At 62.5% G+C, this 54130-nt stretch carries 63 protein-coding genes; 36 read left to right on the forward strand and 27 right to left on the reverse strand.

The genetic code is table 11. From position 1 onward, the window contains the following. Positions 1-351 precede the first annotated feature (351 nt). Positions 352-1080 carry a glycosyltransferase family 2 protein gene (locus tag NKJ28_RS27750; protein ID WP_031211231.1) on the forward strand — a complete coding sequence of 243 codons (729 nt, stop codon included), beginning with the start codon at positions 352-354 and terminating at the stop codon, positions 1078-1080. Continuing rightward, positions 1073-1405 (forward strand): lipid-A-disaccharide synthase N-terminal domain-containing protein, encoded by a 333-nt coding sequence (locus tag NKJ28_RS27755; RefSeq protein ID WP_023674681.1) that lies wholly within the window; start codon positions 1073-1075, stop codon positions 1403-1405. Before NKJ28_RS27750 ends, NKJ28_RS27755 begins: the two co-directional genes overlap by 8 nt. A gap of 41 nt (positions 1406-1446) precedes the next feature. Here the strand turns inward: NKJ28_RS27755 and NKJ28_RS27760 are convergent, their stop codons facing one another. Continuing rightward, positions 1447-2097 carry an FMN-binding negative transcriptional regulator gene (locus NKJ28_RS27760; protein ID WP_023674682.1) on the reverse strand — a complete coding sequence of 217 codons (651 nt, stop codon included), beginning with the start codon at positions 2095-2097 and terminating at the stop codon, positions 1447-1449. A 6-nt stretch (positions 2098-2103) separates the two neighbouring features. After that, the gene (locus NKJ28_RS27765; RefSeq protein ID WP_023674683.1) at positions 2104-2778 is read right to left on the reverse strand and encodes an alpha/beta hydrolase; all 675 of its coding nucleotides are present in this window, start codon (positions 2776-2778) and stop codon (positions 2104-2106) included. Positions 2779-3068: 290 nt separating this feature from the next. On the opposite strand from NKJ28_RS27765, the gene NKJ28_RS27770 reads away from it, so the two are divergent. The 8 genes from NKJ28_RS27770 to sufA all read left to right on the forward strand — a co-directional run bounded on the left by NKJ28_RS27770 (position 3069) and on the right by sufA (position 10739). Further along, complete coding sequence (locus NKJ28_RS27770) at positions 3069-4247, forward strand: cysteine desulfurase family protein (protein WP_352590643.1); 1179 nt, start codon at positions 3069-3071, stop codon at positions 4245-4247. A 188-nt stretch (positions 4248-4435) separates the two neighbouring features. Further along, entirely contained in the window at positions 4436-5953 is a 1518-nt protein-coding gene (gene sufB / locus NKJ28_RS27775) for a Fe-S cluster assembly protein SufB (RefSeq protein WP_023674685.1), read from the forward strand. Then, positions 5950-6366 (forward strand): hypothetical protein, encoded by a 417-nt coding sequence (locus tag NKJ28_RS27780; protein WP_352590646.1) that lies wholly within the window; start codon positions 5950-5952, stop codon positions 6364-6366. The genes sufB and NKJ28_RS27780 overlap by 4 nt, the downstream gene beginning before the upstream one ends. Continuing rightward, positions 6359-7114 carry a Fe-S cluster assembly ATPase SufC gene (sufC, locus tag NKJ28_RS27785; protein WP_023674687.1) on the forward strand — a complete coding sequence of 252 codons (756 nt, stop codon included), beginning with the start codon at positions 6359-6361 and terminating at the stop codon, positions 7112-7114. Before NKJ28_RS27780 ends, sufC begins: the two co-directional genes overlap by 8 nt. Before the next feature lie 43 nt (positions 7115-7157). Continuing rightward, the gene (sufD, locus tag NKJ28_RS27790) at positions 7158-8426 is read left to right on the forward strand and encodes a Fe-S cluster assembly protein SufD (protein WP_352637793.1); all 1269 of its coding nucleotides are present in this window, start codon (positions 7158-7160) and stop codon (positions 8424-8426) included. Between the two features lie 179 nt (positions 8427-8605). Then, the gene (locus tag NKJ28_RS27795) at positions 8606-9847 is read left to right on the forward strand and encodes a cysteine desulfurase (RefSeq protein ID WP_352637795.1); all 1242 of its coding nucleotides are present in this window, start codon (positions 8606-8608) and stop codon (positions 9845-9847) included. 5 nt (positions 9848-9852) lie between these two features. Beyond that, positions 9853-10248, forward strand: coding sequence for an SUF system Fe-S cluster assembly protein (locus NKJ28_RS27800; protein WP_352637797.1), 396 nt, complete (start codon positions 9853-9855; stop codon positions 10246-10248). A 110-nt stretch (positions 10249-10358) separates the two neighbouring features. Beyond that, positions 10359-10739, forward strand: coding sequence for a Fe-S cluster assembly scaffold SufA (gene sufA, locus NKJ28_RS27805; protein WP_006206001.1), 381 nt, complete (start codon positions 10359-10361; stop codon positions 10737-10739). Positions 10740-11063: 324 nt separating this feature from the next. On the opposite strand, the gene NKJ28_RS27810 is transcribed toward sufA, so the two are convergent. Next, entirely contained in the window at positions 11064-11561 is a 498-nt protein-coding gene (locus NKJ28_RS27810; protein ID WP_352637799.1) for a GFA family protein, read from the reverse strand. A 90-nt stretch (positions 11562-11651) separates the two neighbouring features. Here NKJ28_RS27810 and NKJ28_RS27815 point away from each other — a divergent pair, with 90 nt between their 5' ends. Continuing rightward, positions 11652-11975, forward strand: coding sequence for a TfoX/Sxy family protein (locus NKJ28_RS27815; protein WP_023717364.1), 324 nt, complete (start codon positions 11652-11654; stop codon positions 11973-11975). A 34-nt stretch (positions 11976-12009) separates the two neighbouring features. Here the strand turns inward: NKJ28_RS27815 and NKJ28_RS27820 are convergent, their stop codons facing one another. Further along, positions 12010-12945, reverse strand: coding sequence for a PfkB family carbohydrate kinase (locus NKJ28_RS27820; protein ID WP_352637801.1), 936 nt, complete (start codon positions 12943-12945; stop codon positions 12010-12012). A gap of 276 nt (positions 12946-13221) precedes the next feature. On the opposite strand from NKJ28_RS27820, the gene recA reads away from it, so the two are divergent. The 3 genes from recA (at position 13222) to NKJ28_RS27835 (ending at position 18103) form a co-directional block, all read left to right on the forward strand. Continuing rightward, on the forward strand, positions 13222-14319 hold the full coding sequence (gene recA, locus NKJ28_RS27825; RefSeq protein ID WP_023674696.1) for a recombinase RecA: 1098 nt from the start codon (positions 13222-13224) through the stop codon (positions 14317-14319). 259 nt (positions 14320-14578) lie between these two features. Beyond that, positions 14579-17245, forward strand: a complete 2667-nt coding sequence (alaS, locus tag NKJ28_RS27830; protein WP_352637859.1) for an alanine--tRNA ligase — start codon at positions 14579-14581, stop codon at positions 17243-17245. Positions 17246-17308: 63 nt separating this feature from the next. Continuing rightward, a complete protein-coding gene (locus NKJ28_RS27835; protein ID WP_352474728.1) occupies positions 17309-18103 on the forward strand; it encodes a PhzF family phenazine biosynthesis protein in 795 nt (264 codons plus the stop codon). A 246-nt stretch (positions 18104-18349) separates the two neighbouring features. On the opposite strand, the gene NKJ28_RS27840 is transcribed toward NKJ28_RS27835, so the two are convergent. Further along, positions 18350-18976, reverse strand: a complete 627-nt coding sequence (locus NKJ28_RS27840) for a glutathione S-transferase family protein (protein WP_352637804.1) — start codon at positions 18974-18976, stop codon at positions 18350-18352. A gap of 11 nt (positions 18977-18987) precedes the next feature. Then, positions 18988-20199 carry an NADP-dependent isocitrate dehydrogenase gene (locus NKJ28_RS27845; RefSeq protein ID WP_352637806.1) on the reverse strand — a complete coding sequence of 404 codons (1212 nt, stop codon included), beginning with the start codon at positions 20197-20199 and terminating at the stop codon, positions 18988-18990. A gap of 206 nt (positions 20200-20405) precedes the next feature. Between NKJ28_RS27845 and NKJ28_RS27850 the strand changes: the two genes are divergently transcribed. The 4 genes from NKJ28_RS27850 (at position 20406) to NKJ28_RS27865 (ending at position 23232) form a co-directional block, all read left to right on the forward strand. Next, positions 20406-21272: an RNA methyltransferase gene (locus NKJ28_RS27850; protein WP_352637808.1), complete on the forward strand. Its 867-nt coding sequence runs from the start codon at positions 20406-20408 to the stop codon at positions 21270-21272. Positions 21273-21352: 80 nt separating this feature from the next. Continuing rightward, positions 21353-21997 carry a DUF805 domain-containing protein gene (locus tag NKJ28_RS27855; protein ID WP_352637810.1) on the forward strand — a complete coding sequence of 215 codons (645 nt, stop codon included), beginning with the start codon at positions 21353-21355 and terminating at the stop codon, positions 21995-21997. A 157-nt stretch (positions 21998-22154) separates the two neighbouring features. Next, the gene (gene murI, locus NKJ28_RS27860; protein WP_352637812.1) at positions 22155-22967 is read left to right on the forward strand and encodes a glutamate racemase; all 813 of its coding nucleotides are present in this window, start codon (positions 22155-22157) and stop codon (positions 22965-22967) included. 76 nt (positions 22968-23043) lie between these two features. After that, a complete protein-coding gene (locus NKJ28_RS27865) occupies positions 23044-23232 on the forward strand; it encodes a DUF3008 family protein (protein ID WP_023674705.1) in 189 nt (62 codons plus the stop codon). Positions 23233-23322: 90 nt separating this feature from the next. Here NKJ28_RS27865 and NKJ28_RS27870 read toward each other — a convergent pair whose 3' ends face one another. Beyond that, complete coding sequence (locus tag NKJ28_RS27870) at positions 23323-23535, reverse strand: hypothetical protein (RefSeq protein ID WP_023674706.1); 213 nt, start codon at positions 23533-23535, stop codon at positions 23323-23325. Between the two features lie 380 nt (positions 23536-23915). Here NKJ28_RS27870 and rpsD point away from each other — a divergent pair, with 380 nt between their 5' ends. From rpsD to NKJ28_RS33080, 4 genes are all read left to right on the forward strand, one after another. Next, on the forward strand, positions 23916-24533 hold the full coding sequence (gene rpsD, locus NKJ28_RS27875; RefSeq protein ID WP_352637814.1) for a 30S ribosomal protein S4: 618 nt from the start codon (positions 23916-23918) through the stop codon (positions 24531-24533). A 152-nt stretch (positions 24534-24685) separates the two neighbouring features. Further along, entirely contained in the window at positions 24686-25573 is an 888-nt protein-coding gene (ttcA, locus tag NKJ28_RS27880) for a tRNA 2-thiocytidine(32) synthetase TtcA (RefSeq protein WP_352637816.1), read from the forward strand. Continuing rightward, positions 25563-26390, forward strand: a complete 828-nt coding sequence (locus NKJ28_RS27885) for an inositol monophosphatase family protein (protein ID WP_352576004.1) — start codon at positions 25563-25565, stop codon at positions 26388-26390. The genes ttcA and NKJ28_RS27885 overlap by 11 nt, the downstream gene beginning before the upstream one ends. 49 nt (positions 26391-26439) lie before the next feature. Further along, a complete protein-coding gene (locus tag NKJ28_RS33080; protein WP_502898282.1) occupies positions 26440-26847 on the forward strand; it encodes a UCP034077 family protein in 408 nt (135 codons plus the stop codon). 18 nt (positions 26848-26865) lie between these two features. Here the strand turns inward: NKJ28_RS33080 and NKJ28_RS27895 are convergent, their stop codons facing one another. Both NKJ28_RS27895 and grxD read right to left on the reverse strand, forming a co-directional pair. Continuing rightward, a complete protein-coding gene (locus tag NKJ28_RS27895; protein ID WP_502897046.1) occupies positions 26866-28065 on the reverse strand; it encodes a multidrug effflux MFS transporter in 1200 nt (399 codons plus the stop codon). A 207-nt stretch (positions 28066-28272) separates the two neighbouring features. Next, positions 28273-28608: a Grx4 family monothiol glutaredoxin gene (grxD, locus tag NKJ28_RS27900; RefSeq protein ID WP_023674712.1), complete on the reverse strand. Its 336-nt coding sequence runs from the start codon at positions 28606-28608 to the stop codon at positions 28273-28275. Positions 28609-28771: 163 nt separating this feature from the next. Between grxD and NKJ28_RS27905 the strand changes: the two genes are divergently transcribed. Next, positions 28772-29578, forward strand: coding sequence for a phosphodiester glycosidase family protein (locus NKJ28_RS27905; protein ID WP_352623646.1), 807 nt, complete (start codon positions 28772-28774; stop codon positions 29576-29578). 12 nt (positions 29579-29590) lie between these two features. Here NKJ28_RS27905 and NKJ28_RS27910 read toward each other — a convergent pair whose 3' ends face one another. From NKJ28_RS27910 to NKJ28_RS27920, 3 genes are all read right to left on the reverse strand, one after another. Continuing rightward, positions 29591-29824, reverse strand: a complete 234-nt coding sequence (locus NKJ28_RS27910) for a BolA/IbaG family iron-sulfur metabolism protein (protein WP_023674714.1) — start codon at positions 29822-29824, stop codon at positions 29591-29593. Positions 29825-29910: 86 nt separating this feature from the next. Beyond that, the gene (gene purL / locus NKJ28_RS27915) at positions 29911-32148 is read right to left on the reverse strand and encodes a phosphoribosylformylglycinamidine synthase subunit PurL (protein ID WP_352637819.1); all 2238 of its coding nucleotides are present in this window, start codon (positions 32146-32148) and stop codon (positions 29911-29913) included. 148 nt (positions 32149-32296) lie between these two features. After that, a complete protein-coding gene (locus NKJ28_RS27920; protein WP_352637821.1) occupies positions 32297-33709 on the reverse strand; it encodes an aminotransferase-like domain-containing protein in 1413 nt (470 codons plus the stop codon). Between the two features lie 93 nt (positions 33710-33802). Between NKJ28_RS27920 and NKJ28_RS27925 the strand changes: the two genes are divergently transcribed. From NKJ28_RS27925 to NKJ28_RS27935, 3 genes are all read left to right on the forward strand, one after another. Next, entirely contained in the window at positions 33803-34054 is a 252-nt protein-coding gene (locus tag NKJ28_RS27925; RefSeq protein ID WP_352637823.1) for a DUF1127 domain-containing protein, read from the forward strand. Between the two features lie 164 nt (positions 34055-34218). After that, entirely contained in the window at positions 34219-34521 is a 303-nt protein-coding gene (locus NKJ28_RS27930; RefSeq protein ID WP_352637825.1) for a type II toxin-antitoxin system prevent-host-death family antitoxin, read from the forward strand. 90 nt (positions 34522-34611) lie between these two features. Further along, complete coding sequence (locus NKJ28_RS27935; protein ID WP_352637827.1) at positions 34612-34920, forward strand: hypothetical protein; 309 nt, start codon at positions 34612-34614, stop codon at positions 34918-34920. A 22-nt stretch (positions 34921-34942) separates the two neighbouring features. On the opposite strand, the gene NKJ28_RS27940 is transcribed toward NKJ28_RS27935, so the two are convergent. From NKJ28_RS27940 to purC, 6 genes are read right to left on the reverse strand one after another with little or no spacing between them, the layout of a single operon-like run. After that, complete coding sequence (locus tag NKJ28_RS27940; RefSeq protein ID WP_352637829.1) at positions 34943-35590, reverse strand: Pr6Pr family membrane protein; 648 nt, start codon at positions 35588-35590, stop codon at positions 34943-34945. Between the two features lie 4 nt (positions 35591-35594). Beyond that, positions 35595-36005 (reverse strand): hypothetical protein, encoded by a 411-nt coding sequence (locus tag NKJ28_RS27945; RefSeq protein ID WP_352457781.1) that lies wholly within the window; start codon positions 36003-36005, stop codon positions 35595-35597. A 2-nt stretch (positions 36006-36007) separates the two neighbouring features. Beyond that, entirely contained in the window at positions 36008-36673 is a 666-nt protein-coding gene (locus NKJ28_RS27950) for a glutathione S-transferase family protein (RefSeq protein ID WP_352637831.1), read from the reverse strand. Positions 36674-36704: 31 nt separating this feature from the next. Further along, positions 36705-37373 (reverse strand): phosphoribosylformylglycinamidine synthase subunit PurQ, encoded by a 669-nt coding sequence (gene purQ / locus NKJ28_RS27955; RefSeq protein ID WP_023674723.1) that lies wholly within the window; start codon positions 37371-37373, stop codon positions 36705-36707. 1 nt (position 37374) lies between these two features. Beyond that, positions 37375-37617, reverse strand: a complete 243-nt coding sequence (gene purS, locus NKJ28_RS27960) for a phosphoribosylformylglycinamidine synthase subunit PurS (RefSeq protein WP_023674724.1) — start codon at positions 37615-37617, stop codon at positions 37375-37377. 40 nt (positions 37618-37657) lie between these two features. Beyond that, positions 37658-38452 (reverse strand): phosphoribosylaminoimidazolesuccinocarboxamide synthase, encoded by a 795-nt coding sequence (gene purC, locus NKJ28_RS27965; RefSeq protein WP_023674725.1) that lies wholly within the window; start codon positions 38450-38452, stop codon positions 37658-37660. A 270-nt stretch (positions 38453-38722) separates the two neighbouring features. Here purC and NKJ28_RS27970 point away from each other — a divergent pair, with 270 nt between their 5' ends. Together NKJ28_RS27970 and NKJ28_RS27975 are read left to right on the forward strand one after the other, a co-directional pair. Continuing rightward, positions 38723-39043 carry a DUF1476 domain-containing protein gene (locus tag NKJ28_RS27970; protein ID WP_023674726.1) on the forward strand — a complete coding sequence of 107 codons (321 nt, stop codon included), beginning with the start codon at positions 38723-38725 and terminating at the stop codon, positions 39041-39043. A 118-nt stretch (positions 39044-39161) separates the two neighbouring features. Further along, complete coding sequence (locus NKJ28_RS27975) at positions 39162-39935, forward strand: HpcH/HpaI aldolase family protein (RefSeq protein WP_352637833.1); 774 nt, start codon at positions 39162-39164, stop codon at positions 39933-39935. A gap of 98 nt (positions 39936-40033) precedes the next feature. Here the strand turns inward: NKJ28_RS27975 and NKJ28_RS27980 are convergent, their stop codons facing one another. Then, complete coding sequence (locus tag NKJ28_RS27980) at positions 40034-40582, reverse strand: RBBP9/YdeN family alpha/beta hydrolase (protein WP_023674728.1); 549 nt, start codon at positions 40580-40582, stop codon at positions 40034-40036. 271 nt (positions 40583-40853) lie between these two features. Here NKJ28_RS27980 and NKJ28_RS27985 point away from each other — a divergent pair, with 271 nt between their 5' ends. After that, positions 40854-41666: a VOC family protein gene (locus NKJ28_RS27985; protein WP_023674729.1), complete on the forward strand. Its 813-nt coding sequence runs from the start codon at positions 40854-40856 to the stop codon at positions 41664-41666. Between the two features lies 1 nt (position 41667). Here the strand turns inward: NKJ28_RS27985 and NKJ28_RS27990 are convergent, their stop codons facing one another. From NKJ28_RS27990 to NKJ28_RS28005, 4 genes are read right to left on the reverse strand one after another with little or no spacing between them, the layout of a single operon-like run. After that, positions 41668-42240 carry an alpha/beta hydrolase gene (locus NKJ28_RS27990; RefSeq protein ID WP_352637835.1) on the reverse strand — a complete coding sequence of 191 codons (573 nt, stop codon included), beginning with the start codon at positions 42238-42240 and terminating at the stop codon, positions 41668-41670. Next, positions 42240-43547: an adenylosuccinate lyase gene (gene purB, locus NKJ28_RS27995; RefSeq protein ID WP_352477371.1), complete on the reverse strand. Its 1308-nt coding sequence runs from the start codon at positions 43545-43547 to the stop codon at positions 42240-42242. Before purB ends, NKJ28_RS27990 begins: the two co-directional genes overlap by 1 nt. A gap of 59 nt (positions 43548-43606) precedes the next feature. Continuing rightward, on the reverse strand, positions 43607-44107 hold the full coding sequence (locus tag NKJ28_RS28000; protein ID WP_352637837.1) for a hypothetical protein: 501 nt from the start codon (positions 44105-44107) through the stop codon (positions 43607-43609). Between the two features lie 11 nt (positions 44108-44118). Continuing rightward, complete coding sequence (locus NKJ28_RS28005) at positions 44119-44844, reverse strand: DUF2259 domain-containing protein (RefSeq protein WP_352637838.1); 726 nt, start codon at positions 44842-44844, stop codon at positions 44119-44121. A gap of 249 nt (positions 44845-45093) precedes the next feature. On the opposite strand from NKJ28_RS28005, the gene NKJ28_RS28010 reads away from it, so the two are divergent. Continuing rightward, complete coding sequence (locus NKJ28_RS28010; RefSeq protein WP_023674734.1) at positions 45094-45348, forward strand: DUF2171 domain-containing protein; 255 nt, start codon at positions 45094-45096, stop codon at positions 45346-45348. Positions 45349-45394: 46 nt separating this feature from the next. Here the strand turns inward: NKJ28_RS28010 and NKJ28_RS28015 are convergent, their stop codons facing one another. Further along, positions 45395-46414 (reverse strand): P1 family peptidase, encoded by a 1020-nt coding sequence (locus tag NKJ28_RS28015; RefSeq protein ID WP_352637860.1) that lies wholly within the window; start codon positions 46412-46414, stop codon positions 45395-45397. Positions 46415-46428: 14 nt separating this feature from the next. Beyond that, positions 46429-47502, reverse strand: coding sequence for a branched-chain amino acid ABC transporter substrate-binding protein (locus NKJ28_RS28020; RefSeq protein ID WP_352637839.1), 1074 nt, complete (start codon positions 47500-47502; stop codon positions 46429-46431). Between the two features lie 179 nt (positions 47503-47681). On the opposite strand from NKJ28_RS28020, the gene NKJ28_RS28025 reads away from it, so the two are divergent. The 5 genes from NKJ28_RS28025 (at position 47682) to NKJ28_RS28045 (ending at position 52005) form a co-directional block, all read left to right on the forward strand. After that, complete coding sequence (locus tag NKJ28_RS28025) at positions 47682-48176, forward strand: flavin reductase (protein ID WP_352637840.1); 495 nt, start codon at positions 47682-47684, stop codon at positions 48174-48176. A gap of 222 nt (positions 48177-48398) precedes the next feature. Beyond that, entirely contained in the window at positions 48399-48737 is a 339-nt protein-coding gene (locus NKJ28_RS28030; protein ID WP_352637841.1) for an XdhC family protein, read from the forward strand. Between the two features lie 6 nt (positions 48738-48743). Continuing rightward, positions 48744-49448 carry an XdhC family protein gene (locus NKJ28_RS28035; RefSeq protein WP_352637842.1) on the forward strand — a complete coding sequence of 235 codons (705 nt, stop codon included), beginning with the start codon at positions 48744-48746 and terminating at the stop codon, positions 49446-49448. Next, positions 49445-51055 (forward strand): NTP transferase domain-containing protein, encoded by a 1611-nt coding sequence (locus NKJ28_RS28040; protein ID WP_352637843.1) that lies wholly within the window; start codon positions 49445-49447, stop codon positions 51053-51055. The genes NKJ28_RS28035 and NKJ28_RS28040 overlap by 4 nt, the downstream gene beginning before the upstream one ends. A 32-nt stretch (positions 51056-51087) precedes the next feature. Beyond that, the gene (locus NKJ28_RS28045; RefSeq protein WP_352637845.1) at positions 51088-52005 is read left to right on the forward strand and encodes an alpha/beta hydrolase; all 918 of its coding nucleotides are present in this window, start codon (positions 51088-51090) and stop codon (positions 52003-52005) included. Here the strand turns inward: NKJ28_RS28045 and NKJ28_RS28050 are convergent. Continuing rightward, positions 52002-53051, reverse strand: a complete 1050-nt coding sequence (locus tag NKJ28_RS28050) for a DUF1176 domain-containing protein (protein ID WP_352637846.1) — start codon at positions 53049-53051, stop codon at positions 52002-52004. The genes NKJ28_RS28045 and NKJ28_RS28050 overlap by 4 nt on opposite strands. A gap of 123 nt (positions 53052-53174) precedes the next feature. Between NKJ28_RS28050 and NKJ28_RS28055 the strand changes: the two genes are divergently transcribed. Further along, complete coding sequence (locus NKJ28_RS28055; RefSeq protein ID WP_352623630.1) at positions 53175-53681, forward strand: DUF1993 domain-containing protein; 507 nt, start codon at positions 53175-53177, stop codon at positions 53679-53681. 51 nt (positions 53682-53732) lie between these two features. Here NKJ28_RS28055 and NKJ28_RS28060 read toward each other — a convergent pair whose 3' ends face one another. Then, positions 53733-53897 (reverse strand): hypothetical protein, encoded by a 165-nt coding sequence (locus NKJ28_RS28060; RefSeq protein ID WP_352623628.1) that lies wholly within the window; start codon positions 53895-53897, stop codon positions 53733-53735. Positions 53898-54130: the final 233 nt, after the last annotated feature.

The following is a 54130-nucleotide window of genomic DNA, read 5'->3' on the forward strand; positions in this document are numbered from 1 at the left end:
GATTCCAACCCCGCAAGCCAAACCTGCTACCCAACCAAAACTCCCTTGACACCTCTCCGAAGCAGATGTGTGCGCACGCTAGCCCCTTGTGGGAGAAGGTGGATTGGCGCGCAGCGCCAAGACGGTTGAGGGGTGTTGGACGGAGTGCCGTCGTTGCCAAGCTGGAACACCCCTCATCCGACCGCGCTTCGCGCGGCCACCTTCTCCCACAACAAGGGGAGAAGGGAGAACCCCAAGCGTGCGGCCTGCTTGCGTCATCGTTTCGGCTGGCGTAATGAGGCGCCGCCAACGGGTCTCATCCGCTGGACCGCACGGCATCGATCGAATGCCATATCCTATGACAGAGTCGAGATGCCGGAGATATCCATCGTCATTCCTTGCCGGAACGAGGCGGCGAACCTGCCGCTTCTGCTCGACGAGATCGGCGCCGCGATGGCCGGGCGCGACTTCGAGGTCATCGTCGTCGACGATGGCTCGACCGACGACACGCCTTCGGTGCTTGCCGCACAAGCAGCGCTTCGCCGGTTTCCGCTGCGCCATCTCAGGCATCAGAAATCCGCTGGCCAGTCGCTCTCGGTGCGTTCGGGCGCCTGGGCGGCGCGCGGCGATATCGTCGCCACCATCGACGGCGACGGCCAGAACGACCCCGGTTATATCCCAGTGTTGATAGACGCGCTGCGGCAGGCTGGTCCCGATGTCGGGGCCGCGCAGGGACAGCGTCTGAAGCGCCGCGACAGCAAGATCAAGCAGCTGGCGTCGCGTTTCGCCAACGGGCTGAGAAAGGCCATCCTGCACGACGAGACGCGGGATACCGGCTGCGGCCTCAAGGCGATCCATACCGACATTTTGAGGAAATTGCCGTTCTTCGACGGCACCCACCGCTTTGTTCCGGCGCTGGTCATCCAGGAGGGCTACCGCGTCGTCCATTGCGACGTCGTCGATCGCTCCCGCCGTCACGGCAAATCGAATTACGGCATCTTCGATCGCGGCCTGCAGGGCGTGCTTGATCTTGCCGGCGTCTGGTGGCTGCGCCGCAGGCGCCGCAGAATGCCCAAAGTAGAGGAAATCAGGCATGGGTAACGTGCTTCAGGAATTGGCGACCTGGCTTCACGATGTTTTCGTCAAGCAATTCGATGCCTGGGTTCTGCTCGGCTTCGTCGCCCAGTTCTTCTTCACCATGCGCTTTCTGGTGCAGTGGGTGGCGTCGGAAAAGGCCAAGCGCAGCGTCGTGCCGATCGCCTTCTGGTTCTTTTCGCTGTTCGGCGGCGGCCTGCTGCTGATCTACGCCATCCAGCGTCAGGATCCGGTGTTCATCGCCGGCCAGGCCATGGGCCTGTTGATCTATATCCGCAATCTCTGGCTGATCGCCAACGAGCGCAAGGCGGCGATGACGAAGGTCGATTGAGCCCTCGACCGGCCTGAAACCGGTCGAGCAAGCAATCCAGATTACTGGCCGTCCAGCCCGCCGTAGGACCTTACCAGCCGGACCATATCGGCCGAATCGGCAGTCTCGCTCTCGAGCCCCTCGGCGACACCGACGCGGTCGGCGGCCGGGCGGTTCTGGCTGACTTTCCATTTGCCGCTGATTTCGGTGATTTCGATCTCTAGGCCGACGATGCCTTTGATCTGCGACTGGATGAAGGGTGCCGGCGCGTCGGTCACCGCCCACGGCGCCGAGCGGCTGCCCTCCTGCGACATCGTCAGATCGGAAATCTGCTCGGCCAGCCAATCCTGGTCTTCGATCACCGTGACGATGCCGCGCACCTGGACGATGGCGTAGTTCCAGGTCGGTACCACCTTGCCGGTTTCACGCTTGGTCTCGTACCAGGACGGCGTCACATAGGCATCGGCGCCCTGGAAGACGACCAGCACCCGCGCCAGGGGATTGTCGGCCAAAAGCCGCCATTGCGGATTGGCCTTGGCCAAATGGGCGCGGAGCCTGCCGTTCGGTGGCACATCCGCGTCTAGAAGAAAGGGAATCGCGTTGGCGACCGGCCCCTCGACGCCGTTCGACACCAGCAGGCCAAGCGGATGCGCCCGGATCAGCCCGTGCAGGACGTCCTGCCGTGTTTCCTGGAAGTGAGGCGGTTGGTACATCGCCGATTATCTCAGCCGCTTCGGCCGTGGGTCGGACAATTCCCCGGCCAGCCGGCGATCGAGGTAGTCGGCGCATTCCTCGATCAGAAGCTCCGCATGGTTGGCAAAGAAATGGTTGGCGCCGGGCAAGGTCTTCTGGGTGATGGTAATGCCCTTTTGCGTGTGCAGCTTGTCGACCAGCCCCTGCACGTCCTTGGGCGGCGCGACCTTGTCGGCGTCGCCGTGGATGATCAGGCCGGACGACGGGCATGGCGCCAGGAACGAGAAATCATAGGTATTGGGCTGCGGCGCGACCGAGATGAAGCCCTCGATCTCCGGCCGGCGCATCAGAAGCTGCATGCCGATCCACGAGCCGAACGAATAGCCGGCAACCCAGCAGCTCTTGGAATCCGGATGCAGCGACTGCACCCAGTCGAGCGCCGCGGCGGCGTCGGACAATTCGCCGGTGCCGTGGTCGAACTCGCCCTGGCTGCGGCCGATGCCGCGGAAATTGAAGCGCAGCGTGGTGAAATTGCGCTTCTGGAACATGTAGAAGAGGTCGTAGACGATCTTGTTGTTCATCGTCCCGCCGAACTGGGGGTGCGGGTGCAGGACGATGGCAATCGGCGCGCTCTTTTCCTTCGAGGGCTGATAGCGACCCTCCAGACGGCCGGCCGGACCGGTGAAAATGACCTCAGGCATGAAATACTCCACTTGGTATAAATTTGCGCGGCGCCCGGAACAACTCTTCCTCTGGCCCCAGTCTTCCTCTGGCCCCAGTCTTCCCTAGGCCCCAGTCTTCCCTAGGCCTTGACGCAGGGCGGGCGTCTTTCTAGAAGCTAGTTTAGAATTGTTCAAAACTGGGGGGCCAAAGACTGTGGCTCGGCCACCCACGCCGCAAGCCGCGTAAATAGGACGTCTTGCCTTGCAATTTCAAGGAAATAACGCGCTATCTTCGCGGAACGGCTTTTGAAGGGACCAGTTGGACGGAAATGGCCGGAGCACGCGCCTATCTCGACTACAATGCCAGCGCGCCGCTGCTTGCCTCGGCGCGCGCGGCGGTGGTCGCTGCGCTCGACGTCGCCGCCAACCCGTCCTCGGTCCATGCCGAGGGCCGCGCTGCACGGCGGCTGATCGAGGATGCCAGGCGCGACGTGGCGCGACTGGTCAGCGCCAAAGCCGAGCATGTCGTATTCACCTCCGGCGCGACGGAAGCGGCCTCGACGCTGCTGACGCCGGACTGGCAGATGGGGCGCGGTGCTGTCCGTATGAGCCGGCTCTATGTGTCCGAGGCCGATCATCCTTGCCTGCTGAACGGCGGGCGCTTCCCAGCGGCGCAGGTGACACGGATCGGCGTCGACGCCGACGGCGTCGTCAGGCTCGACGTTTTGGCCGAGGCTCTCGTCCAGCATGACAAGGTCGAAGGCTTGCCGCTGGTGGCCATCCACGCTGCCAACAATGAAACCGGCGTGATCCAGCCGGTCGGCCGCATTGCCGAAATCGTCAAGGCGGCGGGTGGCATCCTGGTTGTCGATGCCGTGCAGGCGGCCGGCCGCATTCCGCTCGATATGTCAGCGGGTTACGCAGACTATCTGATTCTCTCGTCGCACAAGATCGGCGGCTCAAAGGGCGTCGGCGCCATTGTCGCGGCGTCGGACCTGATGATGCCAAAGCCGCTGGTCAGCGGCGGTGGCCAGGAAAAAGGCCATCGCGGCGGCACCGAAAACCTGGCGGCGATTGCCGGGTTTGGCGCGGCGGCGCGCGAGGCGTCTGCCGGCTTGCAAACGATCGAAACGGTGCGGCAGCGTCGCGACGAAATCGAGGCGATCGTGAAAACGCTTGTTCCGGACGCCGAAATCTTCGGGATCGGCGCGCCAAGGCTTGCCAATACGACATTCTTCGCTATTGCCGGCATCAAGGCCGAGACGGCGCAGATTGCCTTCGACCTGGCCGGTGTGGCGCTGTCGGCGGGATCGGCCTGTTCGTCGGGCAAGGTCGGCCCGAGCCATGTGCTGAAAGCCATGGGTTATGGTGACGGCCTCGGCGCGTTGCGCGTGTCCGTCGGCCACGCGACCAGCGCTGAAGATATCGAGCTGTTCCGTTCGGCGCTGGCGACGATCGTCGCGCGCCAAGCCGGTAAGGAAAAGGCAAGCAGGGAACGAGCCGCCTGAGCGCGGCAGACGAAATGTAGGGCCTTGCGGCCTGGTAGAGCCGTGCGTTCGCATTTGGCCGGGTGAATTTCCGGCATGAACGCACTATATGAAACTTACGCCGCCTCCGGTGCCTGATGGGTGCTCGTTTGCGGTGCCATAGTTTGAAAACTGCCGGGCCTTGACCCCGGCGTGGATGGAGAACGCTGATGCCTGCTGTGCAGGAGACGATCGATCGAGTTCGAAAGATCGATGTCGACCAGTATAAATACGGATTCCAGACCGAAATCGCGATGGACAAGGCCCCCAAGGGCCTGAGCGAAGACATTATCCGCTTCATTTCGGCGAAGAAGGACGAGCCGTCCTGGATGCTGGAATGGCGCCTGGAAGCCTATCGCCGCTGGCTGACGCTGGACGAGCCGAAATGGGCGCGCGTCCACTATCCCAAAATCGATTTCCAGGACCTCCACTATTACGCCGCGCCCAAGAGCACGCCGGGGCCGACTTCGCTCAGCGAGGTCGATCCCGAACTGCTGAAGGTCTATGAGAAGCTCGGCATTCCGCTCAGGGAACAGGAAATCCTCGCCGGCGTGCAGAAGACCGATGCGTCGGAGCTCGAGGAAGCCAGCGACAACGTCTACAAGTCGGGCCGCGTCGCCGTCGATGCGGTGTTCGATTCCGTCTCCGTCGTCACCACTTTCAAGAAGGAACTGGCGCAGGCCGGCGTCATCTTCTGCTCGATCTCGGAAGCCATCCGCGAGCATCCGGAGCTGGTGAAGAAGTATCTCGGCTCGGTCGTGCCGACCTCCGACAATTTCTACGCGACGCTGAATTCGGCGGTGTTCACCGACGGTTCGTTCGTCTTCGTGCCCAAGGGCGTGCGCTGCCCGATGGAATTGTCGACCTATTTCCGCATGAACGAGAAGAACACCGGCCAGTTCGAGCGCACGCTGATCATCGCCGAGGAGGGGGCTTACGTCTCCTATCTCGAAGGCTGCACGGCGCCGCAACGCGACGAGAATCAGCTTCATGCCGCGGTGGTCGAGCTGATCGCGCTCGATGATGCCGAGATCAAATATTCGACGGTGCAGAACTGGTATCCCGGCGACGCCGAGGGCAAGGGCGGTATCTATAATTTCGTCACCAAGCGCGGCGACTGCCGCGGCCATCGCTCGAAGATTTCGTGGACGCAGGTCGAGACCGGCTCGGCGATCACCTGGAAATATCCGAGCTGTATCCTGCGCGGCGACGATTCCAGCGGCGAGTTCTATTCGATCGCCGTCTCGAACGGCTATCAGCAGGTCGACAGCGGCACCAAGATGATCCACCTCGGCAAGAACACGTCGAGCCGCATCATCTCCAAGGGCATCGCTGCCGGCTTCTCGCAGAACACCTATCGCGGCCAGGTCTCGGCGCACCGCAAGGCGACCAACGCCCGCAACTTCACCAATTGCGATTCCCTGCTGATCGGTGACCAGTGCGGCGCGCACACCGTGCCCTACATGGAAGCCAAGAACTCGACCGCTCAGTTCGAGCATGAGGCGACCACCTCGAAGATTTCCGAGGACCAGAAGTTCTACGTCATGCAGCGCGGCATCCCGGAAGAAGAGGCGATCGCGCTGATCGTCAACGGCTTCGTCAAGGACGTCATCCAGCAGCTGCCGATGGAATTCGCCGTCGAGGCGCAGAAGCTGATCGGCATCAGCCTCGAGGGGAGCGTGGGGTGAGTGACGATGAGGCAGAGAACGGTCCGCCGTTGGTCGCACGCGTTCACCAGTTTGACAGGCATTCTGGTGAGCTACCCGACAACTATCGGGCCGACCTCGATGAGCAGATTTGCGGAGAATTGGCAACGTCGCTCGGGAACTACCTTCGAAGCTTTGCTGCCGAAAGCAAAGTTGTCGTCAGTATCGAAGTCGAAGCCAACCGAATTAGCGCTGGGCGCGAAGACGGCACGGAGTTGATGATCACAGTCTACGGCCCTGAGATTTTTGAAATCACCAGGTGGCCGAATCCCGCCGACGCCGTCGAGGACGGAAGTATGCGATTTGACTTGGCACCTGAACTTGAAAGCGACGTCGCCGTTGCCCTAGCTCGGCGATATGTAGTTAACGGAACGATAGAGCAAGAGAATGCTTGAAATCAGAAACCTGCATGCCCGCATCGTCGATGACGGCACCGAGATCATCCGCGGCCTGAACCTGACGGTCAGGGCTGGCGAGGTCGCCGCCATCATGGGCCCGAACGGCTCGGGGAAATCGACGCTGTCCTATATCCTCGCCGGCCGCGAGGACTATGAGGTCACCGAGGGCGATATCCTCTACAACGGCCAGTCGATCCTCGAAATGGATCCGGCCGAGCGCGCCACCGCCGGCATCTTTCTCGCCTTCCAGTATCCGATGGAGATACCGGGCGTGGCGACGATGGAATTCCTGAAAGTAGCGATGAACGAGCAGCGCAAGGCGCGCGGCCAGGAACCGCTGAAGATCCCGGAATTTCTCAAGCGCGTGAAGGAAGCGGCGGCCTCGCTCAACATGGACATGGCGATGCTGAAGCGGCCGCTCAATGTCGGCTTCTCCGGCGGCGAGAAGAAGCGTGCCGAGATCCTGCAGATGAAGCTGCTCGAGCCAAAGCTCTGCGTGCTCGACGAGACCGATTCCGGTCTCGATATCGACGCGCTGAAGATCGTCGCGGACGGCGTCAACACGCTGCGCTCGCCGGACCGGGCCATCGTCGTCATCACCCATTACCAGCGCCTGCTCCAATACATCGTGCCGGATACGGTGCACGTGCTCTACAGGGGTCAGGTGATCAAGTCGGGCGACAAGTCGCTGGCGCTCGACCTCGAGGCCAATGGCTATGCCGGCGTGATCGGGCAAGCCGCGTGAGATGCCAGCAGGCCCGGAAGGCAAGCCAAATAAGGCGATACTGATGAATATGCACACGACACCCCAGCGAACATTGGCCGAAACGGCGCTGATCGACGCCTTTGGCGAGCGGCTGTCGCTGCTGCCCGGCGACGGCGCGGTGATGCTGAAGCGCGACGACGCCATCGAGGCGATCAAGGGCGGCCTGCCGACGCGGCGCGTCGAATCCTGGCATTATACGGACCTGCGCCGGCTGCTGACTTCGGTGCCGGACTTCGATCCGGCAGCGGTCGCGAAAGCCATTGCGCCGATCGTCGAAGGCTCCAGCGTTTTACCGGTGCTGAACGGCGTTTCGAGCGCGAAATGGGCTGTTGTCGAGGGCGTCACGGTACAGCGCCTATCGGAGAAGCTGACCGACGGCAGCATCGCCCCGGGGCTGGATTCCTATGGCAGCGACGATGCCATCGGCGCGCTCAACACCGCCTTTGTCGCCGACGGCTATTTCGTCGACATCGCCGACGGTGCCCAACTGGACAAGCCGGTCGAAATGCAGAATTTGCAGGCCGGTGGACAGACGCATGTACGCTTGGCCGTCCGCGTCGGTGCCCGCGCCAACGCTGTTATCGTCGAACGCCAGGCGGGCGAGGGGGCGGCACTGGTCAGCTCGGTCAGCCAGCTTGTGCTTGGCGAGGGCGCCGAAGTGACATGGCTGGTCGTGCAGGAGCAGCCGGATACGGCGACGCATCTCGCCCAGTTCAAGGCGCATCTCGGTAAGAATTCGAAACTGACGCTGTTCGTCATGAATGCCGGCGGCAAGCTGGTGCGCCAGGAGGTCGTTGTGAAGACGACCGGCGAGGGCGCCGAATTCACCCTGCGCGGCATCAATCTGCTCGCCGGCGACACCCATACCGACGTCACCATGGTGCTCGACCACGCCGTGCCGCACACAGCCTCGACGGAAGTCATCCGCAATGTGGTGACCGGCAGCGCGCGCGGCGTCTTCCAAGGCCGCATCAATGTCCACCAATATGCGCAGAAGACCAACGCCAAGATGGCCTGCAACACGCTGCTGTTGTCGGACGACGGCGAGTTCTCGACCAAGCCGGAGCTCGAAATCTTCGCCGACGACGTCGTCTGCGGCCATGGCGCGACCGTCACCGAGATCGACCACAGCCATCTGTTTTACCTGATGGCGCGCGGCGTCGACGAGAAGACCGCGCGCGGCCTGCTGGTCAAGGCCTTCGTCGCCGAGGTGATCGAGGAACTGGACGACGAGGCCATCGTCGAGGCGCTTGAAGCGAGACTCGACGATTGGTTTTTGACGCACGGGTAGAGGTGACTGAGGGGTTGGTGCCAACACCCCTCATCCGTCGCCTTCGGCGCCACCTTCTCCCACAAGGGGAGAAGGAGAGGCGCTCTTCCTTCTCCCCTTGTGGGAGAAGGTGGCCGAGCGAAGCTCGGTCGGATGAGGGGTGCTGGACGGAATGAGGCGGTGCCTCGAGAGAGCTTGTGATGGACCAGAAAGTCGAAAACATCCCCTACGACGTCGAGGCGATCCGCCGCGACTTCCCGATCCTGTCGCGGCAAGTCTACGGCAAACCGCTGGTCTATCTCGACAATGGCGCCTCGGCGCAGAAGCCACAGGCGGTGCTCGACGCCATCCAGCACGCCTATTCCCAGGAATATGCCAACGTCCATCGCGGCCTGCATTTCCTGTCGAATGCCGCGACCGACGCCTATGAGAAGGCTCGCGAGACGGTTCGCCGTTTCCTCAATGCGCCGAGCACCGACAACATCGTCTTCACCTCGAACACCACGGCGGCGATCAACACGGTCGCCTATGGTTTCGGCATGCCGAACATCGGCGAAGGCGACGAGATCGTGCTCTCGATCATGGAGCATCATTCCAACATCGTGCCGTGGCATTTCATCCGCGAGCGGCAAGGCGCCAAGCTGGTCTGGGTGCCGGTCGACGATCTCGGCGTCTTCCACATCGAGGAATTCGAAAAGCGGCTGACCGACCGCACCAGGCTCGTCGCTATCACGCATATGTCGAATGCGCTGGGCACGGTGACGCCGATCAAGGAGATTGTGCGCATCGCGCATGCCCGCGGCATTCCGGTGCTGGTCGACGGCAGCCAGAGCGCCGTGCATATGCCGATCGACGTGCAGGACCTCGACTGCGATTTCTTCGTCTTCACCGGCCACAAGGTCTATGGCCCGTCGGGCATCGGCGTGCTCTACGGCAAGAAGGATATTCTGGAGCGCATGCGCCCGTTCATGGGCGGCGGCGAAATGATCGAGGAGGTGACGCAAGACATCGTCACCTACAACGACCCGCCGCACCGTTTCGAGGCTGGCACGCCGCCGATCGTCCAGGCGATCGGACTTGGTGCGGCGCTCGAATACATGGAAAAGATCGGCCGCGAGCGCATCGCCGCGCACGAGGCGGATCTGAAGGATTATGCGCATCAAAAACTGCGCGCCATCAATTCACTGCGCATCTTCGGCGATGCGCCCGGCAAGGGCGCCATCATCTCGTTCGAGCTGCAGGGCATCCACGCCCATGACGTGTCGATGGTTATCGACCGGCAGGGCGTGGCGGTCCGCGCCGGCACGCATTGCGCGCAGCCGCTGTTGAAACGCTTCGGCGTAACATCCACATGCAGGGCGTCGTTCGGCATGTATAATACCAGGGCCGAAGTCGATGCTTTGGCCGATGCGCTGGAAAAAGCGCGAAAATTCTTCGGGTGACGATCATGGATGATGCCAGCCACACCGCCGAAAGCACGGCACTGGAAACGACGACCAATGCGGTGGTCTCCGGATCGGCCATTCCCGCCGACGAACTGGCGCGGCTGACCGACGACATCGTCTCGGCGCTGAAGACGGTCTATGACCCGGAAATTCCGGCCGACATCTATGAGCTCGGCCTGGTCTACAAGATCGATATCGAGGACGACCGCTCGGTCAAGATCGACATGACGCTGACCGCGCCGGGCTGCCCGGTGGCTGGCGAAATGCCCGGTTGGGTCGAAAATGCCGTCGGCGCCGTCGAAGGCGTTTCCGGCGTCGAGGTCAACATGACCTTCGACCCGCCCTGGTCGCCCGACCGCATGTCGGAAGAGGCGCAGGTGGCGGTTGGGTGGTACTAGCATCCGACCAGCCAGAGGCTGGCGCACTTGCGCCGGGTACAAAACTTCACCATTTTAGGTGAGGAATCATTCGGCAGGCCTTGAGCCTGCGCGCAATGGAGAAGGAAAACATGGGACGCTTCGCCGTCATCACGATGACCGAAAAGGCCGCCGACCGGGTTCGCGAGATCGTCGCGACCCGTGAGAATGCGCATGGCATTCGCCTTGGCATCAAGAAGGGCGGCTGCGCCGGCATGGAATATACGGTCGATCTGGTGACCGAGCCGAACACCAAGGACGATCATATCGAGCGCGATGGCGCCCATGTCTATGTCGCGCCGGAGGCAGCGCTTTTCCTGTTCGGCACCGAGATGGATTTCGAGCAGACGACACTGCGCACCGGCTTCACCTTCCGCAACCCGAACCAGAGCTCGGCCTGCGGCTGCGGCGAATCGGTCGAATTGAAGCCGGCCGATCTGAAGGCACTGGCCGAAGCACGCGCCTCAGCCTGATTGGAAACCGCTAGCTCTCGACACGTTCGAGATTGGCTGAGGCTCGCAACTTCGTCATCCCTGGGCGAAGCAGGAGCGAAGCTCCGTCGCGGAGACCCTGGGATCCATGCCGTAACCTCAGCCGAAGGGTGCAGCGGAGCAGAACGCTGCACCTCACCAGCGCTCCGAAGTCGCGGCATGGATCCTGGGGTCTGCGCGCGTCGCTTCGCTCCTTGCTCCGCCCCAGGATGACGACGGAACAGGGTTTCGGCCCATCCCCTGGGCACACTATTCGCCAGCGTCCGCACCATTCAATTCGTCAAACCTTCAGCGCTATGCAAATAGCTAATCCACCCACATCCCCGTTCGCTTGTGCCAGTCTGCGATCGACTCCTTCGGGTAGACGTCGAACACCTTGTCGCCCTTGCCGATATCCGGCTCGACCCAGTTCGCCTTGTATTTCAGCATCAGATGCACCTTCTCCGGCGGTTTCGGCAGGTCTGTGTCGACAGCCGAGGCGAACGGATGCACCAGCTCCGGCCAGGTCGGATCGTAGAGCCAGAGTGCCGTCCCGCATTTCGTGCAGAAGTTCCGCTCGCCCGTCGAGGTCTCGCGTTGCGGGTGCTCGTCGTCCTCGATCTCGGCGCGGTAGACGCCGAGATGGCGCTTGCCCTGGATTTTCAGCGTCTCGTAATCGGCGCCGAGATTGATGGCAAAACCGCCGCCGCCCTGCTGCTTGCGGCAGATCGAGCAGTAGCACAGCATGAACGGCACCGGCGTATGGCTTTCCACCTCGAAACGCACGGCATTGCACCGGCAGGACCCTTTGAGCAGAAGCGGCATGAGAAACTCCGATGAAACTGATTCCGAACTTGTCAGGATGGTGCCGGTTGCGTCGATGACAAGGGGAAATCCGGGTGACATGATCGCCGCATGGACAACGAGCGCATAGAAGAGCTTTTCGAAGGCCTCGGCCCGGTCAGCATCCGCAAGCTGTTCGGCGGCAAGGGCATCTATTTCGACGGCGTCATCGTCGCCATCGTCATCCGTGGCGAATTGATGCTGAAGGCCGACGCCGAAAGCGCCCCGGATTTCGAAGCGGCCGGCTGCCGTCAATGGACCTATACCGGCTCGCGCCACGGCAAGCTCGTGTCGATGCCCTATTGGAGCGTTCCCGACAGCGCATTCGACGATCCCGACGAGATGGCGATCTGGGCGCGCCGCGCCTACGAGGCAGGACGGCGCGCCGGCAAATAGGCTGCGTCATGCTTCGGCAATTCCGGGCCGCACTTCATGCCGGGTCCCGCGCCTCGGGCACGAGCGCCAGCGCTTCGGCAAAGCCAGCGCTGGTGAAGGCGGCACTCTCGACGACGAGCATAGCTGCGGCAATGCCTTCGCGCAGTGCCGCGCGCAGCGTCAGGCCGCGCAGCAGGGCAGCGATCGTGGCGCCTGCCAATGCGTCGCCGGCGCCGGCAGTATCGGTCCGCTTTTGTAGCGGCGGTGGTGGCGAGATCGAGAACGCGCTCAATTCGTCGAAACCGAGCACTGGTTCGTCGCCGGCGGTGATCACGCCGCTTTTCAGCCCGGCGCGTCTTAGGCCGTCGACGATGCCTTGATCGTCAGCATCGATGCCGACGCCGGCGAGCACGCCGGCCTCCTGCCGGTTCATGAAGGCCAGCGCCAGACGGTCGAGCACCGGCATCAGCCGCGCCGCCTTATTGGGCGAGACCGCAAGCGCAAACACCGGCTTGTCGGCGGCGAGTGCCGCCAGCCGCCCCAGCGCGGTCGACGGCAGGTTGGCGTCGCACAGCACCGCGTCGGCCGAACCGATCGCTTCCCGCACCTTGGCGCGGCGGATCTGCTTGGGAAGCGCCAGCTCGTAGAGCACCATGTCGGCAAGGCCGGCGATCAGCCCGCCGTCGCTATCGATCAGCATCGTATGGCTTGGCGTTGCTCGGTCGAGGAACACCGCCGACAGGTCGGCAATGCCGGCCTCGGTGACGGCGCGTAAAACCGTGTCGCCAAGGGCATCGCCGCCGCGCACCGAAAGCAGCGAGGCCGAGGCGCCGCGTCGCACCGCACAGCGCAAGGCGTTGAAGACGGCACCGCCGACATGCTCGCGCATCGTGCCGGGGTTGGAAGCGGCCGGCACGAAGGCGCCGGCAACCCGGCCGCGCCGCTCGATATAGGCGCCGCCCACGGCCAGGATCGTCGGGGATTTGATCATGCCGTCAAAATGCCCTTTTGCTGTTGCCCGGAGAGACTAGGTCGCCGGGCGGAACCCTGCAATCGCGGGTCCGATTCGGTTGGTGACGGCAACGGCGCCGCATGCGAAGCGAGACACATCGGAAGCAATAATTGCGAAACAAAAATAGAACAAATAGGGATATGCATTATTTTTCAAACCCTTGGTGCTCATTGACAAATGAGAACAAATGAGGTACATTCTTTTAAGGATTGCGGGATTGTCCGGCCTCCATTGACGACCACGGGGTGATGTATCATGGCTCAGAATTCTTTGCGGCTTGTAGAGGACAAAGCGGTGGACAAATCAAAGGCTCTGGATGCGGCGCTGTCGCAAATCGAGCGTGCCTTCGGCAAGGGCTCGATCATGCGGCTCGGCGCGAACGAGCAGGTCGTCGAGATCGAAACGGTGCCGACCGGCTCGCTTGGGCTGGACATCGCGCTTGGCGTCGGCGGCCTGCCGCGCGGCCGCATCGTCGAGATCTACGGGCCGGAAAGCTCGGGCAAGACGACGCTGGCGCTGCACACGGTGGCCGAAGCCCAGAAGAAGGGCGGCATCTGCGCCTTCGTCGATGCCGAGCACGCGCTCGACCCGGTCTATGCCCGCAAGCTCGGCGTCGATCTCGAAAACCTGCTGATCTCGCAGCCCGATACCGGCGAGCAGGCGCTGGAGATCTGCGACACGCTGGTGCGCTCCGGCGCCATCGACGTGCTGGTGGTCGATTCGGTGGCGGCGTTGACGCCGCGGGCGGAAATCGAAGGCGAGATGGGCGATTCGCTGCCCGGCCTGCAGGCCCGCCTGATGAGCCAGGCACTGCGCAAGCTCACCGCCTCGATCTCGCGCTCCAACACCATGGTCATCTTCATCAACCAGATCCGCATGAAGATCGGCGTCATGTTCGGTTCGCCCGAGACGACGACCGGCGGCAATGCGTTGAAATTCTATGCCTCGGTCCGCCTCGACATCCGCCGCATCGGCTCGGTCAAGGATCGCGACGAGGTCGTCGGCAACCAGACCCGCGTCAAGGTCGTCAAGAACAAGCTGGCGCCGCCCTTCAAGGTGGTCGAGTTCGACATCATGTATGGCGAGGGCGTCTCCAAGACCGGCGAGCTGGTCGATCTCGGCGTCAAGGCGGGCGTGGTCGAAAAGTCGGGCGCCTGGTTCTCCTACAATTCGCAGCGTCTTGGCCAGGGCCGCGAAAACGCAAAACTGTTCCTGCGCGACAATCCCGACACGGCGCGCGAGATCGAGCTGGCGCTGCGGCAGAATGCCGGGCTGATCGCTGAGAAATTCCTTGAGAACGGCGGCTCCGAAAGCAGCGACGACGGTTTCGAGGACGACGCTGGGGTGATGTAGGGCAAGCGACGCCTCGCTGAGCCTCAGCCAGGTTTCGATCTGATGTTTTGATTTTGAGTTTGCGTAATCGATGCGTTTCGAACCGCCGGCCCTGGGCCGGCGGTTCGCGTTTGACGGCGAGGCAGACGCATTTCAAGGCGCTGGTGAAAGCCGGGATTTGAGCCCATTTGGTGTTTCTGGACAGGCTGCGGTGCGACCGCTAAAAGGCCATGTCTATTTTCCGCCGGCAGCCGGCGGTTCTCTCGAAAAGGCAGTATTCATGAGTGGCGTCAACGAGATCCGGTCGGCATTTCTCGACTATTTTCGCAAGGAAGGTCACGAGGTCGTCGCGTCAAGCCCGCTGGTCCCGCGCAACGACCCGACGCTGATGTTCACCAATGCCGGCATGGTGCAGTTCAAGAACGTTTTCACCGGTCTGGAGAAGCGGCCGTATTCGCGCGCCACGACTGCCCAGAAGAGTGTTCGCGCCGGCGGCAAGCACAACGACCTCGACAATGTCGGCTACACCGCGCGCCACCTGACCTTCTTCGAGATGCTCGGCAATTTCTCCTTCGGCGACTATTTCAAGGAGCGGGCCATAGAGCTTGCCTGGAACCTGATCACCAGGGAGTTCGGGCTGAAGAAGGACAAGCTGCTGGTCACCGTCTACCACACCGACGACGAGGCGGCCTCGTACTGGAAGAAGATCGCCGGCCTTTCGGACGATCGCATCATCCGCATCGCGACTTCGGACAATTTCTGGGCAATGGGCGACACTGGACCTTGCGGGCCGTGTTCGGAGATATTCATCGACCGTGGCGAGCATATCTGGGGCGGCCCTCCCGGCAGCCCCGAGGAGGATGGCGACCGTTTCCTTGAATTCTGGAACCTGGTGTTCATGCAGTACGAACAGGTGACGAAGGAAGAGCGCGTCGACCTGCCGCGTCCGTCGATCGACACAGGCATGGGCCTCGAGCGCATGGCATCCATCCTGCAAGGGGTTGAAAGCGTCTTCGAAACCGACCTGTTCCGCCACCTGATCGACGCTGCGTCGTCGGCGCTTGGCAAGGGTCCGGATGCGGGCACAGTCGCATCGTTCCGTGTCATCGCCGACCATTTGCGTTCGTCCTGCTTCCTGGTCGCCGACGGCGTGCTGCCGTCCAACGAAGGACGCGGCTACGTGCTTCGTCGCATCATGCGCCGGGCCATGCGCCATGCGCAATTGCTCGGCGCCCGCGATCCGCTGATGTGGCGCCTGGTGCCGGCGCTGGTCCGCGAGATGGGCCAAGCCTACCCGGAACTGGTGCGCGGCGAACAGATGATCACCGAAACGCTGAAGCTGGAAGAGACGCGCTTCCGCAAGACGTTGGTGCGCGGCTTGGGCTTGCTTTCGGAGGCGACGGAAAAGCTGGCCTCCGGCGACATGCTGGATGGCGAGACAGCGTTCAAGCTCTACGACACCTATGGCTTTCCGCTCGATCTGACGCAGGACGCGCTGCGCCAGCGCAACATCTCGGTCAACCTTGCCGGCTTCACCGAGGCGATGGAGCGGCAGAAAGCGGAGGCGCGCAAAAGCTGGGCCGGCTCCGGCGACGTGGCGACCGAGACGGTATGGTTTCCGGTGCGCGAGAACGCCGGCGCCACCGAGTTCCTCGGCTATGAGACCGAGCAGGCGGAAGGCCTCATCCAAGCGCTGGTCAGGGGCGGCAAGACCGTCGACAGCGCCGGCAAAGGTGACGCCGTTGCCGTGGTTGTCAACCAGACGCCGTTCTATGGCGAGTCCGGTGGCCAGATGGGCGACACCGGCGTCATTTCGGGCGACGGGTTCTCGATCGAAATATCCGATACCCAGAAGAAGGCCGATGGGCTTTTCGTCCATCTCGGCAAGGTGGCTAACGGCACGGTCAAGACGGGCGCGACCGTCGAGCTGAAGGTGGACCACGCGCGTCGCTCCAGGCTGCGCGCGAACCATTCCGCCACGCATCTGATCCATGAGGCGCTGCGCGAGGTGCTGGGTACCCATGTGGCGCAGAAGGGCTCGCTGGTCGCGCCCGAGCGTCTGCGCTTCGACATTTCGCACAACAAGCCGATCTCGCCGGACGAGCTCGAAGAGGTCGAGCGCATGGCAAACGAGATCGTCGTTCAGAACGGCCCTGTAACCACGCGGCTGATGTCTGTCGACGACGCCATTGCCGAAGGCGCCATGGCGCTGTTTGGCGAGAAATATGGCGATGAAGTGCGCGTCGTTTCGATGGGCACGGGCTTGCATGGCGCCAAGGCCAACCGGCCTTATTCGGTCGAGCTATGCGGCGGCACGCATGTCAGGGCGACCGGCGATATCGGCCTGGTGCGCATCGTGTCCGACAGCGCGGTCGCTGCCGGCGTGCGCCGCATCGAGGCGTTGACCGGCGAGGCGGCCAGAAAGCATCTCGACGAACAAGACAAGCGGTTGAAGGCGGCCGCCGCCGCGTTGAAGATTTCGCCGGCCGATGTGCCGGCCCGCGTCGAGGCGCTGCTGGACGAACGCAAGAAGCTCGAAAAGGAGCTGATCGAGGCGCGCAAGAAGCTGGCGCTGGGCGATCGCTCGCCAGCCGGTGTGCCTGCGGAAAACGAAACCATTGCCGGTGTCGGTTTTCTCGGCAAGGCGGTATCGGGCGTCTCGCCAAAGGATCTTAAGCCGTTGGCCGATGCCGGCAAGAAGTCGCTCGGCTCCGGCATCGTCGTCTTTGTCGGCGCCGGCGAGGACAACAAGGCGAGCGTCGTCGTCGCCGTCACCGATGATCTGACCGGCCGCTTCAACGCCATCGATCTGGTGCGCGTCGCGTCCGCGGCATTGGGCGGGCAGGGCGGCGGCGGGCGACCCGATATGGCTCAGGCCGGCGGCCCGGACGGCTCGAAGGCCGAAGACGCGATCGCTGCGGTGAAGGCGGCTCTCGAAGCGGCGTGAACCTGCACCGGGGCGGCACGGCCGAAATGGCGCGCCGCCCAGCGGATATCTTTGAGGGCCGATATGCCGACGCTGACGATGTATCAGGTCGATGCCTTTGCCGAACGGGCCTTCCAGGGTAACCCTGCCGCCGTTCTCCTTTTAGAGGAATGGCTGTCGGAGCAGGTAATGCAGGCCATCGCCAACGAAAACAATCTTGCTGAAACCGCGTTTGTGCGGCCGAATGGCAAAGGTTGGGATTTGCGCTGGTTCACGCCGGTCCATGAAGTCGACTTCTGCGGCCACGCCACTCTTGCGGCCGCCCATGTGCTGGCTACGGAATACAATGGTCAGGGCGAAATGGCCTTCGCCACCCGGGTCGGCGAGCTGCGGGTTTCCCGGTGGGAAGGGGGCTATCAGCTCGATCTGCCTTGTTTTCCGCCGCAGCCCATCGAGGAGGAGCTGAACTCGGCGCTGCAAGCGATATTGCCTCAGCGGCCGGTTGCGAGCTTCCGCAATTTCGAGAACCTGTTTGTCGAGCTTGCCGACGAGACAACCGTGCGATCTTTCGTTCCCGATCTGCTCAGGATCGGACGTTTTCATCCTCTCGGCCTGGTTATTACCGCGCCTGGGCGAGCCCACGATTTCGTCTCCCGTTACTTTGTGCCCGGGGCGGGCATTCCCGAGGATCCGGTAACCGGCTCCATTCATGCGACGCTGGTGCCTTATTGGTCTGAAAAACTCGGCAAGACGCATCTGTCGGCATTCCAATGCTCGCAGCGCGGCGGGCATTTGCTATGCGAACTGGCCGGAGATCGCGTGCTGATCACAGGCCGTGCGAAGACCTTCATGAAGGCGGAGATCTACCTTCCCGATTGAGCGGCTTGCGAGGCAGAGAAGGCAAGGATCTGGGAGAATTTGTCGCCAGCCTCGGCGGGACAGCACCCCCCTCTGTCCTGCCGGACATCTCCCCCTCAAGGGGGGAGATTGGATGTCACGATTGCCTTCGCCACTTGTCAATGATTGAAGAAAAGCGGGGCAATGAACCTGCCAATCTCCCCCCTTGAGGGGGAGATGTCCGGCAGGACAGAGGGGGGTGCTGTCCCTCGGCCTCTCGTATCTTTGTCACCCTGCCTTTTCGGCTTTCGCAAAACTCGCGCGTTGAGTGATGCGCGCATACCAATCCCGAATATCGGCAAACTCGGCCAGCAGGGCTTGTCCCTCGGCGACCTTGACGAAATAGCCGATGATCGGTGCGGCGTGCAGGTCGGCCAGCGTCAGGTCCGTTCCCAACAGCCAAGGCCCTTCGGCTTTCAGCGAGGAGAGCGCCTGCAATGCCGTTCTTGCCTGCCGCAACCCGTTGGCGATCACGGCTTCGTCGGGCGGCGTTTTTTCCAGCCGCTCGACAGCGACATCCCAGACCATGGTCCTGTAGGCGTAGGCGTCGAGCAGGCCGGTGATCTGGTTCAGGCGTGCTCGAGGCCGAGATTCGACCGGTTGCAGCGCCGGGCCGTCAAAGGCTTCGTCGACATAACGGGCAATCGCGCCGGTCTCGTAGAGGCGAAAGCCGTCCTGCTCGAAGGCCGGGATGCGGCCGAACGGCTGGTGCTCGAAATACCAGCCGGGAATGCCATCCGCGGCAAAGATGTCGACGGGCACGAGCTCGTAGCCGACGCCCTTTTCCTCCAGCACCAGCCGCACGATGCGCACATAGACGCTGTAGTCCGCGCCGTAGACGACGGGCTTGCCCATGCCGGTTGGGCTCAGGCCATCGCTTTCTGCAAATTCTCGTCGATCTTGTCGAGGAAGCCGGTGGTCGAAAGCCATGGCTGGTCGGGGCCGATCAGCAGCGACAGGTCCTTGGTCATGAAGCCGGACTCGACCGTCTGGATGCAGACCCTTTCCAGCGTCTCGGCAAAGCGCCTCAGTTCGGCATTGTCGTCGAGCTTGGCGCGGTGCGCGAGGCCGCGCGTCCAGGCAAAGATCGAGGCGATCGAATTGGTCGAGGTCTCCTCGCGCTTCTGGTGCTGGCGATAGTGGCGGGTGACGGTGCCGTGCGCGGCTTCCGCCTCGACGGTCTTGCCGTCCGGCGTCATCAGCACCGAGGTCATCAGGCCGAGCGAGCCGAAGCCTTGCGCCACCGTGTCGGACTGCACGTCGCCGTCATAATTCTTGCAGGCCCAGACATAGCCACCCGACCATTTCAGGCTCGAGGCCACCATGTCGTCGATCAGCCGGTGCTCGTACCAGAGTTTCTTCGCTTTGAATTCTGCTTCGAACTCCGCCTCGTAGACCTCCTGGAAGATGTCCTTGAAGCGTCCGTCATAGGCTTTGAGGATGGTGTTCTTGGTCGAGAGGTAGACGGGGTAATTGCGCAGCAGGCCGTAGTTCAGGGAGGCGCGGGCGAATTCGCGGATCGATTCGTCGAGATTGTACATGGCCATGGCGACGCCGGCGCCGGGTGCGTCGAAGACGTCGTGCTCGATCACCTGGCCGTCCTCGCCGACGAATTTGATCGTCAGCTTGCCCTTGCCGGGGAAGCGGAAGTCGGTGGCGCGGTACTGGTCGCCGAAGGCGTGGCGGCCGACGATGATCGGCTTGGTCCAGCCGGGCACCAGCCGCGGCACGTTCTTCATGATGATCGGCTCGCGAAAGATGGTGCCGCCGAGGATGTTGCGGATGGTGCCGTTCGGCGACTTCCACATCTTCTTCAGCTTGAATTCCTCGACGCGCTGCTCGTCGGGCGTGATCGTCGCGCATTTCACGCCGACGCCGTATTTCTTGATGGCGTTGGCCGAATCGATGGTCACCTGGTCGTTGGTGGCGTCGCGGTGCTCGATGCCGAGGTCGTAATATTCGAGCTTGAGGTCGAGATAAGGGTGGATCAGCTTGTCCTTGATGAACTGCCAGATGATGCGGGTCATCTCGTCGCCGTCGAGTTCGACGACCGGGTTCGCCACCTTGATCTTCGCCATGGAAAGAATGCCTCGCTTTTGGGGAACGGAACGGCCTTGCCCGCACGGCTGCCGGCCCTGGGATGCGGCCCGTATATCAAAGGCTTTTTGGCCGCGCAAACGGCGAACCGCGCCGTAGTGTCGGCATTCCTTGCGAAAGCTTCATTTTCGCCGCCAAATGTGGCAGGGGACTGCGAAATGCCGCAAACAGCAGTTCACTGACAACCATGGCCGCTACCCAGGATCCCGAAACCCCTCTTGCCTCCGGAACTCCAGCGTCCGGACCGGCGATCATCCTGGTCGAGCCGCAGCTCGGCGAGAATATCGGCATGGTTGCACGCGCCATGGCCAATTTCGGCCTTTCCGAGCTGCGGCTCGTCAATCCGCGCGACGGCTGGCCGAGCGAGAAGGCGCGTGCCGCCGCAAGCCGCGCCGACCACGTCATCGATGCCGTCAAGGTATTCGATGACCTGGCCTCGGCGGTTGCCGATTTGAACTTCGTCTTCGCCACCACGGCGCGCGCGCGCGACAATTTCAAGCCGGTGCGCGGTCCGGTCGAGGCGGGCAGGGCGCTGCGGGCGCGGCAGCGGGCCGGCCAGCGCACCGGCATCCTGTTCGGCCGCGAGCGCTTCGGCCTCTATAATGACGAGGTCGGCCTTGCCGACGAGATCGTCACCTTCCCCGTCGATCCAGCCTTCTCCTCGCTCAACATCGCCCAGGCGGCCCTGCTGATGTCCTATGAATGGATGAAGTCCGGCCTGGAAGACGAGACCAGGACCAACTTCTCCGGCCCCGAAATGCCGCCGGCTGCCAAGGAAGAATTGCACGGCCTGTTTGCGTATCTGGAAGGTGCACTGGAGGCGCGCGGCTATTTCCGCCCGGCAGCGAAGAAGCCGAAGATGGTCGACAATTTGCGTGCAGTGCTGACCCGCGCCGGCTTTGCCGAGCCGGAGCTTAAGGTGCTGCGCGGCATAATATCATCGCTGGACAGGTTCTCGCCGGCCATGCCGCGCGGCGACGGATCGCCCGGCGACGATCCAAGGCGGCTCCCGGCGGCCGCGGCACGCGCTGCGAGGGCGAAAGACAAAGACTAGCCTCGGAACTGCCCATACCTCACCAGTAACCGAATGTTATTTGGTGTGATCCATTGTCTGGAAAACGATGGATCCTTTCGATGTTCAATTCAAATATCGGGCGTCTTCGCTTTTTTTTCTATTCCGCGGCCTTGCTGGTTGCGGAAATCGTGACCTTTGTGCTGTGCGTCGTGCTGACCATCGGCATCGAGGGTTTGGCCAATTCAAAGCCCGGACCTTCCAGGGAAGGGCTGGCCGCAGCCGTTCTCGTCGCCTCGCTGGTGATCGTTCTGTTACGCGCGAATTTCGCCTGGCGTCGAAGCCGCGACGCGCAAGGGTCGGGTTGGATCCTTTGGTCGTATATCGTGTTCTCGACGCTGTTTGCGATCCTGCAGGCCGGCACTGTTCTTGTCGTAAAATTCGACGGCGAAGATTCGCATTCCGGCCTTAACCTGCTGGGATTAGCTCTTGTCGGGCTGTGGGCCGTCATCTTGGCGGCCAAGCCGGCGGGCGGTGGCTCTGCGGATATGGCGTCATCCCTGAGTTTCGACGATTTCGACCCGCCCGGGCCGCTGCGCGGCGCCGCCGCGCTCCATTCAGCGTCAGCCGCCGGCGCGACGGCCCTGGCTCCAGCCTACGCCATGCGCGCCGCACCGGTGCCGTCGAACCACCCTGCATCTCAACCTGCATCTCCGGCGAACGGCCGGCCGCGGCCCGGCAGCTTCGGCAAGCGCGGCCTTGTGTGACCGTCTCGCCGCATCAAGGCCATGATGGTTCCAGATAGAAGCGGCCGGGATAAACCATCATTGGCCGAAGCAGAAAGCATGGGCCGGGCCTTCCCTCGTGATCTCGTTTGTGATTCCCAGCCCTTAGTGACTCCCAGCCCTTAGTGACTCAATGACAATGACCGATCCATCGAGCGCCCGTCCGATCCTGATGTTCGATTCCGGCATTGGCGGCCTCACCGTGCTGCGTGAGGCGCGCGTGCTGATGCCTGACCGCCGCTTCGTCTATGTCGCCGACGACGCGGGGTTCCCCTTCGGCGGCTGGGAGGAGCCGGCGCTGAGAACACATATCCTGGAGTTGTTCGCCAGGCTGCTCGACCGGTTTTCGCCGGCCATTTCGGTCATCGCCTGCAACACCGCCTCGACACTGGTCATCGATGCCTTGCGCGAGAGGTTTCCCGGCCGCCCTTTCGTCGGCACCGTGCCGGCCATCAAGCCGGCGGCGGAACGCACGCGCTCAGGTCTGGTTTCGGTGCTGGCGACGCCCGGCACCGTCAAGCGCCAGTACACGCGCGATCTGATCAGCAAATGGGCGCAGAAATGCCATGTCCGCCTGGTCGCCAGCGACAGGCTGGCGGGATTGGCCGAAGCCTATATGCGCGACGGTTTTGTCGACGAGGACGCCGTGCGCGCAGAGATCGCGCCGTGCTTCGTCGAGCATGATGGGCTGCGCACCGACATCGTCGTGCTTGCCTGCACCCATTATCCGTTTTTGGCCAACCGCATGCGCAAGACAGCACCTTGGCCGGTCGACTGGCTCGACCCGGCCGAGGCGATCGCACGCCGCGCGCTGTCGCTGCTCGCCGATACCGAGGCCTGTTATCGCAGAGAGGCACTGCCCGAAGGCGCCGACCTTGCATTCTTCACCTCGAACAGCGCCGATTTTCCGACGCGCCGGCTGATGCAGGGTTTTGGCTTGGCGGTATCCTGACCGCAAGCAATTTTCGCTTTGGGAACATCACACCAGACAATGCGTTTTCCTCTCATCGGAAACGGGAGAAACCATCATGCCAGCCACCTCAAAAGCCCAGCAGAAAGCGGCCGGCGCGGCATTGTCAGCCAAGCGCGGCGAGACCAAGAAGGGCGCGCTCAAAGGCGCGTCGAAGGGAATGTATAAATCCATGAGCGAAAAACAGCTCGAGGAATTCGCCGAGACCAAGCGCAAGGGCCTGCCGGAAAAGAAGTCGAAACACTGATCGACTGGCCATTCTGACGGCGGATGCCGGTCAATAAAAGGCCCGCGGCTGAGCCGCGGGCCATGAAGTCTCAACGGGCGAGGACGAAAATTACCAGTTCCAGCCCCACCCGCAGCGCCGCACTTTGTAGCGGATGACCTTGCGATGACCGTGGCGCCACACCACCTTCTTCTTGACCACGATGCGGCAGACCTGGTGATGCCTGTGCCCATGCCAATGCCGGGCCTGCGCTGGCTCGGGCGCGACCGCCATCGTGCCGGCCATCACCGCGGCGCCTACCAACGTAAGGAAGAACTTCTTCATGCGAATTCCAGCTCCTCTGACTTCAGTCCCTTCCTGATGCCGCTGGCGCAACCTCCCGCCACATCCGGCACATTCTACAACCGTAACACTATCCGGTTCGGCGATTCGCGCCAGCCAGAAGCTTGACAGCGGTTAAATCTCCGTTTAACCAGCCCACCAACACCGGGCCGCAATGCCCGGTGGTTTTCTTTATGTGTGCAAGACGTTTGGGAAGCCGGTTTTACTTTCCTTATGTCTTGTTTGAAATGACGTGTCCCGTGGGTTTTCCGTCGCGTTGCGTGGAAAACCCTGTCAGGTCTCGAAAACGGAGGCCAGAGGAGGGCGCGTTTCCTTCACCCGGACCATGAGGTTCCGGGTGCATTGTTTTGAAAGGGAATGCGATGAGCAAGCGCGAATCCGCGAAGTACAAGATCGACCGCCGTCTTGGCGAAAACATCTGGGGCCGCCCGAAGTCCCCGGTCAACAAGCGTGAATACGGCCCCGGCCAGCATGGCCAGCGCCGCAAGGGCAAGCTTTCCGATTTCGGCCTGCAGCTGCGCGCCAAGCAGAAGCTGAAGGGCCACTATGGCGACGTTTCGGAAAAGCAGTTCCGCAAGGTCTATGAAGAGGCGGACCGCCGCAAGGGCGACACCTCGGAGAACCTGATCGGCCTGCTCGAATCGCGCCTCGACGCCGTCGTCTACCGCTCCAAATTCGTGCCGACCATCTTTGCGGCGCGCCAGTTCGTCAATCACGGCCACATCAACGTCAACGGCAAGCGCGTCAACATCGGCTCGTACCGCTGCAAGCCGGGCGATGTCATCGAAGTGCGCGAGAAGTCGAAGCAGCTGGTCATCGTGCTGGAATCGGTGGGCCTGGCCGAGCGCGACGTGCCCGATTATATCGAGGCCGATCACAACAAGATGACCGCGGCTTTCACGCGCATCCCCGGCCTGGCGGACGTTCCGTTTGCCGTGCAGATGGAACCGAACCTGGTCGTCGAATTCTATTCGCGCTGATCGGCGCGTTCGTCGCGATACAATCGAAGGCCGCCCGTCGAGGCGGCCTTTTCTTTTTCGTTCCTTTTCCGCGGTGTGATTCCGAAATCGATTTCGATTTTCGGTCCGATGCGGTACTGCGGGCGGCAACAGGATCTTGGGGCCGAAGCGCCATGAATATGCTGCCAGACGCCGAAACACTCGAACCGGTCGCCGACACCGAAGGCGGCTTTCATCCTCTGTTTGCCGATGTGCCGTCCTCCGTCGAGTTCAACAAGCTGCGCAAGCGGCTGTCGCGGCTTGCCCGGCAGGCGATCGACGATTTCTCCATGGTGAGGCCCGGCGACCGCTGGCTGGTCGCTCTGTCGGGCGGCAAGGATTCCTACGGCCTGCTTGCCGTGCTGCTCGATCTCAAATGGCGCGGGCTGCTGCCGGTCGAGCTGTTGGCCTGCAATCTCGACCAGGGCCAGCCGAACTTTCCCAAGCACATATTGCCCGATTATCTCGACAGCCATGCCATTCCGCATCGCATCGAATATCAGGACACCTATTCGGTGGTCACCGACAAGCTGGCCGAGGGCAGCACCTATTGCTCGTTGTGCTCGCGGCTGCGGCGCGGCCATCTCTATCGCATTGCCCGCGAGGAGGGCTGCTCGGCGCTGGTGCTCGGTCATCACCGCGAGGACATACTGGAAACCTTCTTCATGAACCTGTTCCATGGCGGACGCCTCGCCGCCATGCCGCCGAAGCTGCTCAACGACGAAGGCGATGTCATGGTGCTGCGGCCGCTCGCCTATTGTGCGGAAGCCGATCTCGAGAAATTCGCCGGCGCCATGAAGTTCCCGATTATTCCGTGCGATCTGTGCGGTAGCCAGGAAGGCCTGCAGCGCAACGCCATGAAGGCGATGCTCGACGACATCGAGAAGCGCATGCCCGGCCGCAAGGACACGATGCTCCGCGCCCTGACCAATGTGCGGCGTTCGCATCTGCTCGACAGGAAGCTGTTCGATTTCGCCGCCCTCAACGAAACCCTCACCACCAGGCGTCCCGATGACATTTGACGATAGCGCGATCGACTGGCTTGCCGACCTTCTGTCGGAAGCCGCCGTCGCCGAGATCATGCCACGCTTTCGCCGGTTGAGCGAGGGCGACGTCCGTCGCAAGACCTCGGCCGCCGATCTCGTCACCGAGGCCGACGTCAATGCCGAACGGCTCATCACCGCCAGGCTGCGCCAGCGTTATCCCCACGCAATGATCGTCGGCGAGGAGGCCTGCTCCGACGACCCGACGCTGCTCGACGGTCTCGGCGATGCCGAACTCGCCTTCGTCATCGACCCGGTCGACGGCACCTTCAACTTCGCCTCCGGCGTGCCGCTGTTCGGCGTCATGCTTGGCGTCGTGATCAAGGGCGAGACGGTCGCCGGCATCATTCACGATCCCGTCGGCAAGGATTGGCTGATCGGCGTTAGTGGCGCCGGCAGCCATATCCGCCATGCCCATGGCGATCTGGAAAAGGTCCATGTCGCCAAACCGGCGCCGATGTCGGAAATGACCGGTGCGGTCTCATGGCACTATGTGCCCGAGCCGGACCGCTCACGTTTGGCGCGCAACCAGACCAAGTCGCTATCGCAGTTCAATTATCGCTGCGCCGCCCATGAATACCGCCTGCTGGCCAGCGGCCACGGCCATTTCGTCGTCTACAACAAGCTGATGCCTTGGGACCACTTGGCCGGCGTGCTGATCCATGCGGAGGCCGGCGGCCATGCCGCGCGCTTCGACGGCAGCGCCTATCTGCCGTCGCATGTCGGGGGTGGCCTGCTGGTCGCACCGGACCGGGAGAGCTGGCGGGAGCTGCGCCGTGAGCTCTGGGCGGAATAGCTCTTCGCTGCCAAAGTTGTCCAATCTTGTGCGAAACCGGAGATCTCGAATGAAACCTCGGTCCGCAATTGTTGCAACGGCCTTTGCCCTTGCCTTGGTTGCCGGTGTCCATGAAGCAAGAGCTGGGGAACGCGCATGTCGCAGTCCCGACTCCGTCGACACCATAGACGAGATGTCCTCCGCGATCTTCGCCTGTTGGAAGCCGCCGCGCGGAAGCGCGGGCATGACCCTGACGCTGCAGTTCTCAATTCGCCGAAACGGCACGCTTATCGGCAAGCCGCGCGCCACCTACTCACATCTAGGGGACGATGGTCCGCTCAACCGGGCCTTCGTGGCTTCCGTCCTCGAGGCGCTCGACAAGGCTCTTCCACTGCCCGTTTCGGACAGTATGGGTGGAGCAATCGCAGGACGTACGCTGTTCCCTCGCTTCACCGCGGTCAGTGAGGGTGCATCCTAGGCGCACGCGCAATGGGCATTAAACCGGCGGGTTATGCGGCTGGAACAGTCTGCCGCGCTCGGCCAGCAGGATCATCAGCAGCGCCGCCACCGACACGCTGCAGAACCCGGCGGCCAGCGGCGTCACCGTGCCGTTGAAGGCTTGGCCGATCAGCGTGCCGAGAATGCCGCCAAGAAATGTCTGCATGAACCCAAGGATCGACGACGCAGTGCCGGCCAGGTGCCCCAGCGGCTCCATAGCGAGCGCGTTGAAGTTCGCGCCGAGCGCGCCGAACGGGACCATGGCGCAGGCAAAGAAGGTAATGAAGAGCCAGAGCGGCATCTTTATTTCGATGGAAACGACCAGCCAGGCAAGGCTGATGGCCAGAAACAGCAGCAGCGCGCTTTGCGACAGACGGCGCATGCCGATGCGGCCGACGAGGCGCGAGTTGAGGTAGTTCGAAAAAGCAAGTACGCCGGCAACCCCCGCGAAGATGACGGGGAACATCTCGCCGACATTGAACACGCTGACATAGATCTGCTGGGCCGAGGCGATGAAGCCGAACATGGCGCCGAAGATGAAGGTGCTGGCGAAGGCGTAGCAGAGCGCGATGCGGTTGGTGAGAACGATGCGGAAGCCGCCGATGATGGAGGACAACGTCAGCGGCCGGCGATATTCGGGGTGTAGTGTCTCGGGCAGGCGCAGCAGCGACCAGGCGGACACGATCAGCGCGCCGGCTGCCATGGTGACGAAGATCACATGCCAGGTCGCAAACAGCATGATGAACTGGCCGATACCGGGCGCCACCACCGGAATGGCCATGAACACCATGAAGATCAAGGACATGACTTCGGCCATGCGCCTTCCGTCGAACGTATCGCGCACGATCGAGACGGCAATGACGCGCGTCGCCGCCGCACCGATGCCTTGCACGGCCCGGCATAGCAGAAGCGTGGTGAATGACGGGGCGATTGCCGCAGCGCCGGCCGCCAGGACGTAGATCACCAGCCCTGCGACAAGCGGCGCGCGGCGCCCGAAGCGGTCCGAGATCGGCCCGAAGAACAGCTGTCCGCCGCCAAAGCCAAGGATATAGGCGGTGACAACATATTGCCGGTGGTTTTCATTTTCGATGCCAAGCGAAGCGCCGATCTGCTGCAGCGCCGGCAAAATAATGTCGATGGCCAGCGAATTGAGCGCCATCAGCGCCGCGCACAGCGCAATGAATTCCCAGCGCGGAATAGGCAAGGTGCTTGCCTTTTGCTGCGCTTGTGCTTGCTGATCCACGGCCAGTCCGATCCTCAAACGAAAATGCGCCGGCTGGCCGACGCATCCATTCGTTGATTGCCCGATAATGGGCAGAACTTTTTGCCAAGGTGGGGGCTGCCCCGGCGCTTAGCGCATGACCCCCGAAAATCGCAGGCGGAAGGTCATACGCAGAAACAGAAGTCAGGCGGCGCCTTTGACGCTGACGCCCTTTTCGACGAGGAAGGTCTGCAATTCGCCCGCCTGGAACATCTCGCGGATGATGTCGCAGCCGCCGACGAACTCGCCCTTGACGTAGAGCTGCGGGATGGTCGGCCAGTTTGAATAGTCCTTGATGCCTTGCCGCAGTTCGGCCGACGTCAGCACGTCGACGCCCTTATAGTCGGCGCCGATATAGTCGAGGATCTGCACGACCTGGCCGGAAAATCCGCATTGCGGGAAGCCGGGCGTGCCCTTCATGAAGAGAACGACGTCGTTGCCCTTCACTTCATTGTCGATGTAGTCGTTGATGCCGCTCATGGAATACCCTTTCATGCCTGTGGGAGTCAGGCTCGAACATTACCCTTCAAATAAACCCATGGGTTGCGCGAAACAAGATGTTTGCCGCCTTGCCACGCAAATGGCGCAAAGGAACGTCTGATCTTGGGCCAAGAGCGTTGGCCACCATCTTTCCCGAGGCGCGATGAAAAGACGATATCTCGCCGGGTTCCTCCTCGCCGTTCTGTTCGCCGCACTGTCCTTGATCTGGTGGGCCAGGTCGCCGAGACAGCCATCTCTCGTCGTCGGCGGTGAATTACCGGCGCCGTGCCGCGATACGAGCTTCGAGGCGGTCGCCTATGTCGTCTGCGAAATCGATCTGCGCCGCTATGACGTCGGTGTGTTCCACACAGGCCTCGACGGCAAGGCTTTCGGTTCACTGGACAAATTCGACAAGGCGATGGCGGATCAGGGCCGGACGGTGCTGCTCGCCATGAACGCCGGCATGTATCACCAAGACCTGACCCCAGTCGGCCTTCTCGTCGAAGACGGCCGGGAGAAGGCGCCGATCAACGTCGCCGACAGCGGAGGCAATTTCTTCCTGAAACCGAATGGCGTATTCCTGGTCCGCAAGGACGGCAAGGCGGCGGTCATGGAGACAAGCGCCTATGCTGCGACCAGACTGGACGTGATGTTTGCCACGCAATCCGGCCCGATGCTGGTGATAGACGGCCGGCTTCATCCCCGCTTCGAGCAGAACGGCACATCACGCTATATCCGCAATGGCGTCGGCGTGCGTGACGAAAATACGGTCGTGCTGGCGATCTCACGCTCTGAAGTCAGCCTCGGCAGCTTCGCACGGCTATTCCGGGATGCGCTCGATTGTCCCAACGCGCTTTTCTTCGACGGGGTCGTTTCGGCGCTGTCGAACGGCGAGCGGATGATTGTGGGTGGAAAGTATCCGGCGGGGCCGATCATTGCCGTGACCGGTAAGAAGCTTGCGAGCCGGTAACTGCAAGAGAGCTCAGTCCGGCACGCTGGTCTGCAGGGCAAGCGCGTGCAGTACGCCGCCCATGTTGCCCTTCAGCGCGTCATAGACCATCTGGTGCTGCTGGACGCGGCTTTTGCCGCGAAAGCTTTCGGCCACAACCTCAGCCGCATAATGGTCGCCGTCGCCGGCCAGGTCGCGAATCGTCACCTTGGCGTCCGGAATGCCTTCCTTGATCAGCCGTTCGATGTCGTGGGCGTCCATTGCCATGTGAGGATTCCTTGTTCAGGTCGTGATCTCATAGATATGGTCGAAATGGCGGATGAACCACAGGGAAAGGGGCCCACTCGATCACATCACGGGTCCACGACCTCATTTGCCATGAAGCGAGGGAACCAGGATTCGTGGGCGGCGGTCAATTCGCTGACCGGTATCGCACGCGCCTCGCCCAGCTTCAGTTCGCTGCCGCCGGTCGAGCCGATCCACGGCGCAAAAACGCCGAGCTTGTTTTGCTGTTCGCGAATGGCGTCCCATTGCTCGCTCTGCGGGTCGATCGACAGCGTCAGCAGATAACGGCCCTGGTCCTCGCCGAACCAGACCGGGATCGGATCTGCACCGATCAGGCCGGGAATGGTCGCGCCGATGCCGAAGGCCATCGCCATCTCGGCCAGCGCCACCGCGATGCCGCCATCGGAAACGTCATGCGCCGCGGTAACAACACCGGAGGCGATCAGTGCCCGCACATGGTCGCCGACCCGCTTCTCGTGGCCGAGATCGACCGGCGGCGGCGGGCCGTCGGCGCGGCCAAAGATGTCGCGCATATAGACCGACTGGCCAAGATGCGAGCCCCATATCGTCGGGGCGCCGACCAGCACGATCATCTGGTCTTCGGCGGCAAAGCCGATGCGCACCATTTTCGACCAGTCGGCAATCAGACCGACGCCGCCGATGGTTGGTGTCGGCAGGATGCCCTGTCCGTTGGTCTCATTATAGAGGGAGACGTTGCCGGAGACGATCGGAAAGCCAAGCGCCCGGCAGGCATCGCCGATGCCTTTCACAGCACCAACCAGCTGGCCCATGATCTCGGGCCGTTCCGGATTGCCGAAATTGAGATTGTCGGTGGCCGCGAGCGGCAGAGCGCCGGTGGCGGTAAGATTGCGCCAGCATTCGGCAACCGCCTGCTTGCCGCCCTCGTAAGGGTCGGCCTCGCAATAGCGCGGCGTCACGTCGGAGGAGAAGGCGAGCGCCTTGGTCGGATGACCGTCGACGCGCACGACACCGGCGTCGCCGCCGGGAAGCTGCAGGGAATTGCCCTGGATCAGCGTGTCGTACTGCTCCCACACCCAGCGGCGCGAGGAAAGGTCCGGTCCGCCCAGCAGCTTGAGCAGTGCGTCGGCCACATCGGTTCGCGGTGCATCGCCGGCCAGCGGCGCCGGCTTCTTCGGCTCGACCCAGGGACGGTCATATTCCGGCGCCTGGTCGCCGAGATCCTTGATCGGCAGATTGGCAACCTCGTCGCCCTGATGCAGCACGCGAAAGCGCAGATCGTCGGTGGTCTTGCCGACGATGGCAAAGTCGAGGCCCCATTTGTGGAAGATCGCCTCGGCCTGTTTTTCCTTTTCGGGGCGCAGCACCATCAGCATGCGCTCCTGGCTCTCCGACAGCATCATCTCATAGGCGCTCATGCGCTCTTCGCGCACCGGCACCTTGTCGAGGTCGAGCTCGATGCCGAGGTCGCCCTTGGCGCCCATCTCGACCGCCGAGCAGGTGAGGCCAGCGGCACCCATGTCCTGGATGGCGATAACGGCGCCGGACGCCATCAGTTCGAGGCAGGCTTCGAGCAGGCATTTTTCGGTGAAGGGATCGCCAACCTGGACCGTGGGCCGCTTCTCGTCGATCTTGTCGTCGAACTCTGCCGAGGCCATGGTGGCGCCGCCGACGCCGTCGCGCCCGGTCTTGGCGCCGAGATAGACGACCGGCAGGCCGACGCCCTTGGCCTCGGACAGAAAGATTGCGTCCGTCTTCGCGAGGCCCGCGGCAAACGCATTGACCAGGATATTGCCGTTGTAGCGGGCGTCGAAATTGACCTCGCCGCCGACCGTCGGCACGCCGAAGGAATTGCCGTAGCCGCCGACGCCGGAAACGACGCCGGCAACCAGATGCCTGGTTTTGGGGTGGTCCGGCGCGCCGAAGCGCAGCGCGTTCATCGCCGCGATCGGTCGCGCGCCCATGGTGAAGACATCGCGCAGGATGCCGCCGACGCCGGTCGCGGCACCTTGATAGGGCTCGATGTAGGAGGGGTGGTTGTGGCTCTCCATCTTGAAGACGACGCAGTCGCCGTCGCCGATATCGACCACGCCGGCATTCTCGCCCGGGCCCTGGATGACTTGCGGCCCGGTGGTCGGCAGCGTGCGCAGCCACTTCTTCGAGGATTTGTAGGAACAATGCTCGTTCCACATCGCCGAAAAAATACCAAGTTCGGTAAAGCTCGGTTCGCGCCCGACCAGGTCGAGGATGCGCTGGTACTCGTCGGGCTTCAGCCCGTGCGCGGCAATGAGTTCAGGAGTGATCGGCACGGAATTGGAAATGGTCATGATCGGCAATTGTGTCCTTGGGATCGAGTCCCGTCTTATCGCAAGCGTTGCAGCCGATACACCCCGTTGGATGACTAAAACGATGGAAAGCAACAGCTGACCGCAAGTAGCGAAAGATCGCCACTCGACCCGCCGGTTTCAAGCCGGTTCAAGAAAAGCTGTCGTAGCCGGCGCGGCCTTCGTCCAGAAGCCGCCGGATTACCGCGACCCCGTGCGCGATATCGTCCCGCTGTCGCGGTTGCGAGATGCCAAACCGCACGCCGTGAAAGGCCTGTTCGGAACGCCCTGCCTTGAACTCGTCCTCGTCGTCGATGAGCACGCCATGTTCGAGGCAGGCCTGCTTGAAAGTGCCGGAAAGCCATGGGTCCGGCAAAGTGAGCCAGACGAACGGCACGTTATCCAGCGCCTTGAAATCGAAGCCGTCGAGTGTCTCGCGCACGATCGCGATGCGCGCACCGATCTCGGCAATGCTGCGCTTGCGCACCTCAGCGGCCTGACCGGACAGCACCAGCCGGCTGCCCACCTCCGCCAGCAGAAAGGGCAGGCCGCCCGTCATCATCTTGTGGGCAACCCGGATGCGGTGACGATAGGCCGGCGGGCAAGCGAGCCAGCCGCCGCGAACACCCGCCGCAACCGATTTCGACAGGCCGCCGGCAACGATGGTCCGTTCGGGAGCATATTCGGCCATTAAAGGCGTTGGGTCATCGGTCAGTCCGCCATAGAGATCGTCCTCGATCAGGACGACGTTATATTGACGGGCGACATGCGCGATTGCCTCGCGGCGCGATGCCGACAGCGTTGTCAGCGTCGGGTTCTTGGCCGTCGGCATCAAAAACATCATCTTCGGGTGCTTTTGTGCGCAGACGCGCTCGAAATCCTGGGGATCGATGCCCTCGTCGTCAGTCGCCACCAGTGCGGTCCGGCGACCGATCAGGCCGGCACTGCGCGAGATCTGCGAATAGGTGAGGTGCTCGAAGACGACATAGTCGCCGGGGGCGGTGAGCCCCGCAATGGTTGCCATCACTGCGGCGTGGGTGCCGAGCGTGGGAACGATTGCATCCGCCGCCGGGCGATAGGAATTTCGCGACAGCCAGCGCCTGCCCGCTTCGAACCAGCGGTCCGGGAAATCACGAGTATAGCTTGAAATCTCATGCGGATGGTCTTGCGCCGTGCGTGTCAACACGTCAGCGACGATGGCACCCTGGCCGACATCCGGTGCGGCCGTGCTATCGAAGCGCAGTTTGTCGCCGGGCGCATCCATATAGCGCGTGCCTTGTTCGACCGGCCCCAGGAAATCCGGCTTTGCGCTCTCCGACTGTTGAGCGATAACATAGGTTCCGCGGCCGACCTCGCCGCTGACCAATCCCCGCTCGCGCAGCAATTGATAGGCCCTGCCGACCGTGCCGACAGTCGTGCCGATGTCGTATGCCAGATCGCGCTGCGGCGGCAGCTTTGCCCCTGCACCGATCAGGCCGCGGTCGATGTCCGTCTCGATGGAATCAGCAAGCCGCTGATAGAGCGGGCCGGTGCCGGCGGTAAGGTCTGGAAGCCAAGTTGTCATGGTGACAATTTTCTACATTGCACCGAAATGAGAGTCAATACATATGAAACGGGCAATACAAAAGGGCACAATTGCAATCTTGGCAGAAAGAAAATGGGTACAATCGAGACAATCCGCTACGCCGCAGTTGAATTGCAGGTGCAGGTGGCGCGCCCGCCGGGCAGGCCAACCTATGTCAGTCGGCTGGTGCGTACGCTCAGATCCTTCGCGAGGTGGATTGACGGGTTAATGGATCGCCGGCGCAGCCGGCTGGTCCTGCTCGAGATGACCGACGCCCAGCTCAAGGACATCGGCATTTCGCGCTGCGATGCCCATCGTGAAGGTCTGAGGCCGTTCTGGGACTGAGAGCAGCCGGATGCTCCGTCTCGAACGTCGCGTGGCATATCGGGGGGTAGACGAGAGCGTAAATATCGACATCGGAACCAACGCGATTTTCTACATCACTGAGATACCATCCTCCTTCGTGCCCTCACAGCAATCGCTCGCGACGTCTCCAGTGAATAGGGGTATTGCTGAAAACAGCTAATTCCCTTATCTTCGCGATGACGAAGGAGATGACCGTGGCAAGTTTCACCCTCACAGATCTCGGCAACAAATCCGGCGAGGTTGTTGAGGCCGCGTTCCGCGGCCCTGTTGACATCACCAAGCGCGGCAAGCGCAAGTTCGTTCTCCTGACGGCAGAGCAGTTCGACCGCATCACCAGTCGCAGCGCGCAACGGGCACACCGCGTCGAGGATCTGTCGGCCGAGGAACGCGACAGGCTTCTAACCGGCCTCGACGCAGTCGCGCGAGATGATGTTCGGGATGACTGAACCCGGCCACGGACAGATCATTCTCTATTCCTATTTGTGGGCAAGGGAATATGACCGGGGCGAGGAAAGCGGACGCAAGGCGCGGCCGACTTGCGTTATGCTGATCGTTGCCGGCAAGAATGGCCGCAAGCAGGCCCTGCTCTTTCCAATCACGAGCCAGCCGCCACGACCTGCGCGCACTATGTTGAGATTCCTGAGACCGAGGCCCGCCGCGCCACCCTCTTTACCCCAGCCTGGGTTATCGTCGACGAATTCAACACCGATGATCTCGCGACGAGCTGGGCGCTCGAAGATGCCAAGCCGCTCGGCCAATTCACGCGCAAGTTCATGTCACGGATCGCTGGCGAAGCTGCTGCGGCGATCCGTGCAGGCGCCGCGCGAACCGTGCCAAGACGCTAAAGGCTGCCGCGGCGGGAGAGCATCATCGCGGATGAACGCCCGCCGCCCTGATCCGCGTGACACCGTGGTCCACAAGCACCGCCACGATGCACAGCATCAGAAAGAGCCCGGTGATGGCCAGAGCCGAGACGGCGACGCTGGTCGCGCCGTTGTTGGCGAGATCGAGGAACGGGTAGGGCACTTCACCGGCAATCGGCGCCCGCAGCAGCGCGTAGGCCAGATAGGCGATCGGATAGATCATCCACCAGGAGATGTCGCGCCACCGCGTCGAGCCGTCGGCGCCTGCCACAAGCCACCACAGCACGAACAACACCGGCGTCACATAGTGCAGGAGCACATCGCAGAGCAGAAACAGCCCTTGCGGCTGCCAAAGCTGCGCCAGGACCGTTGCATAAACGATGAGGACCAGCGTTATGGCGACAGCTACGCCCGCCCGCATCCGTGGCGCGGAAAAGGCCGGAAACCAGGCATAACCCGTCGACGACAGCAACGAGGCATGGACGAGCACCGCGCCGATGTTGGTCAGGATGGTGAAGAAGCTGAAATAGAAGACCAGCGAGCCGGCAAAGCCGCGGCCGGCTTCCATTGATGCCGGGACGGTGATGCAGAGCTGCAGGACGAGCCCGGCCAGGCCGACGACCAGACCGGTGATCTGCAGCACGCGACCCATTGGGCTAGGCAGCAGCGCCGCAGGCCGGATTGCCCGCCTGCCAGCGGGCAATGTCCGAGCCGATGCGGGCGCCGAGCGGTTCCGCCATCAATGGGCCGAACACGTCGACGCGGCTCGAATTGCCTTGCGCCTGCACGACCAGCAACGGCTTTCCACCATAATGTTTGGCCGGCACCAGCAGGAAGCGCGGCGTGCCGCTGAACGAATTCAGCTCGTTGGCCATCTGGTAAGATTTGAAGGCAGGGTCCTTGCTGGCGATCCAGCATTTGTGGGCAGCTATTGCCACCTGCTCCATGGCAAGCAGTGACGCACTCTTGCCCGCCGGCGCCGGCGCGCTCTTCGGGCCTGACTGGCAGGAGGCGAGTACAAGCCCGGCGGCAGTAGCGACGGCGAGGCGCGTGGTCGTCGGTCTCATGTTCAAGCGGCGCCCATCTCGAGTTCGGACAGAAAGATCGTCAGACCGTCTGTCATCTCACCCCAGACGCGCGACAGCGCCGGATGCTGCAAGGCTATTTGCTCGTAGGCATCGAATTTCGGATAGGCGTCAAGCAAATCGGGGCGGCCCATCGTTGTCCTGAAATTGTTGAAGACGAAGCGGGTCGGCGTCAACCACGCATCGGCAAAGGAGATGTCGTCGCCGAGCGCGAACGGGCCATGCGCCATGCGGGCCTCGATTGCCGCAAGCCCGTGATGCAATCGGGCGAACTGTGCCTTGATCTCCGCCTCGTTGCGCTGCGGCACGAAATGGAGCTCGAACAGCTTCATCGTCGGGGCGAGCACGTCGAGGTCGGTGATGCGGGCGAACATGCGCACCAGCGCCCGGTCCTTCGAGTCCCTCGGCAGCAGCGCCGGCTCGGGAAAGCGCTCCTCCAGATATTCGGCGATGACCACCGATTCGACGATCGTTTCGCCGGAGCCGGTGATCAGCACCGGAATCCGGTTCAACGGCGAGATGGCACGAAACGCCTCCGGGATGGGAAACCCCGGCGGCGGTGCAATGAGCTTGAGCGGCACGTTCTTGATGTAGGCCAACGCCCGCACGATCGACGAATAGGGCGACAACGGCCGCGAATAGAGTTTCATGACCGTGGCTCCAGGAGGAAAATTGAAGGCATCAAGCAGCGATGCCCAGCGCGCTTTCGAACAGCGCCCGGCCGTCGCTGCCGCCATGCGCCGCTTCGATCAGGTTCTCGGGATGCGGCATCAGGCCGAGCACGTTGCCGCGGCCGTTGACGATGCCGGCAATGTCGTTGATCGAGCCGTTGGGATTGGTGCCTTCGGCATAGCGGAACACCACCTGGCCTTCGCCTTCGAGGCGGGCCAGCGTTTCGGCATCGGCAAAATAATTGCCGTCATGGTGCGCCACCGGCGCCCGGATGATCTGGCCCGGCTGGTAGCGGCGGGTGAACATCGTGTTGGCATTGGCGATCTGTAGCTTCACCTGACGGCAGACGAATTTCAGCGAGGTATTGCGCATCAATGCGCCCGGCAGCAAGCCGGCCTCGACCAGGATTTGGAAGCCGTTGCAGACGCCGATGACCGTGACGCCCTTGGCCGCCTTTTCGGCCACAGCCCGCATTACTGGCATGCGCGCGGCAATGGCGCCGCAGCGCAGATAATCGCCGAACGAAAAGCCGCCGGGAATGGCGATCAGGTCGACATCGGGAATTTCGGTGTCGGTCTGCCAGACGGTGACCGGCGGCGTGCCGGAAATCTTGGTCAGCGCCGCGATCATGTCGCGGTCGCGATTGAGGCCTGGGAGCAGGACGACGGCTGATTTCACCTCAGGCGATCTCCACCGCGTAATTCTCAATCACTGTATTCGCCAGAAGCTTGTCGCACATGGCTTTCAGATCGGCCTCGGCCTTGGCGCTGTCGCTCTCGGCCAATTCGACGTCGAAAACCTTGCCTTGCCGCACCTGGCCGACGCCGCCGAAACCCATTCCGGACAGCGCGTGCTCGATTGCCTTGCCTTGTGGGTCTAGCACGCCGTTCTTGAGGGTTACGGTAATGCGGGCCTTGATCACGCTGGACATGCTCCTGTTCACCTGTTGAGCGGGCAAGCCGTCAGTGCGGCTTACCTTTGACACCGTCGGTCGATGCGACGAGCACCGGCCCGGCCGGACGCGGTGGCTCGTTCTCGTTCATGATGCCGAGACGGCGGGCAACTTCCTGATAAGCCTCGACCAGCCCGCCCATGTCGCGGCGGAAGCGGTCCTTGTCGAGCTTGTCCTGCGTCGCCACGTCCCACAGCCGGCAGGAATCCGGCGAGATCTCATCGGCAACGACGATGCGCATCATATCGCCTTCGAACAGGCGGCCGCATTCGATTTTGAAATCGACCAGCTGGATGCCGACGCCCATGAACAGGCCGGAAAGGAAGTCGTTGACGCGAATGGCCAGCGCCATGACATCGTCGATCTCCTGTGGGCTCGCCCAGCCGAAGGCGGTAATGTGCTCTTCCGATACCATCGGATCGTCGAGCGCATCGGCCTTGTAATAGAATTCGATGATCGAGCGCGGCAGCACGGTGCCTTCCTCGATGCCCAGGCGCTTGGCCAGCGAGCCGGCGGCGACGTTGCGCACCACCACTTCGAGCGGGATGATCTCGACTTCCTTGATCAACTGCTCGCGCATGTTGAGCCGGCGGATGAAGTGGGTCGGAATGCCCATCCGGTTGAGATGATTGAAGATGTGCTCGGAAATGCGGTTGTTGAGCACGCCTTTGCCATCGACGATTTCATGCTTCTTCTTGTTGAAAGCGGTAGCGTCGTCCTTGAAGAACTGGATCAGCGTGCCAGGCTCCGGTCCCTCATAAAGGATCTTGGCCTTGCCTTCATAAATGCGGCGGCGATTTTTCATCTGATTTTTCTCTGGATTTGCGGGCAGGCGGCAAGCGACCAGTTCCTGTCCGTCTGCCTAAAATAAGATGGCGACGGTGGGGTTCAATGCCGGTGTCTATCCCAATCGCACTGTTTGCTCAATCGGCAAATCCTTTCAATCAACCGCTTTCGGGCACCGAAATGCCGCAGCGCAGCAAGCAATGTAGCATATTGACCGGCCGGCGCCCTTTTGGTTTGTGCTCCGGCAACACATATTGGCACAACGAATCGGATTTCACGGAGGGATGCCATGAGCAGCATGAAAGACCGCGAAGAGGGCTTTGAGCGCAAATTCGCATTCGACGAGGAACTTCGGTTCAAGGCTGCGGCACGCCGCAACAGAGCGCTCGGCCTGTGGGCTGCCGAAAAGCTCGGCAAGTCCGGCGCCGATGCCGACGCTTATGCCAGGGAAGTGGTCGTCAGCGACATCGAGGAAGCCGGCGATCACGACGTTTTCCGCAAGATACGCAAGGATTTCGATGCGGCCGGCATCGACCAGTCGGACCATCAGATCCGCCGCACCATGGATGAATTGATGGCGCAGGCGATCGAGCAGATCAAGAACACCTGATCCCCATCGATACTCTTCGAATGCTGGACCAATCGACCGCCCGGCCTCACCGGGCGGTTTTTCTTTGCCTTTGCGGTCATTTCCGGCTGAATTGCTGCAAGCAAAGAGGAAATCGCCAATGTCCCTGAAGTCACGCCTTGCGGCCGACGAGACGCTGTTCACCGCATGGTCCGGCGTGCCGGATGCGTTGACGGTCGAGATACTGGCCAGGCAAGGGTTCGACGCGGTTACGCTCGATATGCAGCATGGTGGCCATCACGAGGATAGCGTACTTCGCGGGCTTGTGCCGGTGCTGGCCGCCAACAAGCCGGCTTTGGTACGCATCCCGGTCGGCCGCTTCGACATGGCCAGCCGTGCGCTTGACTTCGGCGCCGAGGCGGTGATCGCCCCGATGGTGAATTCGGTGGCGGACGCAAAGCTGTTTGCTGCCGCAATGAAATACCCGCCACTCGGCGAGCGCTCCTGGGGCCCGACCTATGCTTTTCCGCGCCATGGCAAGGGCGACTATGCCGACTGGCTGCGCGACAGCAACCAGCGCACCATGGCGTTCGCCATGGTCGAAACGCGGGCCGCGCTTGATGCACTCGACGGCATCCTCGACACGCCGGGCATCGACGGTATCTTCCTTGGCCCGTCGGATTTCTCGATCGCCTGGTCGAAGGGCACCACCGTCAGTTCGACGCTGGAGAGCATGATGGGGACCGTCGCCTCGATCGCCGAGCGCACCCGCAAAGCCGGCAAGCATGCGGCGATCTATGTGATGGAACCGGCCATCGCCGGTCGCGTGGTGTCGATGGGTTACCGGCTGCTGGCGATGGGTTCCGAGCATTCGCTGATTTCGCTTGGGGCAAAGACCCTGCTGAACAGCGTCAGGGATTCGATCGGTTCCTAGAGCAATTCCAGGAAAAGTGTGAAACGGTTTTCCGTCCGGAATTGCGTCAAAACAAAGAGATAGAGCGGTTCGCCGTTTCCGTGAAACGGTGAACCGCTCTAGAGATCCGTCAGGAATTTCGCGAACGTCATCGAGCCTTCAGGCCAGGGGCCGAAGCCGGAATCCGCGTTGAGATGACCGGCATCCCCGGCGTCGATGAACAGCGAGCCCCACGCCCCGGCAATGTCCTCGGCGACGCCGAAGGCGCAGAACGGGTCGTTGCGGCTGGCGATCACCACCGACGGAAACGGCAGCGGGTCGCGCGGATAGGGGCCGAAGGTCATCAGGTGCCTCGGCTTTATCTCTGGATTGGCGACATCGGGCGGCGCCACGAAGAAAGCGCCGGCGACCGGCCTCTCGAACCGAGGCAACGCTTGAATGACCGCCGCGACGCCAAGCGAATGGGCGACGATGACGACCGGCCGCTCGGCCTCGTTAACCGCCTTGGCGACACCGGCCGTCCAATCCTCGCGCACCGGCTTCGACCATTCCGCCTGTTCGACGCGGCGCGCTGTCGATAGTTTCGACTGCCAGCGGCTCTGCCAATGATCGGGGCCGGAATTGGTGTAGCCCGGCACGATGAGAATATCTGCTTCCCTGACTTTCATGGCGCGCATGTAGCGAGAGGCGCTGTCGGGTGCAACCGGGTATGAACTCAACAGCGACACGCAAACGGCCGCTCACGAGCCCGGTTCTGCTCGCTATTGTGAACACCCTGTTCGCTTCTTGCGCTCTTGTGTGAACGATCGCGATCAACGATCTGTCGCCAGGAAAGAATGGCTGTTCCGAGATTTTGCCACGGACATGGCGTAGAATGATTGATGGCGCCGGATTGTTCTGTTGGAAGCTTGTCGAGCGCCGCCTGAACGGAGCACTTTAATGAGCGAACTGCCTTTTGCCGCGACGACCCCGGTCAGCGTTGCCCGCGTCGGCTTGCGGGCGCGCGATGCAGACAATCTCGCTGCCTACTATCGCAAAGTCGTCGGTTTGCAGGAACTGAGCCGCGCCGGCGGCACCATTACGCTCGGCGCAGTCAATCGCCCTTTGCTCGACATCGAAGCGGATCCGGCCGCGAAACCCGATGACCCGCGCAGCGCCGGTCTTTTCCACACCGCCTTCCTGCTACCCAGCCGGGCCGATCTCGGCCGCTGGATCAACCATGCCATCGCCAACAAGATCGGCATCGAGGGCGCATCCGACCACCTGGTCAGCGAGGCGCTCTATTTGACCGATCCCGAAGGCAACGGCATCGAGATCTATGCCGACCGCCGTCCGCAGGACTGGAAATGGAACGGTGACAAGATAGCGATGGCGACGGAGCGGCTGAACATTCCGTCGGTCGTTGCCGAGGTGCCGGCCGGCGACACCGGCTGGCAGGGCGCGCCGGAAAACAGCATTATCGGCCACGTCCATTTGCGGGTCGGCAGGCCGGAAGAAGCCGAAGCATGGTGGCATCAGGAGTTCGGTTTCGACACAGTGGCAAAGTACGGTGGCGCGGCGGTGTTCCTGTCGTCCGGCGGCTATCATCACCACATTGGCGCAAATGCGTGGCAGAGCGCGGGCGCCGGTCGCCGCGATCCCGCCCGCTCCGGCTTGGCCTGGGTCGAGATGCGCTCGGACAATGCCGCAAGCGAGACCACCCGCGAGGATCCGTGGGGCACGGTGATAAGGACGGTTCCCGGTAAGGCATAGGCTAGAGGTTCGCTTTTTCGAGCAAGCGGCCAAGCATCAGCAGGCCCGCTGGCCATACGCCGAGGCGGGCCTCATTTCCCATATGGCCGAGATCGCCGGCATCGGCGATATCCGCGCCCCAGGCTGCGGCAAAAGCGGTCGCCTTGTCGAAGGTGACGCGTGGGTCGCTGCGGCTCGCCACCACCAATGTCGGGAAGGGCAGGCGCTTCAGCGGCATCGGCGCGAACGGGCGCACCGCGTCGAATGAGGGATCGGTATCCTCGACATTGGTGGCGGCAACCAGGAATGCCGCCGCGACCTTGTCGAGTTGGCTTTGACTGGCGCCGGCAGCCCACTTCACCGCCGTCGCCACCGCCAGCGAATGCGCAAGCAGCACGACGCGGCGCGGTGCGGCGGCCACCGCGGCATCCACCTGGCCGATCCAGTCTTCAGGCTTTGGCCGGTCCCACTCGGCCTGCAGCACGCGGCTCGAATTGGGGAACACCCGGCACCAATGCGACATCCAATGATCCGGCCCGGAATTGCCGCGCCCGGGCAGGGCAAGGAAATCGAAATCTCCGGCCGACGAAATCATCAGGCTTCTCCAAACACTCGGCTAAAGATCGTATCGACGTGCTTGGTATGATAGCCCAAGTCGAATTTCTCACGGATCTCGGCCTCGGGCAAGGCTGCGACAACGTCCTTGTCGGCCAAAAGTTCCTCAAGAAAATCAGCGCCTTGCTCCCACACCTTCATGGCGTTGCGCTGCACCAGCCGGTAGGCGTCCTCGCGCGAAACACCGGCTTGCGTCAGCGCCAGCAGCACGCGCTGCGAATGCACGAGGCCACGGAATTTGTTCATGTTCTTCAGCATGTTGTCGGGGTAGACGAGCAGTTTGTCGACAACGCTGGTCAGGCGTGAGAGCGCGAAATCGAGCGTCACCGTCGCGTCGGGCCCGATCATGCGCTCGACCGACGAATGCGAGATGTCGCGCTCGTGCCACAGCGCCACATTCTCCATTGCCGGCAATGCGAAGGAGCGCACCATGCGGGCAAGGCCGGTGAGGTTCTCGGTCAGCACCGGGTTGCGCTTGTGCGGCATCGCCGACGAGCCCTTCTGTCCGGGTGAAAAGTACTCTTCTGCTTCAAGTACCTCGGTGCGCTGCAGATGGCGCACCTCGATCGCCAGCCGCTCGATCGACGAGGCGATGACGCCGAGCGTGGCGAAGAACATCGCGTGGCGGTCGCGCGGGATCACCTGCGTCGACACCGGCTCCGGCTTCAGTCCGAGTTTCTTGGCCACGTATTCTTCGACATAGGGGTCGATATTGGCGAAGGTGCCGACCGCACCGGAGATGGCGCAGGTAGCGATGTCCTCGCGTGCATGCACCAGCCTCTCGCGGCAACGCGAGAATTCGGCATAGGCCTGCGCCAGCTTGACGCCGAAGGTGGTCGGCTCGGCATGGATGCCGTGGCTGCGGCCGATGGTGATGGTGTCCTTGTGCTCGAAGGCGCGGCGCTTGAGCGCCGCAAGCAGCCCGTCAATGTCGGCCAGCAGGATGTCGCTGGCGCGGGTGAGCTGCACGGCAAAACAGGTGTCGAGGACGTCGGAGGATGTCATGCCCTGGTGGATGAAGCGGGCATCCGGCCCGACGAATTCGGCAAGATGGGTGAGAAAGGCGATGACGTCATGCTTGGTGACCCGCTCGATCTCGTCGATGGCTTCGACATCGAATTTTGCCGCCCCGCCTTTCTCCCAGATGGTCTTGGCGGCCTCCTTCGGGATGACGCCGAGCTCGGCCAATGCGTCGCAGGCGTAGGCCTCGATCTCGAACCAGATGCGGAACCGGGTTTCGGGGGACCAGATGGCCACCATTTCCGGCCGGGAGTAGCGAGGGATCATCAGTCGGTCCTGACTTGCGAGAGCATTTGCCCGCGTCCTAACAGAGGCAGGCAAAATGCTCAACGTTGCTGGCGCGCAAACCAGACACTGACGACAGCGAGCGCAATGAAACCGAGCGGAAAATACAGCCGGATGCCAAGGACGACGAACTGGTAGAGTGCCGTCAACATCGTGAACACAAACTGGAAAACCCAGGTGATGGTGAACGCGGGCGCATGCCATTGGACATAGTAGGAGCGGTATTGCAGCCCAAAGAGGCCGCCGGTGACGGCGATCGTCGCTGCGAGAAGGCAGACGAAGGCGGCGGCGAGGGCGATTTCCCAGTGGCGTCCGAGCGAGACGAGCCGCGCCAGAAACAGCCCAACCGGGAAGGCCAGCGCGCCGCCGGCAGCATAAAGCAGCGAGACGAAGCGGACCTTCGCCGGGGTCTCCCAATCGTACAACAGCAGATTGAGCAGCGCGCTGGCGCCCATCGCCATGGCCCACAGCAAGGCACCGGCAAATGCGGTGCGCAGCGACGGCAGAGCACGGCGGAGACGGCGCAGAGCGCGATAGCGCATGGCGGGGAACTTCACAGGCGACCGGTTACCGCGATCCAGCGATAGTCCGGCCCTTCGAAGCCGTATTGGCGCACCGCGATCAGCACGGCATAGGCGCTGAGGCTATCCAGCGAAAATGTCTGAACCGCGCCGATCTGGTAGCCATTCGGACAGCCTCTGCTTTGCGGGATCGATTTGTCCTCGTGAATGATCCTCGTCTGGCCGCCATCCTTCGCCTCGATGCGCAGCAGGCGAAAGCCATTGATCTCGCCCTGGCTCTGGCAGCGTTCGGTGTCGTTCATGCCGATCTGGTCGAGCCGGAACTCGAGCGGATCGTCGACCGGCGAGAAGATCGGGCGCGGATTGACCACCATGCGGAAGGGATCGGCAGAAAGCTCGGTCACCGGGTTGAAGCCGGCGGTGATGCCGCGATTTGCCGTGAGTTCCGCCTGACCGACGATCGCTTCGCCCCTTTGCCGGGCCTGCAGCCGCGCTGCGGCCACCGTGGCATTCTCGTCGTCGAGCCGGACACGTATCGGCGAGCCCTTCAGGAAACTGTCGTCGGCCGTGTCGATATAATAGCGGTTGGCATAGGGAAATCCCGATCCGTCCTGGACGCCATATTCCTCGAAGGCAAAGACCCCGCCATCACGGCTGAAGCCGAGGACATCAAGCTCGGCGACATCGCCTGCGTGGGCGGCGACCAAAGTTGCAAGCTGGGCAAGCAGGCAGACGGCAAACAGGGCAAGATTTCGCATGGGGCTTTCCATTCCGGCAGTCGATGCCGTTAAATTCCCTATCACGATGCTGTCAAAAGATCGTGCTGACTGAAACACAAAAGTCGATGCATCCAATCCGCCCGTCGTTTGTTATTGTCGGCAGCTTCACCGCATCGTGCCTTCCGAAAATCAGAATCGATTTTCGGAAGGCACGATGCATTGATTCAAAATGTTTAGAGCGTCCTTTGCGCGTCCAAAAGGACGCGCGGCGCTCTAAGGGAGTCCCCCATGACAGATGCAGCCAAGATTCGCGAACGTATGGAAGTGATCGGCGCCGACGGCGTCCATGTCGGTACCGTCGACAAGGTTGACGGAGATCGCATAAAGCTGACCAAGCGCGACAGCGGCGAGGGCGCTCACAGGGGCCATCACCACTTCATTCCTCTCAGCCTTGTCGCCGAGGTCGAGGGCCAGAAGGTGCGGCTGTCGGCAAACTCGGATGTTGCGGTCACGTTCGAGGAAGAAAAATCCGAACCCACCTGATCATAATCCAGTCTGATTACGGCTCACCCGAATGAGCGTTGCGCGTTCAGCGCGACGACCAGACCGGGAACAGATCGCCCTCGGCCGGCGTCGCGGCAAAGACGCCGCGGCTGATGGCGCGCGCCATCGTGGCGCCGGCCGCGGCGTAGAGATCGACGGCATCGTTGGGTGCGAGCTCGATGCCGCTCTTGCCCGTTGCCAGCGCGAAGACCAGATCGCCGTCTGCGGGCGTATGCGTCGGCCAAATGGCACGGACAAAGCCGTCATGCGCCGATATCGCCAGGCGTTTGGCGGCGGCCTTCGTGAGTACCGCATCGGTGGCGATCACGGCGATGGTCGTGTTGGCGCCGGTTTCCGCCTGCTCTGCCGCATGCTTGTCACGGAACTTCAGCAGGACCTTTCTGGCATCGTCAGGCATCGGGTAGGGATAGCCTAACCCGCCGAACTCGTCGCCGATCTCGAACGGCGCCGCCCAGAAATGGCGGGTCCCGGCGACCGTCACCGAGCCGGTCGGGTTGACGGCGGCGAGCGCGCCGATGGTGACGCCGCTGTCCAGCGCCGTCGAGGCCGAGCCGAGCCCGCCCTTCAGGCCGGAGCTCAGCGCGCCGGCACCCGCGCCGGCGGTGCCGAGCGCAAAGTCGATCGCGGCGGCTTGCGCGGCTTCGTAGCCGAGGTCGCGGTAAGGCGGATACCGGCCCCAATCCTTGTCGCCGCCATTGCGCAGATCGAACAGGATCGCCGCCGGCACGATCGGCACGCGAAAGCCGCCAACCTCGACGCCGATGCCTCTTTCGCGCAACGCCGCCTGCACCCCCGACGCGGCGTCGAGGCCAAAGGCCGAACCGCCGGAAAGCACCACGGCATGGATGGCGTGGATCGAATTGTGCGGCTCGAGCAGGTCGGTTTCGCGGGTGCCTGGCGCACCGCCCAGGATTTGCACGCCGGCCACGGCCGGTTCGTCGCAGATGACGGTGGTCACACCGGATTTCAGCTTCGCATTCGCCGCATTGCCGACACGCAGGCCGGCGACGTCGGTGATGAGATTGCGCGGACCCGTACGGAACATCCCCGTGCTGGACATCATTGGCTCTCCGCCGGCACGAAACGGCCGCCGTCGAAACGGTAGGCTCGATAAGGATTTTGCGTCAGGTCACCTTTTTCGTCAAAGCGGATCGGTCCGATCGCCGTGGTGAAGTCATGCGCGGTCAGCACGTTGGCTAGCCTCTCGCCGGAGCTTTGCGGCAATGCTGAAGCCGCCTTGGCGATCTCGACCGCGGCATAGGCGGGAAGCGTGTAACCTTCCGGCACGATATTTTGTCCGGCAAAGCTCTGCAACACCTTGGGGTCGGCGACATCGGCCCATTCGGGCGGCGCGATCATCAGCGTGCCGACGGCATAAGGCACGTCACCGAGCGGCGCGCGCAACGCTTCGCCGCCGGCAAACACCATGCCGGTATTTAGCTGGCCAGCATCCCGGCCCATAATGGCGATATCATCGCCGTCGCCGCCGGCAAAGACATGCGTTGCGCCGGCTTTCTTCAGCCGGCCGATCAGGCCGATCTGGTTGTCGAGCTGCGGCCGGAACGTGTCGACGAACACCGGCTTCAGAGCCGCTTGCTCGGCGGCTGCCCGAAACGTCTCGGCCATTTCGCGGCCATAGATCGTGCCGTCGTCGACTATGGCGAACAGCTCGGTCTGCCATAGGCGGGTGAGGATGGCAGCGACGGCATTGCGCTCGTCGTCGCCGCGCGGCCCGAGACGATAGATCGGCCATCCGGTCTTGGCGCGCCGGTCGGTCAGGCTTTCCGTGCGAACGCCGACGGTGATCACCGGTATGCCGGCATCCTTGAGGATCGGCAGAGCCGCCTCGATTGCGTCGGTGCACAAAAACCCGATGACGACGTTGACCTTGGCCGCGGTGAACTCCCGCGCGGCGGCGGCGCCACCGTCGGCCGTGCAGGCGTCATCGATCGTCTTGATTTCGGCATCGTTCGCTTCAGCCGCCATTGTCGCGCCGGCCTCGATCTGTTTGCCGAGGATCGCCGACGGCCCCGACAAAGGTGCCGCGACGCCGACCAGCAGCGTCTCGGCATTTGCACTGCAGGCGACCGAGAGCCAGGCCAGCACCGCTATCGTGGTTGTCCAAGGTCGCATGCGAGCGAAGAATTCCTCCACGCCGGTCGCGTGGTTGCCGGCGCCAATGCCGTCAAGACCTAAAGGCTGGCCAGCTTTGGCGCAACACGCGAATTCGGGATATAGGTCAAGCACTTCGCTTGTGGCCTGCAATATCCCCCCATATATAACGGTTGGTTCTGACTAGTGGAAAATCATCGGTGCTGAAGAAGAATGACATCGGGCCGCAGGCCTACCGCGACGCGATGGCCCATTTTGCTGGCCATGTGCATGTAGTCACCACCGATGGCCCTGCCGGCAGGCGCGGCGCGACGGTGATCGCGGCCTGCTCGGTGTCGGACACGCCGCCAACCATCCTGGTTTGCCTCAATCGTGAAAATCCCAAGAACGAGCCGTTCGTGGAAAACGGCAAATTTGCCCTGAACACGCTGGCTTCGGATCAGGAGCCGCTGTCGATCGGCTTTTCCGGCATCACCGGCCTGCCGGTCGAGGAGCGTTTCGCGTTGGCCGAATGGGATGTGATCTCGACCGGTGCGCCGACGTTGAAGGGCGCGCTCGCCGTCTTCGACTGCGAGCTGATCGACACCAAGGATCTGGCCACCCACCGTGTGCTTTTTGGCAAGGTGACAGGTTTGCGCGTCGGCGATAATTTGCGGCCGCTGATTTATCACAACCGCGGCTATCACGCTCTGTAGAGGCTTTTAGCCGCGCCCGCGGAGACAGAATGACCGAGTTGAAAACCGCGTCCGGCGCCGCGGACGATCGACGAGACGCTCGATCCGGTTGACCCGTGCGGATTGTGTGGCGGACCGGTCGCTGGCGACCGTGTTGTTTTTATGCGTTCGGTCAACCCGCGGCGGTGGATCGAGGCTGGCGTGAAGCGCGTCGCATAACCACATGTCTGCCAGGGAGAAATCATGGAACACAGTATCTATCTCGATGAGGCTCGCGACCCGCTGATCATCGCGGAGGGCTGGATGAAGGACGGCAAGGATGTCGCCATTGCCACCGTGGTCGAGACCTGGGGCTCGGCGCCGCGCCCGGTCGGCAGCCACCTGGTCATCGACGCCGAAGGCAATTTCCACGGCTCCGTCTCGGGCGGCTGCGTCGAAGGCGCCGTAGTCACCGAGGCGGTCGAGGTTATCGATAGCGGCAAGGCCAAAATGCTCGAATTCGGCGTCGCAGACGAGACCGCCTGGCAAGTCGGCCTGTCCTGCGGCGGCCGCATCAAGGTCTATGTTGAAAGATTGGGCTGATTCTCGATGGATCCTTACGCGCTGAAGACACTCAACGCCGAACGTCGTGCCCGCCGCGCGGCGATTTTGGTAACCGATCTTGGCGACGGCCGCGACCGTATCGTGCGCGAGAGCGACCAGGTTGCCGGCGAACTCGGGGCGGCCGTCGCCAAGGCATTTCGCACGGGCAATTCCGGTTCGGTCGAAGCTGAGGGACGGACCTTCTTCCTCAACGCACATCTGCCGCAGCCGCGCCTGGTAGTGATCGGCGCCGTCCACATCAGCCAGGCGCTGGCACCGATGGCCAGGATCGCCGGCTATCCCGTAGAGATCATCGACCCGCGCACGGCGTTTGCCACGTCCGACCGCTTTCCCGATATCGCGCTACATGCCGAATGGCCGGAGGATGTGCTGAATCGCCAGCCGCTCGACGGCTATACGGCGCTGGCTGCCCTCACTCATGATCCGAAGATCGACGATTTCGCGCTGAAGGCGGCGCTCGACGCCGGCTGCTTTTATGTCGGCGCGCTCGGCAGCCGCAAGACCCACGCCAAACGTGTGGAACGCCTGCTGGCTTCGGGAGCGACCGCCGACCAGATCGCCCGCATTCATGCCCCGATCGGCCTCGACATTGGGGCTGCCAGCCCGGCCGAGATCGCCGTCGCGGTGTTGGCGCAAGCGATCCACGCCTTTCGCTCCCGTGGTCTCGAATCCAAAGGCGCGGTCGCGTGAAATTTGGTCCCGTTGCGATCGATACGGCCGAAGGGGCAGTGCTTGCGCACGCCACCACGGTCGGAGAGCGCCGCTTCCGCAAGGCGCACAGGCTAAGCGCCGGGGATGTGTCCCTGTTGAAGGCCGCTGGCGTTTCCGAGGTCGTAGCGGCGGTGTTGGCGCCCGATGATCTCAGCGAGGACGTCGCTGCCGAAAAGATCGCCGCATCCATGATCCATCGCAACATCGAGGCGAGGCCCGCCGCGACAGGTAGGGTCAACCTCCACGCGCAGGCTGCCGGCATGTTCACCGTCGACGCGGCGATGATCGACGCCATCAACGCCGTCGATCCGACGATCACCATCGCCACGCTGGCGCAGCATGCGCCGGTCGAAAAAGGTCAGATGGTAGCAACGGTGAAGATCATCCCATTTGCGGTCGCCTCCGCTTTGGTCGATGCCGTGGCAAGGATCTGCGCCGGCGGCGAGATATTTGCGGTCAACGCCTATCAGCCGGTGCGCGTCGGCGTCATCCAGACGGTGCTGCCCGGCATCAAACCCAGAGTGCTCGACAAGACGCTGCGCGTCACCGAAGCGCGCCTGGCGCGTTCGGGCGGCAGGCTGACGGCGGAGCGTCGAACCCCGCATGAAATTATCCCCGTCGCCGACGCTGCGGCCTCGCTGATCCGCGACAACGATATGGTGGTTATCTTCGGCGCCTCGGCGATGGCCGATTTCGGCGACGTCGTTCCCGCTGCCATCGAAAAGGCAGGCGGCACTCTGATCCGCGCCGGCATGCCGGTCGATCCCGGCAATCTACTGGTGCTAGGCACTCTAGGCGGCAAGCGCATCATCGGTGCGCCGGGCTGCGCCCGCAGTCCCAAGGAGAACGGCTTCGATCGGGTGCTTGACCGGCTGATCGCCGGTCTCGACGTGACCGCCAGGGATATTGCCGGCATGGGCGTCGGCGGGCTGTTGATGGAAATTCCGACGCGGCCGCAGCCGCGCGAGCCATTGCCGGCCAAAGCCGAACCAAAGGTCGAGATCGTGCTTCTGGCCGCCGGCCGCTCCAGCCGCATGGGCGGGCCGAACAAGCTCTTGGCGCTCTTCGACGGCAAGCCGCTGGTCCGTCGCACTGCCGAACGCGCGGTCGGTTCGAAAGCCGCGGCCACCATCGTCGTCACTGGCCACCAGCGCGAGCGCGTGCGCGATGCACTGTCTGGCCTCGATGTGATCTTCGCCGACAATCCGGATTTCGGCGAGGGTCTGTCTTCGTCGCTGAAGGCCGGCATCGCCAAGATTTCCGGCGACGCCGCCGGCGCCATGATTGTCCTCGGCGATATGCCCGGCGTCGCCTCGGCCGACCTCGACAGGCTGATCGAGGCGTTCCGCAAGTCCGAAGGGCGATCGGTGGTGCGCGCCGCTCATGATGGCCGGCGCGGCAACCCGGTGCTGCTGCCGCGCTCGCTGTTCGCCGCGATCGCTCACCTCGAAGGCGATACCGGTGCCCGCCATCTGGTCGAGGCCGAAGGGCTCGACGTCATCGATGTCGAGATCGGCGAAGGGGCAGCCGTCGATGTCGACACGCGCGAGGCGCTGGAAAGCGCCGGCGGCGTGCTGCAGGATTGACAAACCGAAGCCGAAAAACGCATGGCTGCGGGATGGCCTTTCGTTCCTGCCTCCGGTTCCGCTTACCCCCCTCCGGCCTCCCGGCCCTTCTGATCGCGATTCTTTGGTCGCTCTTTTGTGCCACTTACGCCAACGCTCTCGAACTCAAACCCTTCAAGGACGATCTCTTCGCCTATCCGGTCATGCTCTCATCCGAAAACAGCGGCGCGTATACGGTCATCGATTATCGTGAGCTGCGCGATATCAACGCCCGCGACGAAGTGCCTGAGCGCCGGGTGCATGCGCAATACACCGATACCGGTGTGCGCAAGGTGCAGCAGGATTTGTTGCTGAAGACCGATGCCGGCGATGTCCGCCACATCGCCGTCGGCAAGACCGGGGGCGCCAGCATCATCGTGCTCTATCTGCACGGGCAGGGCGGTAGCCGTAAGCAGGGTGCTGACGATTTCACTTTCGGCGGCAATTTCAACCGCATCAAGAACCTGATGGCCGGTAATGGCGGCCTCTATCTGTCGCCGGATTTTTCCGATTTCGGCGACACCGGTGCCGCCCAGATCGCCGCATTGATCGGCCACTATGCCGAACAGTCGCCGCGCGCAAAAATCTTCGTCGCCTGCGGCTCTATGGGCGGCGCGTTGTGCTGGAAGCTGGCAGGCCGCAAGGACTCCGGCGGGCGCATTGACGGGCTGCTGCTGCTCGGCTCGTTATGGGACGAGAGTTTCTTCTCAAGCTCCGCATTCAAGCGCCGTGTGCCGGTCTTCTTCGGCCAGGGCAGCAAGGACCCGGTGTTTCCAATCGAGAAACAGGAAGCCTTCTTCCGATCGATTCTGGGCAAATCGAAAGCCTACCCGACCCGCTTTGTCCGCTTCGAGACCGGCACACATGGCACGCCGATCCGCATGACCGACTGGCGGGGCACACTCAACTGGATGTTATCGAAGGTCCCTTAGGGCGCGGTGTTGTAGTCGAGCACGGTCTGCGGGTTGATCTCGCCGTCATAAGAGGCATCGACCTCATACTGCACCAGCGAGAAATTGCCGTGGCGAAACAGGTAGGTGCCGGCCGACGAGGCGTCGCCGACGCCGCGCCACTTGTTCAAGGATGAAATCGTTTTGGTGGCCTCGTCATATTCGGAGTTGACCAACTGGTCGTCAGTCTGGAAGCCGATGATGTTGATGCCCTCGACCTTGCCTTCGCTATTGTTGTTCTCATAGCGAATATCGAGTTCCGGTGACGCGAATTGTAATTGCCGGACGCCCGATACGTCGTCGTAGATGTAATAGACTGCGCTCTCATTGTAGGCGGCCATCGAGCAGAAAAAGCGAAACAGCCGTGTCTCGCGTTCGGGCTCGTTTTCGGCCGCCCCCGCATCCTTGTAGCGGAGCGAGTAGGCGTCCGGCTCTCCTCGCGGATCGCCGCCGGGCATGTCCTTGTCGCACTGGTCGCCATAAGTCGCGGCAAACGCCTTGTTGGCCTGCTCAAGCGCTGCGTCCTTCTTCGGCGGCGGCGGTCCTTCGCCGCAGCTTGCCGGCACGGCATCTTCGAAATCGGCCTTTGAGGGTTTCAGCGCACCCTTGTCGATGAAGATTGCGCGAAATGGCGGTTCCTGGATCGAGGCGTTGATCTGGCGCAGCGTATAGCAGCCGGCAAAGACATTCTCGCTGCCGTCCTTGGCCGTCGCCCGGATGGCGACCGGAACGCTGTAGTAGATGCTGCCGGCAGCCCCGTCTTCGGATACGCCACCGGTTTTGACTTCGACCGTGTCCGTGCCGTCATAGCCTTTGACGAAGGAATTGAAATCCTTGGCCGGCTTGGTGTCGCCGAAATAGTCCCAGGCGCGCGCGAATTCGTGCCGGCTGATGGCACTATAAAGCGACCGGATGACCGCTTCGGCATTCGACCTGTCGTCGATATAAGGCGCGTCTGCGGCGAGCGCCGATTGGCCGGCAATGGCAAGAGAGACAGAAGCGGTCGCTGCAAAAAGTGCGCGTCTCATCGGGAACCTCCACTCGATGAAAAATCCTATCATATCGATTGCGGCGGCGTGGTGACGCTTGAACAATCGCCTGCGAAAGCGCTACCTCTCGCCGTGGGCAGTCGGGCCGCGTGGAGATTTCTTGTGACCATATCAATGTATGAAGCATCCGTGCCGGTATTTTCGGCGAGGCTGAAGGCACTAGCCAATGTGCTGAACATTGCCGAGCAAAATGCGGCTGATCGCAAGATCGATCCGCAGGTGTATCTGACGGCGAGGCTGGCGCCGGATATGTTTGCGCTGACCAGGCAGGTGCAGATCGCCACCGATCACGCCAAGGGCGCGCCGTCACGGCTTGCCGGCCGCGAGGTGCCAAAATACGAGGACAATGAGGCGAGCTTCGCCGATCTGCAGGCACGCCTCACCAAGACGCTCGACTATCTCGCGACATTTTCGGCGGCCGAATTCGACGGTTCAGATTACAGGGTGGTCGAACTGAGGCTTGCGGGACGAGAGGTTTCGATGCCGGGGATGCAGTATCTGTTGCACGCCGCCATGCCCAATTTCTATTTCCACCTGACCACCGCCTACGACATCCTGCGCCACAACGGCGTGCCATTGGGCAAGTCGATCTTCCTCGGATTGCGTTGAGATCCGCTCGCGAGATATCCCGCTGCGGCGAGATATCTCACGGCGCGCTGTTTAGCGTAGGGACATTTCCCGGGCGATGCGCGGGAAATCGGCCGGCTTGACGCCGATATCGGTGCGATCGGCATTGCTCATCGAATGGAGTAGCGCCAGTGCCGCGCGATAACGCAGCTGTTCCCGCGGACGCGGACGGGCGAACATTTCAGTTAAGAATCCCATGATTCAAGCCCCTTTATTGAACCTCCACGGCCTCCAATATAGGCAGATCATGACAATTGTGCAGTGCAGCATCCGCATGGCAGCCATGCTGCCCCGATCTTTTTTGACATAATTCGGCTGTTCCGGCGAAACTTCTGTGGCGCTTCGACCGTAGGAGTCAGTGCCGGCACTTGGCCGGTTTTTCTTCGCCATTCCTGGCGAAATTCCGGACTGCGTGAAAATGCGGTCCGGCT

Source organism: Mesorhizobium sp. M0145 (genome assembly GCF_040322355.1).
Taxonomy (GTDB): domain Bacteria; phylum Pseudomonadota; class Alphaproteobacteria; order Rhizobiales; family Rhizobiaceae; genus Mesorhizobium.

Coding starts and splice junctions, on each gene's coding strand:
- NKJ28_RS27750 (WP_031211231.1), top strand. CDS start 352: ATGCCGGAGATATCCATCGTCATTCCTTGCCGGAACGAGGCGGCGAAC.
- NKJ28_RS27755 (WP_023674681.1), top strand. CDS start 1,073: ATGGGTAACGTGCTTCAGGAATTGGCGACCTGGCTTCACGATGTTTTC.
- NKJ28_RS27760 (WP_023674682.1), bottom strand. CDS start 2,097: ATGTACCAACCGCCTCACTTCCAGGAAACACGGCAGGACGTCCTGCAC.
- NKJ28_RS27765 (WP_023674683.1), bottom strand. CDS start 2,778: ATGCCTGAGGTCATTTTCACCGGTCCGGCCGGCCGTCTGGAGGGTCGC.
- NKJ28_RS27770 (WP_352590643.1), top strand. CDS start 3,069: ATGGCCGGAGCACGCGCCTATCTCGACTACAATGCCAGCGCGCCGCTG.
- sufB (WP_023674685.1), top strand. CDS start 4,436: ATGCCTGCTGTGCAGGAGACGATCGATCGAGTTCGAAAGATCGATGTC.
- sufC (WP_023674687.1), top strand. CDS start 6,359: ATGCTTGAAATCAGAAACCTGCATGCCCGCATCGTCGATGACGGCACC.
- sufD (WP_352637793.1), top strand. CDS start 7,158: ATGAATATGCACACGACACCCCAGCGAACATTGGCCGAAACGGCGCTG.
- NKJ28_RS27795 (WP_352637795.1), top strand. CDS start 8,606: ATGGACCAGAAAGTCGAAAACATCCCCTACGACGTCGAGGCGATCCGC.
- NKJ28_RS27800 (WP_352637797.1), top strand. CDS start 9,853: ATGGATGATGCCAGCCACACCGCCGAAAGCACGGCACTGGAAACGACG.
- sufA (WP_006206001.1), top strand. CDS start 10,359: ATGGGACGCTTCGCCGTCATCACGATGACCGAAAAGGCCGCCGACCGG.
- NKJ28_RS27810 (WP_352637799.1), bottom strand. CDS start 11,561: ATGCCGCTTCTGCTCAAAGGGTCCTGCCGGTGCAATGCCGTGCGTTTC.
- NKJ28_RS27815 (WP_023717364.1), top strand. CDS start 11,652: ATGGACAACGAGCGCATAGAAGAGCTTTTCGAAGGCCTCGGCCCGGTC.
- NKJ28_RS27820 (WP_352637801.1), bottom strand. CDS start 12,945: ATGATCAAATCCCCGACGATCCTGGCCGTGGGCGGCGCCTATATCGAG.
- recA (WP_023674696.1), top strand. CDS start 13,222: ATGGCTCAGAATTCTTTGCGGCTTGTAGAGGACAAAGCGGTGGACAAA.
- alaS (WP_352637859.1), top strand. CDS start 14,579: ATGAGTGGCGTCAACGAGATCCGGTCGGCATTTCTCGACTATTTTCGC.
- NKJ28_RS27835 (WP_352474728.1), top strand. CDS start 17,309: ATGCCGACGCTGACGATGTATCAGGTCGATGCCTTTGCCGAACGGGCC.
- NKJ28_RS27840 (WP_352637804.1), bottom strand. CDS start 18,976: ATGGGCAAGCCCGTCGTCTACGGCGCGGACTACAGCGTCTATGTGCGC.
- NKJ28_RS27845 (WP_352637806.1), bottom strand. CDS start 20,199: ATGGCGAAGATCAAGGTGGCGAACCCGGTCGTCGAACTCGACGGCGAC.
- NKJ28_RS27850 (WP_352637808.1), top strand. CDS start 20,406: ATGGCCGCTACCCAGGATCCCGAAACCCCTCTTGCCTCCGGAACTCCA.
- NKJ28_RS27855 (WP_352637810.1), top strand. CDS start 21,353: ATGTTCAATTCAAATATCGGGCGTCTTCGCTTTTTTTTCTATTCCGCG.
- murI (WP_352637812.1), top strand. CDS start 22,155: ATGACCGATCCATCGAGCGCCCGTCCGATCCTGATGTTCGATTCCGGC.
- NKJ28_RS27865 (WP_023674705.1), top strand. CDS start 23,044: ATGCCAGCCACCTCAAAAGCCCAGCAGAAAGCGGCCGGCGCGGCATTG.
- NKJ28_RS27870 (WP_023674706.1), bottom strand. CDS start 23,535: ATGAAGAAGTTCTTCCTTACGTTGGTAGGCGCCGCGGTGATGGCCGGC.
- rpsD (WP_352637814.1), top strand. CDS start 23,916: ATGAGCAAGCGCGAATCCGCGAAGTACAAGATCGACCGCCGTCTTGGC.
- ttcA (WP_352637816.1), top strand. CDS start 24,686: ATGAATATGCTGCCAGACGCCGAAACACTCGAACCGGTCGCCGACACC.
- NKJ28_RS27885 (WP_352576004.1), top strand. CDS start 25,563: ATGACATTTGACGATAGCGCGATCGACTGGCTTGCCGACCTTCTGTCG.
- NKJ28_RS33080 (WP_502898282.1), top strand. CDS start 26,440: ATGAAACCTCGGTCCGCAATTGTTGCAACGGCCTTTGCCCTTGCCTTG.
- grxD (WP_023674712.1), bottom strand. CDS start 28,608: ATGAGCGGCATCAACGACTACATCGACAATGAAGTGAAGGGCAACGAC.
- NKJ28_RS27905 (WP_352623646.1), top strand. CDS start 28,772: ATGAAAAGACGATATCTCGCCGGGTTCCTCCTCGCCGTTCTGTTCGCC.
- NKJ28_RS27910 (WP_023674714.1), bottom strand. CDS start 29,824: ATGGCAATGGACGCCCACGACATCGAACGGCTGATCAAGGAAGGCATT.
- purL (WP_352637819.1), bottom strand. CDS start 32,148: ATGACCATTTCCAATTCCGTGCCGATCACTCCTGAACTCATTGCCGCG.
- NKJ28_RS27920 (WP_352637821.1), bottom strand. CDS start 33,709: ATGACAACTTGGCTTCCAGACCTTACCGCCGGCACCGGCCCGCTCTAT.
- NKJ28_RS27925 (WP_352637823.1), top strand. CDS start 33,803: ATGGGTACAATCGAGACAATCCGCTACGCCGCAGTTGAATTGCAGGTG.
- NKJ28_RS27940 (WP_352637829.1), bottom strand. CDS start 35,590: ATGGGTCGCGTGCTGCAGATCACCGGTCTGGTCGTCGGCCTGGCCGGG.
- NKJ28_RS27945 (WP_352457781.1), bottom strand. CDS start 36,005: ATGAGACCGACGACCACGCGCCTCGCCGTCGCTACTGCCGCCGGGCTT.
- NKJ28_RS27950 (WP_352637831.1), bottom strand. CDS start 36,673: ATGAAACTCTATTCGCGGCCGTTGTCGCCCTATTCGTCGATCGTGCGG.
- purC (WP_023674725.1), bottom strand. CDS start 38,452: ATGAAAAATCGCCGCCGCATTTATGAAGGCAAGGCCAAGATCCTTTAT.
- NKJ28_RS27970 (WP_023674726.1), top strand. CDS start 38,723: ATGAGCAGCATGAAAGACCGCGAAGAGGGCTTTGAGCGCAAATTCGCA.
- NKJ28_RS27975 (WP_352637833.1), top strand. CDS start 39,162: ATGTCCCTGAAGTCACGCCTTGCGGCCGACGAGACGCTGTTCACCGCA.
- NKJ28_RS27980 (WP_023674728.1), bottom strand. CDS start 40,582: ATGAAAGTCAGGGAAGCAGATATTCTCATCGTGCCGGGCTACACCAAT.
- NKJ28_RS27985 (WP_023674729.1), top strand. CDS start 40,854: ATGAGCGAACTGCCTTTTGCCGCGACGACCCCGGTCAGCGTTGCCCGC.
- NKJ28_RS27990 (WP_352637835.1), bottom strand. CDS start 42,240: ATGATTTCGTCGGCCGGAGATTTCGATTTCCTTGCCCTGCCCGGGCGC.
- purB (WP_352477371.1), bottom strand. CDS start 43,547: ATGATCCCTCGCTACTCCCGGCCGGAAATGGTGGCCATCTGGTCCCCC.
- NKJ28_RS28000 (WP_352637837.1), bottom strand. CDS start 44,107: ATGCGCTATCGCGCTCTGCGCCGTCTCCGCCGTGCTCTGCCGTCGCTG.
- NKJ28_RS28005 (WP_352637838.1), bottom strand. CDS start 44,844: ATGCGAAATCTTGCCCTGTTTGCCGTCTGCCTGCTTGCCCAGCTTGCA.
- NKJ28_RS28010 (WP_023674734.1), top strand. CDS start 45,094: ATGACAGATGCAGCCAAGATTCGCGAACGTATGGAAGTGATCGGCGCC.
- NKJ28_RS28015 (WP_352637860.1), bottom strand. CDS start 46,414: ATGTTCCGTACGGGTCCGCGCAATCTCATCACCGACGTCGCCGGCCTG.
- NKJ28_RS28020 (WP_352637839.1), bottom strand. CDS start 47,502: ATGCGACCTTGGACAACCACGATAGCGGTGCTGGCCTGGCTCTCGGTC.
- NKJ28_RS28030 (WP_352637841.1), top strand. CDS start 48,399: ATGGAACACAGTATCTATCTCGATGAGGCTCGCGACCCGCTGATCATC.
- NKJ28_RS28035 (WP_352637842.1), top strand. CDS start 48,744: ATGGATCCTTACGCGCTGAAGACACTCAACGCCGAACGTCGTGCCCGC.
- NKJ28_RS28045 (WP_352637845.1), top strand. CDS start 51,088: ATGGCCTTTCGTTCCTGCCTCCGGTTCCGCTTACCCCCCTCCGGCCTC.
- NKJ28_RS28050 (WP_352637846.1), bottom strand. CDS start 53,051: ATGAGACGCGCACTTTTTGCAGCGACCGCTTCTGTCTCTCTTGCCATT.
- NKJ28_RS28060 (WP_352623628.1), bottom strand. CDS start 53,897: ATGGGATTCTTAACTGAAATGTTCGCCCGTCCGCGTCCGCGGGAACAG.